Consider the following 55962-nt stretch of genomic DNA (forward strand, 5'->3'; position numbering starts at 1 on the left):
CTCACAATTCCATTGTGCACGACTGAACTGCGGCTGCCGGCAGCTGCCGCGGCTACCGGGCGGGCACCACCACCGAACGGGGGTCGAAGCCGAACGGCAGCTCCAGCCGGTGCTCGCTCATCAACGTGTCGTCGCACAGCAGAGCCTGTGTGGGCCCGTCCGCAGCGACCACCCCTTCGGAGAGCACCACCGAGCGGGGGCACAGCTCCAGCGCGTACGGCAGATCGTGGGTGACCATGAGCGTGGTCACGTCGAGCGAGCGCAGGATGTCGGCGAGCTCGCGGCGGGCGGCCGGGTCGAGATTGGACGAGGGCTCGTCCAGGACCAGGATCTCCGGCTCCATCGCGAGCACCGTGGCGACCGCGACGCGGCGGCGCTGGCCGAACGAGAGGTGGTGCGGCGGCCGGTCGGCGAACTCCGCCATGCCCACCTGCCCCAGCGCCTTCCCCACCCGCGCGGCCAGTTCCTCCCCGCGCAGCCCGGTCGTCGCCGGACCGAAGGCCACGTCCTCGCGGACCGTGGGCATGAACAGCTGGTCGTCGGGGTCCTGGAAGACAATGCCTACGCGGCGCCTGATCTCCTTGAGGTTCTTCTTCTCCACCGGCAGGCCACCGACGCGCACGGTGCCGCGCCCGCCTCCGAGGATGCCGTTGAGGTGGAGGACGAGGGTGGTCTTCCCGGCCCCGTTGGGCCCGAGGATCGCCACCCGCTCCCCGCGGCCGACCGCCAGATCGACACCGAAGAGCGCCTGGTGCCCGTCCGGGTAGGCGAAGGCGAGGCCCTCGACGGACAGGGAACCGGCGTCAGGCGCGGCGGCGGATGCACCGGCGGGCGTACCGGTCCTCGCGGCGTCGGCGTCCACGGTCGTCATAGCGTCCACCATCCCATCAGGCACACCGCGAGCGCCGCGGCGGGCAGGGCGACGGCCGTGGCCCACTGGGCGCGGGTGGCCGTCACCTCGTCGATCACCGGCATGGTCCCGGCGTAGCCGCGGCTGACCATCGCCAGGTGCACCCGCTCGCCCCGCTCGTAGGAGCGGATGAACAGCGCGCCCGCGGACTTGGCCAGCACACCCCACTGCCGCACTCCCCGCGCGGTGAAACCGCGCGACTCCCTGGCGATCCGCATCCGCCCCATCTCGGCGGTGATCACATCTGCGTACCGGATCATGAACGAGGCGATCTGTACGAGAAGCGGGGGCATCCTCAGCCGTTGCAGCCCGAGCAGGAGCTCACGCAGCTCGGTCGTGGAGGCCAGCAGCACCGAGGCGGCGACACCGAGTGTGCCCTTGGCCAGGATGTTCCAGGCGCCGAGCAGTCCCGGAACGCTCAGCGACACACCGAGGACCTCCGTGCGCTCACCGTTGGCGAAGAACGGCAGCAGGAACGCGAACAGGACGAACGGGATCTCGATCAGCAACCGCCTCAGCAGGAACCCGAACGGCACCCTGGCCACGGCGGCGACGGCCACCAGCAGCGCCGCGTACCCGGCGAACGCCCCGTACGCCTCGCGCGGGGTGGCCACCACGACGAGCACGAAGGCGAAGGTGGCGGCGAGCTTGCAGTGCGGTGGAAGCCGGTGCACGGGCGAGTGCCCGTGGCGGTACATCCGGTGCGCGTGACCTGCGCCCATGGCCGTCTACCGCGACCTGTCGGGGGACGGATCGGACTTGTCGGCGGCGGACCTGTCGGCGGCGGAGCTGTCGGGGGCGGAGCTGTCGGGGGCGGATTTGTCCGCGATGTGGGCAGAACGGTCGGGGGCGGGGGCGGACCTGTCGAGGGCGGGGGCGGGACGGCGGCGGACCACCCAGAACACCCCGGTGCCGACGGCCAGGGTCGCACCCACGCCGATCACACCCGCGAGGCCGCCGGACAGCCGTGGATTGTCCACGTTCTTGGTCTGGTACTCGGCGAGCGGCGAGTCGGAGAGACGGTGGTCCTCGGCCTTCCGGTCGATGCCCTGGTCCTTGGCGACCTTCTCCAGCCCGTCGGGCCGGCTGGAGGCGTAGTAGCTGAAGAACCCGGCCAGGAAGAGGGCGAGGATGACACCCGCGATCCAGAAGACGCGGTTGTCGTGCAGGGACCGGCGCACAGCGGTCATGGGCCGTGCGGTCGTGGGCCGTGCGGTCGTGGGCCGTTGCGTTGCGGACCGAGCAGTCATGGTTCGTCGCCCTCTCAGGCCTTGGCGTCCTGCGGTCTGTCGCGGACGCCGCTCGGAGTCGTCCTCCCGGCGTCAGCGGGCGCGGCGGGCGCGCTGTGCCTGGCAGGCGCTTCGGGCGCTTCGGGCGCGGCGGGCGCTTCGGGCGCGGCCTTCTCGGGCCTCCCGTGCCCGTCCTGCGCGGCCTTCGCCGTCCCCGGCCGGGTGTGCAGTTCGAGTGGGCGCTCGAGGCCCCGTGCCCCATGCACCAGGTCCGGACGCACGGCGAGCACACTGCCCACCGTGAGCGCGGTGATCGCCGCCTCGCCGAGGCCGATGAGGACATGCACGCCGATCATCGAGCCCGCCACCTTGCTCAGTGGAACGTCGGTGACGCCGCCGACCGCGTAGATCACGGTGAACACCGCGGCGGCAGCGGGAACGGAGGCGGCGGCGGCCACGAAGGCGGCCGCGGTCACCGAGCGGCGGCCGCGCGGCAGCACCTTCACCAGCAGCCGGAACAGGACGTAGGCGACCACGACGGTGGTGATCGCCATGTCCGTGACGTTGACTCCGAGCGCCGTCAGACCGCCGTCCGCGAAGAGGAGCCCCTGCATGAGGAGCACCACCGATACGCACAGCACTCCGGTGCAGGGGCCGACGAGTATCGCCGCCAGCGCACCGCCGAGCAGATGCCCGCTGGTGCCGGCGGCGACGGGGAAGTTCAGCATCTGCACCGCGAAGATGAACGCCGCCACGAGGCCGGCCAGCGGGGCGGTGCGCTCGTCGAGTTCGCGCCGGGCACCGCGGAGGCTGACCGCCACACCGGCTGCCGCGACGGCTCCGGCCCCGATCGACACGGGGGCGTCGATGAAACCGTCCGGTACATGCACAAGCGGTCCTTTCCGAGCCGTTCGCCCTCGCGTGTCGCAGCTTCGGCGCCGCACCTTCTTGATGATACCGACCAATTGCGAGTGATTCGCAAGAGCACTGATGATGCGGACAGGAGCGCGGGCACTCCGGCACCCGCGCGAGCCGCGACCGGGGCGACGGGGCGCACGCCCGTCCGCACCCTGCTCCCGTGCGGCCCCGAGCCCGACTTGCCCGCTCCCCCCGCCCGGTCGAGCATGAATGGTGTGACCCCTGGGGCGTATCTGCGCTATCCGCACCTGAACGGCGATCTGCTCGTCTTCGTCGCCGAGGACGACATCTGGCTGACCGAGACGACCGGCAAGAGCCGGGCCTGGAGGCTGACCGCGGACCGCACCCGGGTCGGCCACCCGCGTCTTTCGCCCGACGGCGGCCGGGTCGCGTTCACCTCCTGGCGCAGCCTCGACTCCGAGGTCTACGCGGTGCCCGTGGACGGCGGCCAGACCTCGCAGCTGACGTACTGGGGCAGTGTGGACGCGAGCGTCCGCGGGTGGACTCCGGACGGCCGGATCCTGGCCACGTCCTCGCACGCCCAGCCGTTCTCGCACTACGAGTGGGCCTACACCGTGCCCGTCTCGGGAGGCCCCGGCGAGCGGCTGCCCTGGGGTCCGGTCGCCGATCTCATGGTCACCGGCCGGCACACCCTCCTGCTCTGCGCCGCCGCCCCGCACGAGCCCGCCTCCTGGAAGCGCTACCGCGGCGGCGCCACGGGACGGCTCTGGCTCGACCTCGAACCCCTGCTCCACGACCTGGGCGGGCACTTCTCCTCGCCCATGCTGGTCGGGGAACGGGTGGCGTTCCTGTGCGACCACGAGGGCATCGGCAATCTCTACTCCTGCCGGCCCGACGGCACCGACCTGCACCGGCACACCGACCACGCCGACTTCTACGCCCGGCACGCCTCCACGGACGGGCAGCGCGTGGTCTACCAGTGCGCGGGCGAGGTGTGGATGCACGAGGATCTGACCGACCCGGCCGGGCGCCCCCGCCGCCTCGACATCGAACTCGGCGGCCCGCGCACCGGCCGCCGCCCGTACCAGGTGCCCGCGGGCTCCTACCTCCAGGGACTGGCGTGCGACCGGACCGGCCGGGCGAGCGCGGTGTGCGTTCGCGGCGGCCTGTACTGGCTGACCCACCGCGACGGCCCCGCCCGGGTCATCCAGGACACCCCGGGGGTGCGGGTGCGTCTGCCCGAGATGCTCGGCAGCACCGGCCGCGTCGCCTGGATCAGCGACGCGGAGGGCGAGGACGGCATCGAGGTCGCCGAACTCCCCGGCCGCGCCGAGCGGGCGGCCACCTCACAGGGCGAACCGCAGGAGGGCGAAGGCCCGCGCTCCTTCGCCTCCGGCAGGCTGGGGCGCGCTCTGGAGATGGCCTCCTCGCCCGACGGCGCCACGCTGGCCGTCGCCTCGAACGACGGACGGCTCCTGCTGGTCGATGTCGGCGACGGCGAGGTCACCGAGCTGGTCCGCTCCGACAATGGGCCGGTCAGGGGGCTGTCCTTCTCCCCCGACTCCGCCTGGCTCACCTGGTCACAGCCCACCCATGGCCGCTCGCTGAGCCGGATCATGCTCGCCAAGCTCGACGACGGGTATGTGGCCGAGGCGACCACGGGCCGGTTCGAGGACGAGCGGCCGGTGTTCACCCGTGACGGGAAGTACCTGGCCTTCCTGTCCTGGCGCGGATTCGACCCGGTCTACGACGTCCACACCGGGGACTACTCGTTCCCGCTGGGCTCCCGCCCGTATCTGATACCCCTGTCCTCCTCGACGCCGTCCCCGTTCGCCCTGCCCGTCGAGGGGCGGCCCCCCAGCGGTGGCCTGGACCCGGCCGAGACCGGCGACGCGCAGCTGACCGTCGACCTCGAAGGGCTCGACTCGCGGGTCACACCGTTCCCCGTCAGCGCCTCGAAGTACTCCTCGCTCACCGCGGTCCAGGGCGGGCTGGTCTGGATGCGGTGGCCGATCTCGGGCGCGCTGGGCGAGACGTTCGCCAACCCTTCGGACACCTCGGGCCGCCCGGCGCTGGAGTACTTCGACCTGGCCAAGGGCGCCCGGGTGGAGCTGATGGCGCATCTGGACTGGTTCGCGGTCAGCGGTGACGGGCGCAGGATCGTGGCCTGCGAGGAGGGCAGCCTCGGGGTGATCCCGGCCAATGAGCGCGACCCGGACGCCGTTGTCCTGATCGACCTGCGCCGCATCCTGCACGAGGTGGACCCGGCCGCCGAGTGGCGCCAGTCCTACGACGAGGCCGGGCGGATCATGCGGCACTACTTCTGGGCCGAGGACATGTGCGGTGTCCCCTGGGACGACGTCCTCGACCAGTACCGGCCGCTGGTGGAGAAGGTCGCCTCACCGGACGAGTTCGCCGACCTGTTGCGCGAGGTCTTCGGTGAACTCGGCACCTCGCACGCCTATGTCACCCCGGCCCGTCGCAACGAGGGCCCCGCCGCCTACCAGCGCCCCATCGGCCTGCTCGGCGCCGACTTCGCCCGCGACGAGGAGGGCGACTGGCGGCTGACCCGGATCCTGCCCGGTGAGTCGTCCGACCCCCGGGCCCGCTCCCCGCTGGCGGGGGCCAGGGTCCACCCCGGCGACACGCTCACGCACGTGGACGGGCGGCCGGTCCAGCCCGGCACCGGGCCCTGGCCGCTGCTGGCGGGCGCGGGAGGAACGACCGTGGAGCTCACCTTCCGCTCGGCGACCAGCGGCCGGGCGCTGCGGATCGCGGTGGTCCCGCTCATCGACGAACGGCCGCTGCGCTACCAGGACTGGGTGGCCGAACGGCGGGCGGTGGTACGGGAACTGAGCGGCGGCGATTGCGGCTACCTGCACATCCCGGACATGGGCGGCTCGGGCTGGGCGCAGTTCAACCGCGACCTGCGCGTGGAGATGACCCGCCCCTCGCTCATCGTGGACGTGCGCGGCAACGCGGGCGGCCATATCTCCGAGCTCGTCGTCGAGAAGCTCTCCCGCAAGATCATCGGGTGGGACGCCACCCGCAACGCGCAGCCGGTCTCGTACGCGAGCGACGCCCCGCGCGGCCCGCTGGTCGCCGTCGCCGACTACGCCACCAGCTCGGACGGCGACATGATCACGGCGGCGGTCAAACTCCTGGGCATCGGGCCGGTGGTGGGCTCGCGCACCTGGGGCGGAGTGGTCGGCATGACCGGCAGGCACGGCCTCGGCGACGGAACGGTGATCACGGTCCCGATGAACGCCGCGTGGTTCGAGGCGTACGGGTGGGGGGTCGAGAACCACGGCGTGGAGCCGGACATCGAGGTGCAGCGCACCCCGAAGGACTGGGCCGAGGGGCGCCACATCCAGCTGGCGGCGGCGGTCCACAAGGCACTGGAACTGCTGGAGACCCATCCGGTCGCCGCACCGCCCGACCTCTCCTCCCGCGCCGACCGCAGGAGGCCACCCCTGCCCCCGCGCTCCTAGCGTGCACGGCCCGACGGCCGTGGCGCGCCACCCGTCCCACCCGTCGGCGACCATCGCCGGACCCGCCAAGAACCCCAGGATGGAGGGCCCGTTCTGCCGTACCTGCGGCACGGCCACCCACCGCGAGATGACGTCCAAAACGCTGCTCGAGGGATGGTGGGGCCCGCTGTCGTTGTTCATCGCCCCCTCACCGTGCCGGCCAACCTCGTTCCACGGGCGCGCTTCAACCGCCTGCCGCCGCCCTCGCGCGGATGGCGGCCACCCCTCGCCCCGGGAAAGCCGGTGAGGCGCCGCCCCGGAGGCCTTTTCCTTCTCACCTCGCCGGTGCTGGCCGTGCTCTGTGCTGTCGCCATGAGCACGTTGAACGCGGCCGGGCGGAGCGGGAACGGCACCGGCTCCGGCAGCGCTTCCGCGTCGTCCCTGGACGTCGGCATGTGCGTACGCAACAAGGCCACCTCGGCCGGTTGGGAGCTGGAGGTCGTCGACTGCGACTCCGGCCGGGCTCAGTACCGCGTGACCACCGAACGCGACGCCACCCACGACTGCGGCCCCGGCGAGCAGGAAACCGGCCCGTGGTACGGCCAGGACGCCGACGCCACCTTCTGTCTCAGAAAACTCGCTGCGCGAGCACCTTCGGCGGACCCGGGGCAGGGCAGCGCCGTCCGGTTTCTCCCCGCCGATCAGGCAGGTTGCGAGGGGCCGGGGCCCCGCGGGCATGCTCGGGGAAGGGCCCGTTCACTTCTTGCGCGCCCCACCGAACGGCACATCGGTACCCTTGACCGCCGCCCGGATCCCGTCGTGCCCGACGGCGACGTGCTCCAGCCACACATGGCCGGGGAGCTTCGGCAGGCGGACCTCGAGCGAGAGCTTGTCCGCGAGCTGGGGAGCCCTCAGCTTCGTCAGGCCCTCGATCAGCGCCGGGTCGATACCGATCCTGCGCAGGATCCCGGGGTGCTCGACGACGGCGTCGGCCACGTTCTGCCGGCACAGCTTCTCGACGAAGTGCGGCGACCCCGTGATCCGGTGCAGTGACTCGTCGCTGCGCCGTGCCCGTTCCGCCATCGCCGGGGTGACACCGAGCCTCTTGGCGATCGACGGCACCGACAGCAGCGCCCTGGCGTTCGCGGCGTCGCGGCTGATCCGCTCGGCCGTCGGCCGCGCCAGGCGGGGCCCACCGTCCTTGCCCGGCCGGTAGCTGAGCAGGTCGGCGACCGCCAGGCGCATCCCGTCGATGCGGACGGCGATCTCACGGTCACCGTCTCCCCTGACATGCGCCTCGGCCCTGACCAGCACCGTGCGGCCCGCGACGGGCAGTTCACCGCGTGCGAGCACCGAGTTCCCGTTGGCCCGGGTGTATCTGACCTGGGAGGTGCCGAGCTCACGGCTGAGGTCGTCGAACCTCAGCAGTGCCTCGCCGCGCATCCGGCCGACCACCGCGCCGCGCACCGAGGACGGCAGATCGCCCACGATGCGCACGTCGTGCACCTCGCCCTTGACCTGCGCCACCGACACCCGACCGGCCGACAGATCCGGGACGGTGGCGTCCACCGTGCCCAACCGACCGTCCAGGAGCTGGGTGAGGAACGGGAAGCCGCGGATGTGCACCTCGGGCTCGGCCTGGAGGTGCAGGGACTGCTTGAGCTTCTCCTCCGCCTTGTTCTCGGCGTAGAGCACGGCCCAGCGGTCCACGACGAAGAGGAAGGCCAGACCCGCGGCGAGGAGGATCACGACCTTCAACGGCAGTGAGACGGCGGCGAACCGGCGCCGGCGCCGTCTGCCGGCCCTGCGCGGTATCGGCTCGTGGTCGCCGGGACCGTCGGGACCGCCGTCGGCACCGCCGTCGCCCTCGAGCCCGAAGCCGAGCCCCAGCAGTCCGCCGCTCCAGTCGTCCGGCTCGGCGTCCGTCTCCTGGTCCGCCTCATCGCCCGGAGGAGACAGGGCCGACAACTCCTCGTAGGGGTTGGGACTTCGGGTCCAGTAGGCCGAGTCCGCCGAATCCGTTAACAGCGGCTGCGGATACGGCGGCGCCATACGTGTGGGGGAAGGTCGCATCGAACCATCCCAACACGATCACCGCGGTCGAACGCAAGCCCCTACAGGCAAAATGCAGCACATGTCTCGGTGCCGAAGCTATAGCCACTCCTCCGCTTCCCTGAGCACCTGCGGTCGTGCTTCGGCAGGTCGCGGACCGCTCAACTCGGCGGCCGGTCGCCCCCCGTCAGCTGTAGGCGATCGGGCACTCGCGGCGTAGCGAGTGCTCGGCGGCACGCAGGTACACCGCCGTGTAGAACGCGGCGTCGAGATCGCCGCTCCATGGGCCGGGATACGTGCCGACCGCCTCCCCGACAGCCGGGCCGTCGAACCAGTTGACGATGTCGAGGTTGCCGGAGGTCCGCGGTATCCCGGGGGGCAGCGCCATACCGTCCGCGAGCCGCCGCGCCGCATCGAGCGCCCGATGCGCGCTGCGCACGGTCGTGGTGTCGTCGTGGTCCGAGGGCACGGGCAGGACAAGGGCACCGTCGAACTCGACAGGTATCAGCAGGTCCCAGTCGAGCAGCGCGTCGGGCCCGCCGGCCTGCTTCCGGCACAGGTCCGCGAAGCTGTCGATCGGCCGGTTCATCTTCTCCTCGAACGAGACCCCGGCACCGGGCCCGCCCGGCTCCGGTGCCGTGAATCCCTCCCACCCGCGCCGCTCCAGTTCGGCGTCCAGCGCGACAGCCACCGCCCCCAGGACCTCGCCGTCCAGCCAGTCCCGCGAGTCGATGCCCACCAGATAGATCCCCACGGACCCCAACGTACGGCCCGGGACCGACAGCCGTCTCCCCGTGGGGGGCGATGCCGGTCAGACCTCCAGGTCGCCTTCGAGACGGCGGAGCTTGTGGCGGGCCAGGGCCAGGTTGCCGCGGCTGCGGTCGAGGGCGAGGTAGAGGAAGAGCGAGCCGCGGGTGGTGGCGAGGGGGCGTATGAGGTGGTACTGCTTGCCCAGGGTGATCAGGATGTCCTCGACGGAGTCCTGCATGTCGAGTGTGGCCAGGGTGCGCACCTTGGCCCGCACGACCTCCGTGTTCCCCGCGGAGGCCACTTCGAGGTCGAGGTCCGGGCCACCTCCGAGCGTCCCGAGCGACATACCGCTCTCGTAGTCCACGAGGGCGACGCCCAGAGCACCGTCCAGCGTCATGGCTTCCTTCAGCGTGGTCTCGACGTTCATGCAGCGACCCTCGATTCTTTCCTGATCCCCACAGCGGCGATCATGAAGCGATCAAACAACAGTGACAAGACGGTCAAGAAGGTGTTGATTGCAGTCTCTGTTGCTCAAGTTCACGGGAAAGGTACTGTGCCCCCTGTCACAAAGGGAAGGGGAATCAGGTGCCAGCACTCGAGGCATCCCTCTCCCGGCTTCTCGACACCCCGGGGTTGACCGGTGCGGCCCTCGTGGACGCGGTCACCGGTCTGAGCTACGGCACAGCGGGGGATGCCGGAGAAGCCGGGGACGCGGTGGAGTGTTCAGAGCTCACAACGCTGCTCGCCGAGGGGCTGCGGGCGGCGGGGGCCGAAGGGGAGCTTGAGAGCGTGATCGTGACCAGCAGAAGGCGCCATCATGTGAGCCTTCTGGTACGACGGCAGGGGGATCCCCTGCTGCTGACCGCAGGGTTCGACCGCGAGCTCACCAATCTCGCCCTGACGATCCGCCAGATGACCGACGTGGCCGAAGACGTGCTGACATGAACCGTGCCGGACAGGACGGGCGCAACGAGTCCACCGCGCGCAACGTCCCCGCTCTCCTCCTGGAGTTGCGCGCGGAGCACTACAGCGGAACGGTCCAGGTCTCCGGAGCGCCGGGCGGCGCCATCCACATGAGGAACGGACTCGTCGCCGCCGTCGAGACACCTGGAGCGCCCACCGCCGAGACCGCGCTGCTGAAGTCGGGGCGGATCGACGACGAGGCCTGGCTGGCCGCGCGCGCCGCGGACCGCGAGGGCGGCCGGCTCGGCGCGGAACTCGTGAGCCGGGGATTCGTCGGGGCCGCGGAGCTGGAAGTGATCTGCACCGCCGCCGTCTTCGACGGCGCGTTCGCCATGGCGCTGGGCACCCCCGGCGGTTGGGAGGTGACCGAGCGCACGCCGACGATCGTCACCGCGGCCGGGATCGAACCGCGACGGCTGATGGAAGAAACGTCACGGCGGGTGGCCGTGCTGTCCCGCCTGTGGGGTCCGCCCTCCGAACTGGCCCGGGTGCGGGTGCGGCCGGTACCACCCGTCGGCCCCTCGTCGGGAGCCGTGGCCCAAGCCCTGGCCGACCGCCACCAGGACATCATCGCCGGAGTCAACGGCCGCCGTACGGCCCGCGACATCGCCTTCGCCCTCGGCCGCGGCCTCTACCCGGTGATGCTCGACCTGGTCCGTATGGAGGCCCAGGGGCTCGTCCAGTGGGACGACCGGACCGCTGGGGTCGGCAGGCCGAGCACCGCGCCTCGTACGGCCGCCTCCTCGGTGGCACGGAAACCTTCGGGCACATCGGCGGGCGCGGGCCCGCTGCCCAGGCGCACCCCCGGCGCTGTGTCCCCCAGGGGCGCGGGCGGCGATGGTGGAAAGAGCGGGGAGTGAGTTCATCCAGGCGCCGGGCCGCGAAGCGCCGTCGTCAACTCATGGCTCGCGGCTCGAAACGGGCACGGGAATCCGCCGCGACGCAGGGCACGCCGGTGCAGCCGCCCATGCCGCCGCCGCTGCCGCTGCCGGTGAGGAGCGCGGGCAGCCGGCCCACCCACCCGCCGGCGGATCTGACCGCCGACCAGCCCACCATCGAGACGCTCCTGCAAGTCCGCAGAGCGCTCCGGACCCTCACCTGATGCCAAGGAGCGCGCTGACATGAACGGAACCACATCGGCCGAGCCCCTGGTCAAAATCCTGAGCTCGTTGCGTGACAGGGTGATGGGGGTCCACGAGAGTGTCCTGTCGACGGCGGACGGCCTGCTGGTGGCCGCCGACGCCGACAGCGTCCACCCTGAGTCGGTCGCCGCCCTGGCCGCCGCGTCACTGGGCGTGGGCCGCCGCCTGGCCGACCAGACCGGCAGCGGATCCCTGCGCGAGGTGGTGACCCGCTGCGCCGGAGGCCATGTGGTGGTCCTGCCCGTCGGCGAGCGCGCCCTGCTGACGGTCAAGGGCGACGAGGGCATGGACATCACCGCGTTCCAGCGGGAGTCCCCGGCCGTCGTGGAGGAATTGAACCGCGTACTCGAGGCCGATGTGACTCCCTGACCGCGACGGGGTGCCACAGCCACAGGGAGGAGCACACATGTCGTACCCCGAGCCCCGCTACCTGGGCGACCAGGGCGAGGTCAACGCGGTCTTCCGCCCGGCCGACCAGGAGCCGGAACTCCTCTCGCGCAGCGGCACCCGCACCCACTACCTGGCCACGCATGCCTCCACCGGTGGCGAGTTCGGCCTGTACCGGGTGGACATGGGGCCCAAGGCCCCCGGGCCCAGCACCCATTTCCACAGGTCCATCTCGGAGTCGTTCTTCGTCCTGTCCGGCCGTGTGGACCTGTACGACGGCGAACGCTGGACGAAAGCCGCGGCGGGCGACTTCCTGTATGTGCCGGTCGGCGGGCTTCACGCGTTCAAGAACGACTCGGACGAACCGGCGTCCATGCTTCTGCTCTTCTCCCCGGGCGCGCCGCGCGAGGAGTACTTCGAGCAGGTCGCGGAGATGGCGCGCCGCGGCGGCGACGAGTTCGCCGAGTTCCTCGTCCGCCACGACAGCTTCTTCGTGCCCGAGCCCGGTTGAGAGCGGCCGCGGCAACGGGTGGCGAAGTCCCTGCCATGCGGGGCGAAACCGAGCAAATGGAGAGGGCGGGAGGTGTCCGCGCTCTTCGCGGACACCTCCCGCCCTCTCACCTGTGGACCTGAGGGGATTTGAACCCCTGACCCCCTCGATGCGAACGAGGTGCGCTACCGGGCTGCGCTACAGGCCCAACGGGAAGAAACTTTAGCATCCCGCGGACCGTGCCCGTTAACCCGTATCGGCGCCGCCGGGGGGCGGTCATTCGTTGGCGGCGCGGGGGCGGTGCTCGTTTGCGTACTGGTCGAACAGGGGGGTGCTGCCGCGTTCGCGGGACCTGCGGGCCGGGGTGGGAGTGGACTGCGCGGGCTCGGGGGGGCCGGGCGCGGTCCAGGTCTCCGGGGCGCCCGCGGCGGCGGTTCCGGTGCTGCGCGGGGCCACCGGGGCGGTGACGTACGTCGGCAGCGGTACGGGCACCGGGTCCCAGCCGTCCTGGTCGGCGGGGCGGCGCTGGAGACCGTCGACCCACTCCGCGTGGTCGGTCTCCTCCACCACCGCGCGGCGGGCGGCGGTGTCCGCCTCGTCGGGCTGGGGGGCGGGCGGGGGCGGGGTCTGCGCAGGCGCGGCGGCCGGGACGGCCTTGCGCTGCTCGCGCACGCGCCTCGCGGCCTCGGCGGCCCGGCGCTGGTCGAGCCGGACCTCGAAGCGGCGGTGCTCCTGGCGGCGCAGGTGGACGATGTACATGGTCAGCAGCGCCCCGGGCACCAGCGGCAGCCAGAGCAGGGCCAGCCCGCCCACCCCGGCGCCGACCGCGCCCGCGGTGAAGGCCAGGAAGAGCACCGAGGTCGTCCGGCGCCGACGGGCCAGCACCTGGGCACGCCGGAGGCCGCCCGGCGCCCGGACGGAGTTGGCGGCCGGGGCGGGCCTGGTGCGCACGGGCACGGCGAGGGCCCGCACGTCGACCGACTCGGCCGCGGCGGGGGACTCGTCCCCGTGCTCGGAGCGCACGGGGTTCTCGGGGTGCTCCGGGTGCTCGTTTTCGTCGAGAGACTTCGCGTAACGGCGCTCCATCGCCGCCCTCCCCGAAAGGAGGCGAATGGCGGTGCTGAAGCGTTCCGTCGGGCGGGCTTCGTTGAGTTCGTCCTGCCTACGGAGCCACATCGGCACCAAGTAGGCAGCCCAGGCCCCCACGATGACTGCGTAGATGAGGCCGCTGCTGCTCACGCATCACACGGTAGGGGCGTCGGCGACAGGCCAACAGCCATTTGCCTCGGTGTGTCGCACGATCTGGCTGATACGCCGAACTTTTTTTGCGATTTATGGCAGGCCACGACTATTTTCGAACAAATATTTCATTTAAGCCGTGAGTTGGCCTGCCGCCAGCGGTTGAGCAGTCCTTCGGGGACCTCCTCGGCGGTCATCGCGAAAACGAGGTGGTCGCGCCAGCCGCCGTCGATGTGCAGATATCGGGGGCGCAGACCCTCCTCCCGGAAGCCCAGTTTCTCCACAACGCGCCGGCTCGGGATGTTCTCGGGGCGGATGCAGACCTCCACCCGGTGCAGTCCCACGGCGCCGAAGCAGTGGTCCACCACGAGCGCCACGGCGGTGGGCATCACCCCGCGCCCCGCGACCGCCTGGTCCACCCAGTAGCCGATGTGCGCCGAGCACATCGAGCCCCAGGTGATCCCGGCGACGGTGAGCTGGCCGACCAGGCGGCCCCGGTAGGTGACGACGAAGGGGAGTATCCGCCCCGCCGCCGCCTCGGCCCGCAGATGGCGCACCATCTGCCGGTAGGTGGGGCGCACTCCCGTGGCATGCCCGGCGGCCGTGGGCGGGACCGTGGCCTCCCAGGGCCGCAGCCACTCGCGGTTGCGCTGGTTCACCTCACGCCAGGCACGCTGGTCGCGCGCCCTGATGGGGCGGAGGGCCACGTCGCCCTCCGCCAGTTCCACCGGCCACGAGGCGTTCAGCTCGGTCTCCCAGTGCTCTGCGGACCCCCCGAGCTCTGCGGGCCCCCCGTGCTCTGCGTGCCCACCGTGCCCTCCGGGCTTCCGGCGCCCTCCTGGCTCCCGGCACTGTGCGGGCCCGGGTGGTCGCCTCCGTGGACCTGGTCCACGGCGTGCGGCAGGAGCGGCGCGAGGACGGCGAGCCCGTCCCTGACCCCTCCGGTGGACCCCGGAAGGTTCACTACCACTGTGGTACCCGACACCCCGGCGAGGCCACGCGAGAGCACGGCGGTGGGGACCTTGTCGCGGCCGTACGCCCGGATCGCCTCGGGGATGCCGGGGATCTGGTAGTCGAGGACCCGCCGGGTCATCTCGGGGGTGCGGTCCGTCGGCGAGATGCCGGTGCCGCCGGTCGTCAGCACCACGGCGTACCCGGCCTCGACGGCCTCGCGAAGCACCTCCTCGACGGCCTCGCCGTCAGGAACGATCCGGGGGCCCTCGGCGGTGAAGCCCATGGCGGTCAGACCCTCGACGAGCAGGGGGCCGCCGCGGTCCTCGTAGACCCCGGCGAAGGCGCGGTTGGAGACGGTGACGGCCAGGGCCCTGGCGGCTTTCACGACCCGCCCCTGCGGTAGTCGCCCGACTTGCCCCCGGTCTTCTCCTCGACCTGGATGTCGGTGATGACGGCGGCCTTGTCGACCGCCTTGACCATGTCCACGACCGTGAGCGCGGCCACACTCACCGCCGTGAGCGCCTCCATCTCGACGCCCGTGCGGTCGGCGGTGCGCACGGTCGCCGTGATGTCGACGCCGGTGTCGGTGACCACGAGGTCCACCTTCACTCCGGAGATCGCGATGGGGTGGCAGAGCGGGATCAGTTCCGGGGTGCGCTTGGCGCCCATGATCCCGGCGATCCTCGCGACGGAGAGGGCGTCGCCCTTGGGCATGCCCTCGCCCCTCAGCAGCTCCACCACGCGTGGCGAGACCCGGACCCGGCCGGTGGCGCGGGCGGTGCGGGCGGTGGCCTCCTTCTCGGAGACGTCCACCATCCGCGCCGCGCCCGACTCGTCGATGTGAGTGAGGTGCCGCTCTGCCCCTCCGGGGGTGTTGCCCGTGCTCATCGCTCTCCCGGTGCCTTCCGTGTGGCGACACCGTACCCGCACGTCCCGCGGTCAGGTCAGCAGGACCACGTCAACCTGCGCGCCCGCCTCCACCGAGGTGGTGTCCTCGGGGACGACGATCAGCGCGTTGGCGCGGGCGAGGGCCGCGACGAGGTGGGAGCCTGAGCGGCCGACCGGGCTGATCTCGCCGGTGCGCTCGTCGTACCGCCCGCGCAGGAACTGGCGCCGGCCCGCGGGCGAGCGGCCGATGCCGTCGGTCAGCTTCGCGGAGACGACCGGCCGGTGCGCGGGCTCGAGGCCCATGAGCCTGCGGATGGCCGGGCGCACGAAGAGCTCGAACGAGACATAGGCGCTCACAGGGTTGCCCGGCAGGGCGCACAGCGGTGTGCCGTCGGGGCCGATGCGGCCGAAGCCCTGGGGCTTGCCCGGCTGCATGGCGAGCTTGCGGAAGCGCACCGAGCCGAGCTGCTCGAACACCTCCTTGACCACGTCGTAGGCGCCGACGCTGACGCCTCCGCTGGTCACGAGGAGGTCGGCGCGGACGAGCTGGTCCTCGATGGTGTCGGTGAGCCTGGCCGCGTCGTCCGGAACGGCGCCGACCCGGTAGGCCTCCGCGCCGGCGTCCCGGGCGGCGGCGGTGAGGGTGAAGCTGTTGGAGTCGGCGATCCGGCCGGGGCCGATCTCCTCGCCGGGCTGGACGAGTTCGCTGCCGGTGGAGATGACGACGACGCGCGGGCGGGGGCGCACCAGGACCCTGCTGCGGCCGACCGCGGCGAGCAGGCCGATCTGCGCGGGGCCGAGCACGGTGCCCTTCTCCAGGGCGAGTTGGCCGGGGCGGACATCGCTGCCGAGCAGCCGGATGTGTGCCCCGGACTCGGCGGCGCGGAAGACCCGCACCTCGCCGGTGGCGCCCTCGGGGGCGCCGCTGTAGGCGGGCATGGTGGTGACGGGGCCGCTGCCCGTGCCGCCGTCGGTCCATTCGACGGGGACGACGGCTTCGGCGCCCGGGGGCACGGGGGCGCCGGTCATGATCCGCACGCACTGGCCGGGGCCGACCTCGGGGAGCTCACCGCTGCCCGCGGCCACGTCGCCGACCACGGTGAGCACCGCCGGGTGCTCCTCGCTCGCGCCCTCGACGTCGGCGGCGCGCACCGCGTAGCCGTCCATCGAGCTGTTGTCGAACGGCGGCAGGGGGGTGGCCACGGTGACGTCCTCGACCAGGACGCAGCCCTGGGCGTCGAGGATCTGGATCTCCAGCGGATCCAGCGGCTTCAGCGAGCGCAGGATGTCCTCGGCGTGCTCGTCGACGGACCAGAGGCGGTCGTCGTCCTCGACGACGCCCGCCTCTGCCGCACCCGCGGGACCCCCGTGCCCGTCGGCCCGCGCGCTGTGCTCCTCCGCCCGGCCGGTGTGCCCGGCCCCGCCGTTCTCCTCCTGGTCCGGGCGGTCGTGCTCATCGGCCGGGCCGCTGTGCTCGCAGGCCCGGCCGCCCCCCTCAGTGGTGCTCAACTGTGCATCTCCTCGCTGACAAACGTCCGAAGCCAGGAACGGAAGTCCGGTCCCAGGTCTTCACGTTCGCATGCCAGTCGGACGATCGCACGCAGGTAGTCGGCCCGGTCGCCGGTGTCGTAGCGGCGGCCGGAGAAGAGCACGCCGTGGACGGGGCCGCCCTCGACCTCGCGCTGGGACAGCGCGCGCAGGGCGTCGGTGAGCTGGATCTCACCGCCGCGGCCGGGCTGGGTCTGCTTGAGCTCGGAGAAGATCGCGGGGTCGAGGACGTAGCGGCCGATCACCGCGTAGTTGCTGGGCGCGTCCTCGGTGTCCGGCTTCTCGACGAGGTCGGTGACCCGGACCACGTCGGACTCGCCGGTCGGCTTGACCGCCGCGCAGCCGTAAAGGTGGATCTGCGAGGGCTCGACCTCGATAAGCGCCACGACGCTTCCGCCGAGCCGCTGCTGTACGTCGATCATCCGCGTCAGGAGCGGGTCGCGCGGGTCGATCAGGTCGTCGCCGAGGAGCACCGCGAACGCCTGGTCGCCGACGTGGGGCTCCGCGCACAGCACCGCGTGGCCGAGGCCCTTGGGGTCGCCCTGGCGCACGTAGTGCATCGTGGCGAGGTCGCTGGACTCCTGGACCCGGGCGAGCTTGTTCTCGTCGCCCTTGCGCGCGAGTTGTTCCTCGAGTTCGTAGTTGCGGTCGAAATGGTCCTCGAGGGGGCGCTTGTTGCGACCGGTGACCATCAGCACATCGGGCAGGCCCGCGGCGACCGCTTCTTCGACCACATACTGGATCGCGGGCTTGTCGACGACCGGGAGCATCTCCTTGGGAGTGGCCTTGGTCGCGGGCAGGAATCGGGTACCGAGGCCGGCGGCGGGAATGACGGCCTTGCTGATGCGAGGGCGGGCTTGTGTCATGCCCCGCACCCTAACGGCTGTTTGTCGCCATTTCATGAGGTAGAGGCGCAATCACAGCTATTCACAGCCATTCACACGAACGGCCCGAGCGGGTCCCCGCGTCACGGCATACGTGTGCGAGCCTTCGCAGCGTGACGCGCGGAAACGACAGCGGTAACCACAGTAGTAAGGCTGCATTGCGGCAGGCGCTTCTTCGGGCCAGATCGGGGCTAACAGCTGATGAACGCCAGGAGGCCGAGCGGGCCGTCGGGGCTCGTGCCATGTCCCTGCCGGAGCTGGCGGAGGCGGCCGTCGTGGCCGCCTATGTGTCGGTCGGCGCCGAGCCCGGGACGCGGGAGCTGATCGAGGCGCTGCGGCTGCGCGGGGTCCGGGTCCTGCTGCCCGTCCTGCTTCCCGACAACGATCTGGACTGGGCGGAGTACGCGGGCCGCGACTCTCTGGCGAAGGCCTCGCGGGGGCTGCTGGAGCCGGTCGGGCCACGGCTGGGACCCGACGCCGTCCAGGAGGCCGACGCGGTGCTCCTGCCAGGGCTCGCGGTGGACGAACGAGGAGTGCGGCTCGGTCGCGGGGGCGGCTCCTACGACCGGGTGCTGGAGCGGCTGGACCGGGCCGGGCACGAGGTGGCGCTCGTGGTGGTGCTCTACGCGGACGAGGTGGTCGAGCGGGTACCTGCGGAGCCCCACGACCGCCGGGTGACGGCCGCGGTGACCCCGCACGGCATCGTGCGCTTCGCGCGGGAGCCCGGTGAGCGGGACCGGAGCGGTCCGCGCGACTGACGCGGGCTGACGCGACCGACGCAGGCGGCGCGACCGTGCGACCGACGGGGCGGCGCGAGCGGTCCGTCCACCCCGGCGACGAGGTCAGCGCGTCAGCACCATCTCGTCCTCGGACTTCTCCTCGACCCCGCCCCTGGTGAACACCCAGGGCAGCAGCTCGCCCTTCTGCCACAGGGCGGCCTGGTCGTTGTAGTGCGAGTTGTAGACGTGGCCCGAGGCACCGGTGAGGTTTATCCACCGCGACTTGTCGAAGTCCTCGAGGTTGACGATCATGCGCATCGACGGGACCCAGACGACGTCGTAGCCGCCTGCCGCGTTCCAGCCGGTGGCGTCGACCGCCGCCTCGCCGCCGCCCATCTCGTAGGGGCCGCGGTTGAACAGCCACTTCACCGGGCCGGGGCCCTCGGCGCCCAGGGTCTGGTTGCGCAGGTCCAGCTTGTGCAGCCGGCCCCAGTTCCAGGTGCCTATGTCCTTGCCGAGCTTGGCGGTGAGCTCGTAGCGGGCGTCCTTGAGCGCCTGCGCGAGCACGCCGTCCCGCGTGGTGACCTTCCCCGGATCGCGGGAGGTGTTCCACCAGTCGTTGTTCTGGTCGGGCAGGATCTGCCGGACCACCTCGAACCAGCGGTCGCCGCCGTCGGGCTGCGCGTCCTCGGGGTCGCGCTCGCCGCACTCGCGGACCAGGTCGGGCTTGCCGTCGAGGTCGTCGACGGGGCCGGAGTCCTCGACCGGCTTGACCCGCAGGCACTCGCCCTCGACCCGCAGCTCCTTCGGCATCTTCTGCCCGAAGGCGGCCTGCAGGAGGTTGCGCCAGACCGCGTTGAAGTAGGCCGCCGGGGCGGAGTCGGCGTCCTGTTTGTAGTTCCAGCCCTCCAGCAGCTGCTGGGCCTCGCGGACGTAGGGGTCGGTGACATCGATCTTGAGCAGGTAGGGCACGAGCAGCTTGGCGATCTCGCTGCTGTTGTCCATCTGCATGGACTGCATGTCGTCCATGGAGATCTTGCCGCCGCCCTTGAGCTTGGCCTTGATCAGCTCGTTGATCCGCTGGCTGCGGGTGCCGTAGCCCCAGTCGGAGGTCAGCAGGTACGGGTAGCTGCTGTCGACGACGGCCTGGTTGGCGGTGACGATGTAGCCGCGCTTGGGGTTGTACTCGTACGGCATGGCGTCGAAGGGGACGTAGCCGGTCCACCGGGCCTCGGAGTCCCAGCCGGGGGCCGGGTAGGTGCCGTCGCGGTCGCCGCCGCGGATCGGAATCCGGCCGGGTGCCTGGTATCCGATGTTGCCCGACCTGTCGGCGTAGAGCAGGTTCTGTGAGGGCACGGCGAAGTCGCGGGCGGCCTTGCGGAAGCTCTTGAAGTCGAAGGCGCGGTTGAGCTCGAAGACGGCGTCCATGGTCTTGCCGGGGTTCAGCGCGGTCCAGCGCAGGGAGACCGCGTAGCCGTCCTTGCGGTCGGGCGCCGCGTCCGGGGCGGGGGCCTGCTCGCCGACCCTGGTCAGTTCGTCGTCGCGGTCGGAGACCACGGGGCCGTTGCCCGTCTCGCGCACGGTGATCGTGCGGTCGGCGCCGCCCGCGACCTTGATCCGCTCCTCGCGGGTGCGGAACTTCAGCTGCCTGCCGTCGTATTGGTAGGTGCTGCCGCTGACCTTCTCCAGGTACAGGTCGCTGACGTCGGCCCCGAGGTTGGTGAAACCCCAGGCGATCTTGTCGTTGTGGCCGATGACCACGCCCGGCATGCCGGAGAAGGTGTATCCCGCGACGTCGAAGGTGCAGTCGCTGGTCCTGGCGCGGCAGTGCAGGCCCATCTGGTACCAGAGGGAGGGCATCTGCGGGGCCAGGTGCGGGTCGTTGGCCAGCAGGGGCTTGTGGGTGGTCGTGTACTTGCCGGAGACGACCCAGGAGTTGGAGCCGATGCCGTTGCCCGCGGGGCCGAGCAGGGAGGGCATCTTGTCGAGCTTGTCGGCCAGGCCCGCCAACTGGGTCTGCGCCAGCGGCGACGAGGCGGTGGAGGTGTTGGCGGCGCTCGCGTTGGGCTCGAACTTCTTCGTCGCGCTGTTCACCGCGCCGCCCGCGACGATCGGCTGGTTGCGGTCGTAGGGGTACGGCGGGTAGAGCTGGTCGGTCTCGTCCTTGCCGAAACGGGTGGCCATCAGCGAGCGGTCGATCTCCTCCTGCATGTTCCCGCGCAGGTCCCAGGCCATGGCCTTCAGCCAGGCGACGGAGTCGACCGGGGTCCACTTCTGCGGCTTGTAGTCGTTGGTCAGCCCCAGGACCGTGTACTCCAGCGACAGCTTGGAGCCGGAGCGGCCGTCCAAGTAGGCGTTGACACCCTCCGAGTAGGCCCGGAGGTACTTCTTGGTGCGCGCGTCGAGCTTGGTGTCGTACTCCTGCTGCGCCACCCGGCGCCAGCCCAGGGTGCGCAGGAAGGCGTCGGTCTCCACCTGCCCGGATCCGAACATCTCGGACAGCCGCCCCGCTGTGACGTGCCGGCGCACGTCCATCTCCCAGAACCGGTCCTGCGCCTGGACGAAGCCCTGCGCCATGAACAGGTCCTCGTCGCTGCCGGCGTAGATCTGCGGGATGCCATGGGCGTCGCGTTTGACGTCGACCGGCCCGGACAGGCCCTTGAGCTGCAACTGGCCCGTCGTCTGCGGAAACGAGGCCCGCACCGTACTGACGCTCCAGAAGGTGCCGCCAGCGATGCCGGCCACCAGCAGGACGACCAGCCCGATCACGATGAGGCGGGAGCGTCGGAACTTCTTCTTGGCGGGCATCGCTGTCCTTCGAGGTCCTCGCAGGGGGCCGTTGCTGGAGCAACATTAGGCGGAGGCGTACTCGCCGGTGACATCGCACCCCGTCATCACCGCCTCGTCACCCCGTCATCACGTCGACTTCGCGCCCGGCTGTGCGACCTCCCCCGCGCCCGCCGGCGCACCGCGACGGCGGCAGTCGTCGGGTCATCGGCACGGCCGTCCCGGAGCGTGGGCGTGGGTGCGGGCTCGCACCAAGAACAGGTAAAATGTTAGGCAGGGCAACGATCCCCCGCCGTGCTTGCCCTGCTCGAGAAAGGGCCGCCTCCTGAGCATCGACCGCCTCAATGAACTCCTGCTGATCTGCGCCGCGGTACTGCTGTTCGCCGTCGTGGCCGTTCGCATGTCCTCCCGAAGCGGCCTGCCCAGCCTGCTGATCTACCTCGGAATCGGTGTCGTCATAGGGCAGGACGGGTTCGGGGTCGCCTTCGACGACGCCAAGCTCACCCAGGTCCTCGGCTACGCGGCCCTGGTGGTGATCCTGGCGGAGGGCGGTCTCGGCACGAAGTGGAAGGAGATCCGGCCCGCCGTCCCGGCGGCGGCCGTGCTCTCGACCGTCGGTGTGGCGGTCAGCGTCGCCGTCACGGCCACAGCGGCCCATCTGATCATCGGCCTGGACTGGAAGCCTGCCCTGCTGATGGGCGCGGTCGTCTCCTCGACGGACGCGGCCGCCGTCTTCTCCGTCCTGCGCCGAGTGCCGCTGCCGTCGAGGCTGACCGGTCTGCTCGAGGCGGAGTCCGGCTTCAACGACGCCCCCGTCGTCATCCTGGTCGTCGCCCTGTCCGAGCACGGCCCCGTCCAGCACTGGTACCTCCTGCTGGGCGAGATCGTGATGGAGCTCGCCATCGGCCTCGCGGTCGGACTCGCGGTCGGCCGGATCGGCGCCTACGCGCTGCGGCACGTCGCTCTGCCCGCATCCGGCCTCTACCCCATCGCGGTGATGGCGCTGGCCGTGCTCGCCTACGCGGGCGGCGCACTCGCGCACGGCAGTGGATTCCTCGCCGTCTATGTCGCCTCCGTGGTGCTCGGCAACGCCAAGCTTCCGCACCGCCCCGCCACGCGCGGCTTCGCCGAGGGGCTGGCGTGGATCGCGCAGATCGGGCTGTTCGTGCTGCTGGGCCTGCTGGTCACCCCGCACGATCTCGGCGACGACGTCCTGCCCGCCATCGGCGTGGGGCTCGTGCTCGTCCTGCTCGCGCGGCCGCTGTCGGTCGTGCTCAGCCTGCTGCCCTTCCGCAGACCGTGGCGCGAGCACGCGCTGCTGTCCTGGGCCGGGCTTCGCGGAGCGGTGCCGATCGTCCTGGCCACCATTCCGCTCGTGGCGCAGGTGCCGGAGGCCGACCGGCTGTTCAACACCGTCTTCGTGCTCGTGATCGTGTTCACTCTCCTCCAGGCGCCGACCCTGCCCTGGGTGGCGAGGAAGCTGCGGCTCAGCGACGAGGACTCGGCCGCCGACATCGGCATCGAGTCCGCTCCGCTGGAGCGGCTGCGGGGTCATCTGCTGTCGGTCTCGATCCCCGAGAGCTCGCGGATGCACGGTGTCGAGGTCGCCGAACTGCGGATGCCCCAGGGGGCCGCGGTCACCCTGGTGGTGCGCGACGGCAAGAGCTTCGTGCCGCTGCCGACGACCGTGCTGCGGCACGGGGACGAGCTCCTGGTGGTCTCCACCGACGACGTCCGGGACCGGGCCGAGCAGCGGCTGCGGGCCGTGGCGCTCGGCGGAAAGCTGGCGGGATGGCTGGGAACCGACAGGGAAACGCGCGGCTGACCGTGGGATTCCAAGGTGATCGGCGGCCCGGGGCCCGCTGTTGGCGGCGGGGGCCCCGATATAGTGGCCGCGTACCAATCAGATCCCTCTGCCTGACGCAGAGCTGGCGTGACCGCTCGGCGGCCGCCGTTCCCCCCGCCTGATCGCGGGATGGGAGCGCGGTATCACTCGGTCGACGCGGAGAGGACAGCTCTCGGCGCCCCGGGCCCGGACAAGCCCACGAGTGCGCTACCAGGCGGCACGAAGGACCCCCAGTGGCGGTTCGCCGAACCACTACCCCCGCTGTCCCCGCCAACCGTTGCGTCCGCGCAACCGCGCGGCCCGGCTACGGGCAGCTGCTGCGCACCCCGGGTGCCTGGCGGTTCCTGTTCCCGGGCTTCGCCGCGCGGCTTCCCTTCGCGATGCTCACGCTGGGCATCGTCCTGCTCGTCCAGCACACCACCGGCTCCTACGGGACGGCCGGGACGGTGGCCGCCGTCTGCGCCGTCGCTCAGGCGTCGGCCGGTCCGCAGATCGGCCGGCTCGCCGACCGCCTCGGGCAGGCGGCGGTGGTCGTCCCCGCCGTCGTGGCGCACACGGCGACCGTGGGCACGCTGACCTGGCTCGCGCTGTCCGGAGCCCCGGAGTGGACGCTGTACGCGGCGGCCGTCCCGGCCGGTGCCTCGGTGCCGCAGATCGGTCCGATGATCCGATCGCGGTGGATGGAGTCGCTCGGTGACTCACCCCTGACCGGTCCGGCGTTCGCCCTCGAATCCGTCACCGACGAGCTGACCTTCGTCCTCGGGCCGGTGATCGCCACGGCGCTGTGCACCGGCATCCACCCGGCGGCGGGACTCGTGGCCGAGGCAGGCCTGACGCTGGCCGGCGGAGTCGCGTTCGCGGCCGTCCGGCACGGCGCCCCGCCTCCGGCCCGGCACCGGGCGGGTGGCCGCCGGCAGTCGGCGCCGGCCGTCGCGGGTGTGCGGCTGCTGGTCCTGGCCTTCCTCGGGATCGGCTCGGTCTTCGGCGCCATGCAGGTCTCGCTCACCGCGTTCGCCGAGGAGGCGGGCAGCCCCGGCCTGTCCGGGACGCTGTACGCGGGCTTCGCCGGGGGCAGCATGGTCGCCGGGGCCGTCTACGGTGCCGTGCGCTGGCGCCGGTCGCCGCAGTCGCGGATGATCATCACCTACTCCGCCCTCGTGGCGGCCGCGTCCCCCCTGTGGGTGGTGCACTCCACCGGCCTCGTGGCGCTGACGGCGATCGTGTGCGGGCTGGCGGTCGCACCCACGCTGATCACCGGGTTCACGCTGGTGGAGAAGCTGGTGCCCGGCGGGTCGAAGACCGAGGCGTTCACCTGGATGACGGGCGCGATCGGGCTCGGGCTCGCGGCGGGCTCGACCTTCGCCGGACGGCTCGCCGACGCGTCCGGGTCATCGGCGGGCTTCACCGTCCCGGCGCTCGGCACGGGTCTGGGACTGTTCGCGCTGGTGGCGCTGCGCACCCGGCTGGTGCCGACCCTGGCCGCGCTGCCCCGTGTCACGGTCGCCGGGTCGGGCGGCACACGGGTTCTCCGGCAGGAACGCGGACCGGTCGCAGTGGACTAACCAGCCGGAATACTGCACCATAGAGCGTCGTTAGCACTCACTAGGTGAGAGTGCCAGGAGGAGCAAGTGCCGACGTACCAGTACCAGTGCACCGAGTGCGGCGAGGGCCATGAGGCGGTGCAGAAGTTCACCGACGACGCCCTGACCGAGTGCCCGAGCTGCGAGGGACGCCTGCGCAAGGTGTTCTCCGCGGTCGGAGTGGTGTTCAAGGGATCCGGTTTCTACCGGACCGACAGCCGCGGCGGCTCGTCGGGCAGCAGCCCGGCCAAGAGCGGCTCCAGCGGCTCGTCGGGCGGCTCGGACGGTTCGTCCTCCGGCGGCTCGGACGGTTCGTCCTCGGGCAGCTCGTCGCCGAGCTCCACGAACGGCTCGTCGTCCAGCGGTGACAAGAGCGGTTCGGGCTCGGGCTCGAGCACGTCCTCCAACAGCTCCGCCGCCTGAGCATGACGGCACAGGCCGAGATCGGCGTCATAGGTGGCTCCGGGCTCTACGCCTTCATCGACGACGTCACCGAGGTGGCCGTCGAGACTCCCTACGGGCCGCCCAGCGACTCGCTGTTCATCGGCGAGACAGCGGGGCGGCGCGTGGCGTTCCTGCCCCGGCACGGGCGCAAGCACCACACGCCGCCGAACCGGATCAACTACCGCGCCAACCTGTGGGCACTCGCGTCCGTGGGTGTCACCCAGGTGCTCGGGCCGTGCGCGGTGGGCGGGCTGCGCTCGGAGCTGGGGCCGGGGACGCTGGTCGTGCCCGATCAGCTCGTGGACCGCACCAAGGCGCGGGTGCAGACCTTCTACGACGGTGAGGCGCTGCCCGACGGGCGCGTGCCCAACGTGGTGCATGTCTCCTTCGCGGACCCCTACTGCCCGGAAGGGCGCAAGGCCGCGGTGAGCGCTGCCCGCGCGGCCGACTGGGACGCGGTGGACGGCGGCACGCTCGTCGTGGTCGAGGGGCCGCGCTTCTCCACGCGGGCCGAGTCGCGCTGGCACGCGGCGCAGGGGTGGTCGACGGTCGGCATGACCGGCCACCCGGAGGCGATCCTCGCCCGTGAGCTGGGCCTTTGCTACACGTCGCTGAACCTCGTCACGGACCTCGACGCGGGCGTGGAGACCGGCGACGGCGTCACCCATGAAGAGGTCCTCAAGGTCTTCGCGGGCAACGTCGACCGCCTGCGGACGGTCCTCTTCGGCGTGGTCCGCGCTCTCCCGGCAGACCGGGACTGCCTGTGCTCCCACGCGCTGGACGGCCTGGACACGGGCCTGGAGCCCCCGGCCCCGCCGAGCTGACGCCCAGCCCTGTGGAACGCGTGTGCCCGGCCGCTGCCGATGCGCGGCCGGGCATTTGGCTGCCGAAGGCGCTCGGTCGGCGGGCGGGCCTGCGGCCGGGTCAGCGAGCCAGGCGCGCGGTGCGGGGGACCTTGGAGATCGACGGGGGCAGGTCCGACGCGGTCGGCGGGCTCGACTGCCACGGAGTGGTCGGCTCCTGGGTGACCGGCTTCGGACGGCGACCGTCCGTGCTCAGATTCCGCCCGAGGAATCGCAGCGCCTCCGGGGCTTCGGCCTGCCAGGTCTCAAAGTTGTGGCCGCCGCTGTCGCGAATGAGTTTCGTCACATGCATCGGCGGCTTCGCCAGCTTCGCGAATCGCAGCGTGGCCCGGTAGTTGGCCTCTCCCTTTCGGCTCGTGGTGACCATCACACGCACCGGCGGCGCGGTGAAGTGGGTGAGCCGGTACATCAGATCGCTCTCCTGCTTGACCTGCGGGCTGCCCCCGTACAGGTCACCGGTCTGGCGGTCCTGCTTGGCGTCGTAGTCGGCCGACATCGCCACGGCCGAGGAGAACCGGTCCGAGTGGAGCATCGCGAGCCTCAGGGCGCAGTAGCCGCCCGTGGAGTTGCCCAGGAGTCCCCAGCCGTGGGGGGCGGGGGCCGTGCGGTAGTGGCTCTCGATGGCCATCGGCACGTCCTGGCTGAAGAACGTCCCAGCGTGCGGCCCGCCCGGCACGTCGGTGCATTCGGTGTCCCGGCCGGTGACGACCGAGGGCCGCAGCATCACGATGATGGCGGGCTTCATCCGGCCCGCCTTGATCTCGGCGGTGGCGTGCTGGGGGAGCTTCATCTTCGAGACCAGGTTGCGCTGCTGGCCCGGGTAGCCGGTGATCGCCACGATGACGGGGAACCGATGCCTCGCGTACGCGGGCTGGAAGTACTGCGGCGGCGCGTAGACGAGGGCGTCGGCACCGAGTCCGCTGCGCAGCCCGTTGATGCGTACCTTCTGGACCTGGCCGGAGACCTGCCTGCCACCGCGCAGGTCGGCGGGCTGCCGGCCCCTGACTATGAGTTCGGGCACGGCGCGGCCGTCGACCCCGCTGGTGTCGATGGTCTGTCTGCCGGAGGCGGTCCCCAGGAAGTCGCTCCAGGAGGCGTAGAAGCCGAAGTCCTTGTTGGCCCACACGAGCAGGGTGGTCAGCAGGCACACCTGGGTGACGACCAGCATGCCGATGCGTGAGAGGACGGCGATCGGCCCGGTCCGCGCGGCGCGCGGCCACAGCCACACCACCAGAAGGCAGATCGCCAGCGCGAGCAGCGCCAGCAGACAAAGGAACCCATTGCTTGTCAGTCCCACCCATCGACCTCTTTCACAGTGCGCGGCGCCTGATCGACGCGCCGTGATAAGAGACTTCGTATTCTTTGATCTGGTTGTCTTGATTGGCTTATTACCAGAGGAAAAAGGAGCGGTGTCATACCTAAGAGGTATTCACCCGGCCGAGTGAGCGTGGTATTCACAAGGGCCGGGTTGTCCACATTTGGATCTTGGATTCGGCGGGGCGCGGCGCTGTGGCGGCATGGTGGATCCGTCCGTGAGGTTCCTCGATCAGGCGGTGGTTCACCGTGCCCGCTCCCACTCCTTCCGCTGTCCTCTCCCGTTCCGCTCCTTCGGCTGCTCTCTCTCCTTCGGCTGCTCTCGCGCGTCCCCCGCGCGGGGCGCCGCTGCCCGCGCCTTCGCTCTCGTCCGTGCCCGCGACCGGCGCGGTCCCCTTCTTCGAGCCCATCAGGGCAGGCGGCAGCAGGCGGCGAGCACGCGGGGCCCGGCGTGGACGGCGCAAAGCGGTGGCCGCCGCTCTGGCGATGACCGCCGCGGCGCTCCTCGCCGCCGCCTCGCCGCATGCAGGCGGTGGGCGATCCGGCGGCGGCGCCGGGCGGGAGGTGCTGGTGGCGGCCCGCGATCTGCCCGGGGGGACACGGCTGGGCCCACGTGATGTGGTGAGGGCGCGCCTGCCGGGGCGCCGGGTGCCCGCTGGCGCGTCCAGGAGGGTGGAGGCGGTGCGCGGGCGGACGCTGGCGGGGCCGGTGCGCCGGGGCGAGCCGCTCACCGACCGGGGGCTGCTCGGCCCCGCCCTTCTGGCCGGTTACGGTCACGAGCGGCATCGGGAGCGCATGGTCGCCGCTCCCGTCCGGATCACCGACGCGGCCGCCGCCGGACTGCTGCGGGCCGGGGACCGGATCGATGTGCTGGCGGGGGCGCCGGAAGGGGAGGCGTACGTCGTCGCCTCGGGGGTACGAGTCGTCACCGTGCCACGGCTGCCGCGTGCGGGCGCCGATCAGGGTGCGCTGGTCGTGCTGGCCGTTCCTCGTCCGGTGGCGGTGTCACTCGCGGGTGCCTCCGCGCGCTCGTCACTGACGGTGGCGCTGCGGTGACCGCGACTGGCGTCGGGGGACGTCGGATGCCACCGTGGGGGACTTCGGACCGTGGGTGGCAAGGGAGGAAGCGCAGTGTCGAAGCAGACGGGCGTGCTGGCGGGATTCAAGGAATTCCTGATGCGCGGGAACGTGGTCGAGCTGGCCGTCGCCGTCGTCATCGGAGCCGCGTTCACCAAGATCGTCGATTCCGTGGTGAAGGGCGTCATCAACCCCGTCATCGGTGCCTTCGGCAGCAAGGACCTCGACAACTACCGCTCCTGCCTCAAGGGGCCCTGCTCGATCGACTCCAAGGGAGTGGTCACCGGCGTCTACATCCAGTGGGGCTCGGTGCTCAGCGCCACCTTGACCTTCCTGCTCACGGCAGCGGTCGTGTACTTCCTGATGATCGTGCCCATGAACCACTTCAACGATCTGCGCAGGCGCCGCGAGCCCAGGCAGGAGCCGACGCCCGCGCCGCCCACGGAGACGGAGCTCCTGATCGAGATCCGGGATCTGCTCGCGAGCCGGCACAACACCGCGGTGGCGGGGCCGTCCGGCAGCGGAGTGGGCGTCGACAGGCCGGTGATACCCGGCCCGGGCAAGCACTGAGGCGAACACCGGGGCAAGCACTGGGGCAAGCACTGGGACAGGCACCGACGCGGACACCGCGGCAAGCGCTGACGGGGCCTGCGGGACACACCGGCCCCGGGGGCGGGGGCGGGCGGCTCAGACGTGGTGCCGCGGCCTCCCGCTCAGAAGTGGTGCGGGGGCTTCTCCGAGAGGAAGCGGTCGAGGTCTGCGGTGCCTCCACCGTCCCGGCGCTCGCCCCAGCCCTCGTCCGTGTCGTCAGAGGTCTGCTGGGCCAGGGGGTCGTCGAAGACCAGGCCGCCGCCCGGGGTGGCCGGGGTGGGGGGCTCGGGAGTCGTACCGCTCATGCGCCCAGCGTACGCGGACACCTCCGGCGTTCCTCAGAGCGTCTTGACCAGCCGGGCGAAGACGACCACGTTGCCGAGGTAGCCCGTCCGCTTGGTGAAGCCGCCGCCGCAGGTGAGCACGCGCAGCTCCGGCTTGCCGGTGTCGCCGTAGACCCGCTCGGAGGGGAAGTCGTTCTTCGCGAAGACCTCGATGCCGTAGACCGAGAACACCGCGGTGCGCCCGTCCTGCCGGGGCACCTCGATCGTGCGGCCCTTGGTGAGCGCGCCGAGGTTGTAGAAGACCACCGGCCCGGCCCTGTTGTCCACATGGCCGACGATCACCGAGGTGCCCTTGGCACCCGGGGAGACGGAGTTGCTGTACCAGGCGGCGAGGTTCCGGTTCACCGCCGGCGGGGCCTGGATCCAGCCGTCGGCGTCGAGGCCCACGTTCATCAGCGGGGCGTCCACGTGGATGGACGGGATCTTGATCCGGGTGGGCTGCGAGGGCGGCAGCGGCTTGGGCGGAGGCGGCAGGTCGGGTGCGGTGCGCGCCTCTCCCTGCCGGGCGCCGCCGGCCGCCGCGTCGGCCGCGGGCTGCGGGGGGCCGCTCTGCTCCCCCATCCCGTCGCGCAGCATGCAGGCACCGAGGATCATGGCGAAGGCCGTGACACCCAGGACGAAGCGGTTGCTCCGCTGCGGCCCGGCCGCACGGCGGCGTTCACCGTGGCGCGTTGGGGGCATCGTCGGTCCCTCCGGTGACTTCGGTGGTCACCTCGGACGCTATGGCGGTGCGCCCGGGACCGCGATCCGGGAGAGGCAAACGGGTTCTGGGGCCGTTCGAGCCACCCACGAAGGGGTTGATCGCCCCGGTGTTCACGCTCCGCTGACCTGGGGTGACGCATCAGCGGGGTGAGGGGGCTTCAACCATCCAGCGCTGAAAGGGCCCTGACGCCGGAATGCGACGGCAGGTCGGGCGGGTGACGTTCTTCATGGGCGCGGAAACGCCGATTCGCGGAAATCCCTCCGCACCCGCGCCCATGGAGGTTCATCATGCGTGCTTCACGCATTCTGGCAGCGACAATGCTGGCCGGCGCGGTGACGGGTCTCTCGGCCCCCCTCGCGCTGGCCGACGAGACAGCACCGGCGCCCGTCGCGGCGCCGGCCCAGAACCCGGCGGCGACACCGACGACGCCGACCGCGCCCGAGGGCGTCTCCGACCCGATCCGGCAGCCCATGGATCCAATGACGCCCTCGAACCCGATCGCGTCGGGTGAGCCGGTTTCCCCGGCCTCGCCCACCACGCCCTCGACGCCCACGCCGTCGACGTCGATGCCCTCGACATCCACCCTGCCGTCGATGCCCTCGGTGCCCGAGCCCAGCGCGTCCGCCTCCGCGTCGGCGTCCGCCTCCGCTCCGGCGGCCTCTGCCTCGGCCTCGGCCGCTCCCGCGCCCGGGGCCCCCGCGATGATGGACAACACCGCCCCCAACACCGTGATGGTCTTCCCCAAGACCGTGCTCCCCGGCGGCAAGCTCACCGTCACGGTGGACGGTACCGACTGCCGCGAGGCGGACCGCGCGGCGATGGACGCCTCCGTCGAGTCCGCCGCGTTCACCCGTACCAAGTTGATGCCGCTGCGGAACGAGGGCTCCTCGTTCGCCACCCCGATGATCACCGACACCTCGAAGCCCGGCCGCTACACGGTCACGGCGACCTGCAAGGGCAAGTCCGTCACCGCCGGTGAGTTCACCGTCCTGCCCGTCGCGGGCTCGCGCACGGGTGAGGGCGGCAGCATCGCCCAGGTCAGCACCACCGAAGCCGTGGTCGGTGGCGGACTGGTCGCGGCCGCCATCGGTGGCGGGGTGCTCATGCTCCGCCGCCGCCAGAGCGGCGGGGACACGTGACGGGCTGAACCTCCCCGGTCACGCCAACCGCCTCCTGTTCCGGGCCGCCTGACGGCCCGGAACAGGATCACGACCCGGCGGTGCCACGATCGGGCCCTGCCCGGTCGGGCACAGGTCCCGCGAGGGCTACAGCTTCTCGTCGCGCAGGACGTCGAGGTTCATGAAGCGGGGCTCGCCCGTGCACAGGTCCTCCATCTGCGCGGCGATCCGCTGCGTCTCCGGTAGGTCGTTGTTCCTCATCGCCTGCTCGTACGAGGGGAACTCGACGATGTCCACGTAGTGGTTGGGGCGGTCCCGGTCCTTGGCGTGGATCTCGTGGAAGGCGGTGCGCTTGCCCTCCGTGGACTCCATCCAGCGGTCCAGCAGTTGGTCCATATCGGCGGGGCGCTCGGTGTCGTACTCGATGACCTGGACGAATGTCATGGAAACCGACCTCCTTGATGCGTGAGGCGTGGTGCGGTCCCTGTCGCCAGCATGACATGAACGCCCAAATCGCCACAAGGGTGCTATTGCACCTCAAAGGTGCACCCACACCGCCGGAGTCCGTCGCGAGGCGCCCGCCGGCCGGGGCAAGCGAAGACCCCGGCGCGCCGGAGGGGACGGTGCGCCGGGGCTGCTTTCCTGCTCTCGTGTCGGAGCGGTTCGGTCAGGCGGCCTCGAAGCCGGTGTCGCGGGCCATGCGCTTGAGCTCGACCAGGGCGTGCTTCTCGATCTGGCGGATCCGCTCACGGGTGAGCCCGTGCTGCTTGCCGACCTCGGTCAGGGTGCGCTCGCGCCCGTCCTCGATGCCGTAGCGGGCGCGGATGATCGACGCCGTGCGCTCGTCCAGGCGTGCGATCAGACCGTCGAGCTCCTCGCGGCGCAGCATGACCAGCACCGACTCCTCGGGGGACGCCGCCCCCGAGTCCTCGACGAGGTCGCCGAACTGCGTGTCGCCGTCGTCGTCCACCGTCATGTTCAGACTCACCGGGTCACGCGCCCAGTCCAGCACGTCGCCGACGCGCTCGGCCGTGCTGTCCAGCTCCGCGGCGATCTCGGCGTGCTCCGGGTCGCGCCCGTGCTCGCGGTTGAACTCGCGCTGCACACGGCGGATCCGGCCGAGCTCCTCCACGAGGTGGACGGGAAGCCGGATCGTGCGCGACTGGTCGGCGATGGAACGGGTGATGGCCTGTCTGATCCACCACGTCGCGTACGTCGAGAACTTGAAGCCCTTGGCGTAGTCGAACTTCTCGACCGCGCGCACCAGGCCCGCGTTGCCCTCCTGGATCAGGTCGAGCAGGGGGAGCCCGCTGCGCGGGTAGCGCCGGGCCACGGCGACGACCAGTCGCAGGTTCGATCGGATGAAGACGTCCTTCGCCCGCTGCCCGGCCTCGACCACGGCCAGCAGTTCCTTCTCGTCCGCCCCGGCGCCGGTGCGGCCCTCGGCCAGGAGCTGTTCGGCGTAGACGCCGGCCTCGATGGCCTTCGACAGCTCGACCTCGGTCTCCGCGTCGAGCAGCGGTGTGCGCGCGATCTCGTCCAGGTACATTCCGACCAGGTCGCGGTCGGCCGCCTCTGCGGACACTGCGCGAACACCGCCCTTCCCATCGTCCTTGCGACGGGCGACGGCACGGGTTGCCATGCGTGCTCCCTTGCGGTTGGTCTCGGTTCGTGCGACGTGTCACGGGCCCTGATCCGTCTGGATCGGGTACCCGCATCCGAGGGAGACAACGACTGGAAACCGGACAGAATTCCCATGTCGATCATAGTTTTCCACCAACATGCAGTACCCTGCTCGGCCCGCTCTCGATTCTCACTCCAGGGAGAACACGCGCACGCGGAGCGTAAGGTTCACCTCACGGCAGCCACTCGCGCCACACCCGCGGGTGCTCCTCCACCCACTTCCTGGCCGCGTCCTGCGGCTTCATCTTCTTGTCGGCGATGAGCAGCGAGACCTCGTTCTGGTCCCGCTCGCTCCAGTGGAAGTTCTTCAGCAGCTTCGCCGCCCTGCCGCCGTTTTCGGCGAAGTCGGCGTTGAGGACCTTCTGCAGCGGGGTCGTCGGGTAGGCGCAGTCGATCTTCTCGGGGTCCTTGGCGGCGCAGGCGTCGGTGTACTTCGGCAGCTTCACCTCGACCATCGGCACCTGCTTGAACAGCCACTGCGGCTTGTACCAGTAGGTGAGGAACGGCTTGTGCCGCTTGTACTGCTGCTTGAGCTGGGTGATCTGCGCGGCCTCGGAGCCGGCGAAGACGACCTCGTAGTCGAGCCCGAGGTTCTTCACCAGCGCCTTGTCATTGGTGACGTAGGACGGGGAGCCGTCCAGCAGCTGGCCCTTGCCGCCGCTCTCCGGGCTGCGGAAGAGGTGGGCGTACTTGTTCAGGTTGTGCCAGTCGGCGATGTCGGGGTGCCGGTCGGCGAGGTACTTCGGCACCCACCAGCCGATGTGGCCGGAGACGCCGAGTCCGCCGCCGCGCGCGACCAGACGCTTGTCGCCGATGTAGCGCTTCTCCTGGTCCGGGTGGCCCCAGTCCTCCATGATCGCGTCGACGCGGCCCTGGCTGAGCGCGTCCCACGCCGGGACCTCGTCCACCTGCACGGTGTCGACCCGGTAGCCGAGTTCGTGCTCGAGCAGGTACTTCGCCACGGCGGTGTTGGCCTGCGCACCCACCCAGGACTGCACGGACAGGGTCACCGTCTTCGCGCCCGCCGCTCCGGCGAACGGGGAGCGCTGCTCGGTCATGTCGACCGCCCCGCAGCCGCTCAGGGCGGTCACGGTCGAGAAAGCGGCGGCGGCCGTGATCGCGTACGTCTTCTTCTTTCCCATCACTTGCTGTCCTTGTCCGTACGGCGCGGCTGGGTCGTGCGGTCGAGCAGCACACCGAGGCACACGATGGCCGCGCCCGCGACGAGCCCGGTGGCGAGGTCGCCCTGGGCGAGGCCGAAGACGACCTGGTACCCGAGCGCGCCCGACCCGACGAGGCCGCCGATGATGACGACCGCGAGAACGAGCACCATGCCCTGGTTGACCGCGAGCATCAGGGTCGGCCTGGCCAGCGGGAGCTGGACCTGGCGCAGCACCTGCCAGCGGGTCGCGCCGAGGGACTCCGCGGCCTCCACCGCGGCGGGCTGGACCTGCTTCAGGCCCTGGGTGGTGATACGGACCACCGCGGGCAGCGCGTACACCACGGCGGCAGCGGCGGCCGGGGCCCGTCCGACACCGAGGAGCGCGACCACCGGGATCAGGTAGACGAACTGCGGCATCGTCTGCATCACGTCGAGCACGGGCCGCAGCAGCCTCTCGATCCGGCGGCCGCGGGCGGCGGCGACACCGACCGCGAAGCCCAGGACGAGGGTGACGGCCACGGCGGCGAGCACCTGGGAGAGGGTGTCGAGGGCCGGCTTCCACACGCCGAGCACACCGATGGCGGCCAGGGCCGCGGCGGCGGTGAGCGCACCGCGCCAGGTGCCGATCAGCCAGGCGCAGCCGGCGGCGACCAGCAGGAGGCCCCACCACGGGGTGCCCTGGAGCACCGAGCGGATCGGGTCGAGGACCCAGCCGGTGAAGTGCCCGGCGATCTCGGCGGTGCCGCCGACGACGGGCACACCGGTGTAGAGGTGGGCGCTCATCCAGTCCACGGCGGAGTTGACCGGCTCGGCGAAGGACACGGCCCAGCCGTCCGGCCACGCCCTGCGGCCGACGGTCGCCGCGATCACTGCGGCGGCCGCGGCGGCCAGGGCCACAGCGGTGTCGGCGGTGCGCTTGCTCCCGCTCTCCTCCCCCAGCCGCGCCCCGGCGGCCGCGGTGGTGCGGTCCAGGACGACGGCGAGCAGGACGATGGGGATGCCCGCGCTGAGCGCGTTGCCCACGTCCACGCTCGCCAGCGCCTGGTAGACGCGGTCGCCCAGGCCCCCGGCGCCGATCACGGAGGCGATGACCACCATGGACAGCGCCATCATGATCGTCTGGTTGACGCCGAGCAGGATCTCCTTGCGGGCCAGCGGCAGCCGGGCGGTCAGCAGCCGCTGCCGGCGGGTGGCGCCGAGCGAGTCGACGGCCTCCAGGACCTGCGGGTCGGCGCTGCGCAGACCCAGCGCGGTCAGCCGCGCCATGGGCGGAGCCGCGTAGATCACGGTGGCCAGGGCCGCCGCCGGAACGCCGATGCCGAAGACGAGCACCACCGGTAGGAGGTAGGCGAACGCGGGCAGCACCTGCGCGGTGTCCAGCAACGGCTGGAGCGTGCGGTGGAAACGGGCGCTGACCCCGGCGAGCACGCCGAGCACCGCGCCCACGGCGACCGACGCGGCCACCGCGACCGCCATGAGCGCGATCGTCTGCATGGTCGGCACCCACATGCCGAGCAGCCCGCACACCGCGAGTGAGACCGCCGTGGTGACGGCGGCACGCACCCCGGCGCAGCGCCAGGCGAGCGCCGTGGCGGCGAGGAGGACGCCCGGCCACCCCAGGGCGAGCAGCACGAGGTAGACGCCGCGGACGGCGAGGACCGCGGCGTTGCTGAGGTGGCCGAGGAAGTAGGTGAACAGCGGGTGGTGGTCGCGGTTGTCGATGATCCAGTCGCTGGCCTTGCCGAGGGGCTGGTCCAGGCTGACGGTCAGGTCGCCCGGCCACAGCCCGTTGCCCAGGCGGGAGCCCAGGACACCCGCCGCAGCGGCGAGGACGGCGAGGACCAGGAGCTTGCGGACGGCGGGGCGTGCGAGCAGGCCTCGCAGCCGGGGCGCCGAGCCGGCGTCGGACCGGGCGGCGAGCGCGGCGGCGGAGCTGCCCGGCACGGTGGGGGCGGGTCCGGCCGCGACGTGCGGGTCGGTGGCCGCCACACGTGCGGCGGTCTCCTTCGCCTCGGCGGTCTTCGTGCTCGCGGTCCTGGCCTCGTTCTCGGTGGCCCGGTCTCCGGTGGTCGTCGTGTTCTCCGTATTCATCGATGTGCTCACGCGGCCTCCCGGGCGGTCCCGGCGACGACCTCCAGCAGCCCGGCGTGGTCGGCCACGCCCAGCAGGCGCCTTCCGTCCATGACACGGGCGGGCACACCGGAGCGCACCACGGCCTCGATCGCCTCGGAGACGGTGGCGGTGGGCTTGAGGACGGGGCCGGTGAGCACGTCACCGTCTGCCGGGCGCATGGCCCGCCGCACGGTCAGCACATGCTCACGCGGAACGTCCCGGACGAAGTCGCGCACGTAGTCGTCGGCGGGCTCGCCGACGACCTGCTCGGCGGTGCCGCACTGCACGATCTCACCGGCCCGCATGATCGCGATGCGGTCACCGAGGCGCAGCGCCTCCTGGAGGTCATGGGTGATGAAGACCATCGTCCGGCCCTCCTCGCGGTGCAGGCGCAGCACCTCCTCCTGCATGTCGCGGCGGATGAGCGGGTCCAGGGCGCTGAACGGCTCGTCGAACAGGAGCACCTCGGGGTCGACGGCCAGGGCGCGGGCGAGGCCCACACGCTGCTGCTGTCCACCGGAGAGCCGGCCGGGGCGGCACTGCTCGAAGCCCGACAGGCCGACCTTCTCCACGACCGCGCGGGCGCGGTCGCGCCGCTCGTCCTTGGCCACGCCCTGGATCTGCAGTCCGTAGGCGACGTTGTCGAGCACGGTGCGGTGCGGCAGCAGGCCGAAGTGCTGGAAGACCATGGCGGCGCGGTGGCGGCGCAGTTCGCGCAGCCGGGCGCGGTCCATGGCGCGCACGTCCTCGCCGTCGATGCGCAGCTCACCCGCGGTGGGCTCGATGAGCCGGGTCAGGCAGCGCACCAGGGTGGACTTGCCGGAGCCGGACAGGCCCATGACGACGAAGACCTCGCCGGGCCGCACATCGAAACTGACGTCGCGTACGGCCACGGTGCACCCGGTGCGGGCCCGCAACTCGTCGGCGGGCAGGGCGGCTTCGACCGATCCGGGTATCCGCGCGGCCTTGCCGGAGGGTCCGAAGACCTTCCACAGGTTTTGGACGGAGAAAACGGGAGACCCGGGGGGCGCGGTGGGCTTCGGCCTGTCCTCCGCGGTGGTGGCGGTGGTCTGTGCCGGGGTGAGCGCACTCATCGGCATTCCTCCTCGGGGCTGTCGGCTCGGCCGAGGAGTGCGGCGGCACGCTCCCCCACCATCAGAACGCCGATCACGGGATTGACGGTCGGCATCGTCGGGGACACGGACGCGTCCGCGATCCTGGCCCCGTCCGGACCGCGGACGCGAACGCTGGGGTCCACCACGGCCATGGGGTCGTCGGCGGCTCCCATCCGGCAGGTGCCGGCGGGGTGGTGGACGGTGTGCGCGGCCGGGCGGGCGTACACGGACAGGTCCTCGTCGGAGGTGACCTCGGGCCCGGGGGCGGCCTCGCGCACCAGCCAGTCCTTCAGCGGAGAGGCCGCCGCGATCCGGCGCGCGAGTCCGATCCCGTCCACCAGGGTGCGGGCGTCGTGGTCGTCCTCGTCCGTGAGGTGCCGGAAGTCCAGGGCCGGTGTGACCTCGGGGTCCGCGCTGGTCGGGTGGACGCGCCCTCGGCTGTGCGGCTTGGGGATGTTCGGCGTCATCGACACCCCGTGCTCGGGCACCGGGCGGCCGCCTTGCGCCAGGTCCCGTCGATGTGAATGGTCTCGGCTGATGGTGCCGCCACGTCTGGTTCTCCTAGAGGTACGAGGTAACCAGCCGCTTCTCTCCCGGGACCGCGCCAACCATGCCTGGTTCCGACCGAACGTGACCCAGTTCACTCGACAAACTGAATACAGTGGGGCGGATATGGCGATTTCGACGCTCAGCGCCGCCCGGACAGCGGCTCACGCACCGCGATCACCAGGAAACGGGCCTCCTCGTCCTCGTATCGGGTCAGCCGCCAGCCGGACGCCTCCAGGGCGGGCCGCAGATTCGGCTCTGCGAGCAGGTCGTCGGGGCCGAGCTCCCGGCCGTGCCGCTTGGCGAGGACGGCCCGTCCCACGGGATGGAACAGCGCCAGCCGACCGCCCTCCCCGGTCACGCGGGCCAGCTCCCGCAGGGCCTGCCTCGGCTCGGGTACGTGCGGCAGCAGCCCCGCGGCGAAGACCGCGCGCAGGACCCCGTCACGCAGGGGAAGCCGCAGGCAGTCGGCCACCAGGAACGAGGCGCCCCCGGCGCCGCCCCTCCCCGCACGCCCGAGGCGCACCGCCTCACGCAGCATGGCGGGGGTCAGATCCATGCCCAGGACCGTGCCCCTCGGGCCCACCGCCTCACGCAGCAGGGGCACCGCCCGGCCCGTACCGCACCCGGCGTCCAGCGCCGTGTCCCCGTCCCCGAGCCCCAGCAGTTCGACCGCCGCCCGGTACAGCGGCAGATCGTCGGGGAACTTCTTCTCCCAGCCGACCGCCCGAGGGGTGAAGAACGCCCTGGTCATGGCATGGTGGCGGCCCGCGGCGACCCTCTCGGCGAAGGCTTCCCCTCCGGCCGCGCCGCCCACGCCCTCGCCACCGGGGCCGAGGGCCAGCATCGGCAGCTCGGCCTCGCGGGCGGCCCTCAGCAGCTCCGCAAGGCCCTCCGGCCCAGAGCCCTCCTGTTCCGAGCCCTCCTGTTCCGAGCCCTCCCGTTCCGAGCCCCCGGACGAGCCTTCGGCGGCTCCCTGCACCACCACCGCCTCGACCCCGCGCAGGTCCCCGGGCAGCTCGTCGGGCGCCCGCCACCTGGCCACTTCGAGCCCGCGGGCCTCCAGGGCCCCGGCGAGCCCGTCGTCGCCGCACTCCGCCAACGTCAGCCACAGCACTGTCATGGATCCCGACCGTAGCCCGGGCGGCTCACCCCTGGCGCACCCGTCCTGTCGCCGGAACGATGAAATCGCGGATGAGCTGCTTGGCGTCCCGCACGATGGGACGGAAGATCCGGTAGCGGGACAGGCCGACCAGCCGAGCGACCGGAGGGGTGCAGCGCTCGACGAACCGCCGGGTCCGCTCGCAGTCCGGGGTCCGGTCGAAGACCCAGTACAGGGCGACGCCTGATCCGTCAGAGCGAGGCGCGCGACGACGACAGCGAGGGCGCTGATCAGGGGGCCGCGGCGTCAGCAGCGAACACCCTGCAGCCCGCCACCAGTCCCGCCACATGTCATCCCGCGATGGACAAACCCGCCTCACGGGTCCCGTGACGGGAAGTCCACCCAGCCGCCGCCAGGGGCAGCCAGTACCTACGGAACGGGCTGGGAGAACGCCCACGCCGCAAGAGCGGCAACGTGGCGCCGCACCTCGTCATCCACTCTCAAAGGCCCCTGCCGCGCCACCCGTTCCGCCTCCAGCATCGGTATCGCTGCCTCCAGCAGCCCTCGCGCGCCGAGGACACCATCCAGCGCCGACACGTACGGCTCGGTCGCAATCCGCCGGCCCTGCTCAATGAAGCCCACCGCCGCGACGCTGTAGTTCAGGCGGTCGCCCACCTGCTGTTGCGTCAGCCCGGCATCGAGCCGCAAGCGGTGGACAACGGCCCCGAAGAAGACGAGCGCGGCAGTGCTGTAGTCACCCATGAGCGAGAGCAGGACCTTCTGACGAGAGGCGTGATTGTTCGTCCGACAGGGGGAAAGGGCATGGACGGGCGGGAGTCACCAGGAGCCATCCCCGCGAGCGCTTCCCCTCACGACTCGACCAGCAGCCCCCGCCCAGCTCACTGGCGCGGATCACTCACGATCGCCAACGACAGCACCACGGCCACGCACAAGGCCGCATACAGCACCAACATCACGCACTGCCGCACGCCGCACCCCCCGCCGCACCCGACCTGAGACCGAACCGGGCGAGTGCAAACCGGCAGTAGACGACCTTGCCCCCGTGATCCGCCCGCTTGCAGAACAACCCGTCGGCCAAGGCCTTGACCATCACCAGCCCCCGCCCGCCATCCGCCATGGCAGGCACAGCCGCGCCAGGAGCAGGCAGGCAGGGCATACGAGGATCGTGATCCCCGACCTCCAGGAACAGCTCCGTCGGCCAGCACCTCAGACCGACCGACACCAGCCGATCATCAGCGGAGCCATGGACCGGCCGCAAAGCGTGGCGGACCACATTGCCCACCAGCTCAGATACACAGACCTGCGCATCCGCCTGAAGTCCGGCCCGCAACAGGCCCCAGTCCGCGAGTGTCGCCACCACCAGCACCCGCGCATGATGCGCAGCTTCCGGCCGCTCCCCATCCACACGCAGAAAGGCCCCTCGGTACAACGCCTGAGGCGTCAGACGATCCGGCCACAGATCACGCCAGGCAGGCTCGTGCGATCTTTGCTGCCCCACGAGACACACGGGCAGCGATTGATCGATGTTCGAGCGCGGCATCACCGGTACGGCCATGGCCCCTGCTCCTCACCAGTAGCTGACTTTTCTGCCTCTCAGCATCGGTGAGGTGACTCAGAGCCACTAGTGCCAAGTTTAGTGCCACTATGGAAGCGTGAGCATCGGACAGATGATCAAAGATCTGCGAGAGTCGAAGAGGTTGTCTCAAGGGAAGTTAGCCGAGCGGCTAGTTGAAGCATCTGGGAAGGACATCGGTCGCGAACGGATCAGTCGTTGAGAGAAGGGCCGAGTCATCCCAAGTGACTCTTGGCTCAAGCACTTGGCTCATACTCTGGACGCCCCTTTTGCCGTACTGGAAGCCGAAGCTAGCCTCACGCGTGTGAACCGTAGGAGCTTTTTGAGCCTTACAGCGCTCACCGCTACGCACGGCAAGCTCGCAACTGACGTCAACGCGAGCATTGCAGGCGGTGACGTTGGTCCACTGACGACTGTTCAGACGACGCACGCCACAGATCTAGTGATTGCGACCATGGTGGACCCGCCCTCGACCGCCAAGCTACGAGGGTGGATGTACGACGGCGCCGACCCTGTCCTGAGGGTGAACGCAGCCGGGATCCTTGCCAAGCGCCCCGGACAAGCTCAGGCCGACGACGTGACCACGGCGCTAGCGAACGATCCATCAGCGCGGCACCTGTACATCACTGCCGTTGCCGCTCGTGTGTGTGGCCTTGACTGGGCCACTGCCAGCCATCTGGCCGCCGATCCCAGGTGCATGCCCGAACGCGCATCATTCCTGGCGGCCAGATTCGCCGAAGAGGTGACAAACGTCAGAGACGCCGGGGCTCGTTGGTGTTCCGCTGTCATGCTGCGTGACCTCAGCCCTCTACTCGGAAGGTAACCACCCTTGCATGTGATCGAGGTCCGCAACGCTGAGTTGCTTGAGACCATCACTGCCCAGGCCAAAGAACGTGGCATCGCCAACGGGGCGATCGTGTCCCTCATCGGTGCGGTGGACGAGTTCACCCTGTCCACCATGCCCAGCGACGACGCCACGAAGGATGTCATCACCGATTACGCCCTGCCGGCCGAGATGAGCGGCACGGGTGAGATCACAGACGGCGTTGTCCATGTTCACGCCGTGATGGCAGTGGAGGGCGATAGGCCAATCTCCGGGCACCTACACAGTGCTCAGGTGGGCACGTGGTTCGCCAGGGCGTACATCCTTCCGAACGACGCCTGACGCCCGCCCGCACGTCGTGAGGGACTGCTGGGCCCCTGCATCGCCCTCATCGGCCGCACCCGTCCGTCCCAGGCGTCCCCGCCCCAGCCCTGCCGGGGAGAGGCGCCCGCCCTCACCGAGGCCGTGGCGGCCCGGTACTTCGCCGCCGCCAGCGCCGCTCCCCGTGCCAGTGGCAGCCCTGCCGGAGTGCTCAACCTGTGCGAGAGCGGCCGGTACTCGGACAGCGCCCACAGGCAGACGACGAAGGCGTGGTGCCCGGTCCACACCTGCCCGCTGTCGGCGACCACGGTGATCTCCCGGTATGCGGCCGTCGGGTCGATCCCGGGGAACCGCTGCCCGGCCTCGTCCGACCCGGCGGCCACGGACTCCAGCGGCACCAGCTGCGGTTGTCGGCGCAGCCGCCCGCTCAGATGCCGGCACGGCGGGCAGCCGGGATCGTGCGGAACGCTGAGCCGCCGCAGGGGCGGGGCCTGCCGGCCCCGGCCCGCCGCGGCCGCTCCCCGTCACCGCGCCGTCCTCGATCACGGCACCGTCCTCGATCACCACACGGTCCTGGGCCACCGCGCTCCTCATGCCCTCGGCGCGGCCGGGGCGGCCCAGCCCTGCGGCGGCACCGGCGGGATCTGCTCGCGCTCCATCACACCGCGGCGGCGGATCCGGTTGAGGAGGCGGTTGACGGCGTCCGCGAGCTTCTCGTCGCCCCGCAGGACATCACCGAGGAAGACCCGGCCGTTGCGGCTGAGCGTGCACGCCACCCAGACGGTCGGCGCGGTGCTGATCGGCAGGTGGACGGCGTAGCTGACCACCGTGAGATCCATGTGCCCAACCCCCTCTTCGAACGCCTTCAAAAGTGCGTTGGCATGACTCCAGTTCCGCTTTGAACGCGTTCAACATTGACCCGGAGGTCGAGCTTCCGAACAAGCCTGCCCAGGTGAGGGCTGGTCAGCAAATTCTCGACCCGCGCACGATATGACTGGTCGTAACACTTCCATCGCCGTCCGCAGCTCGTGCATACTCGTGCCGCACTTCGGAAGATCAAGGGAGATCTGCGATGCCGAGTCGGCAATGCGGCGTGTGCGGCGGCGAGTTGGACGCGGGCGGCTGCCCCTGCCTGGTGCGCCCCTACGTCAGTACCAGGACCGAGGAACCCGAGCCTCCACCTGACCCGGACCACCATGTCTCCACGCTGCCGGGCCCGGTCATCGTGCCGAGCGTCGTCGACACGGCCGCGGTCTTCCCCGACCTCGACCCACCGGACCAGCCCCCGCCGCCGGAGCCCCCGAAGGGCCTGTGGGGCCATCTGCCCGGCATCGGGAAGACGGCGATAGCCGCGGGCTGCGCCCTCCTGCTCTTCGCCGTGGGCGCGGCGACGAGCAGGAACTGGGGCCCGCACAACGACCGTTACGCGCAGATGGGGAACGGGACGGCGACCGCCCACGTGACCCCGACGCCGAGCGCCCCCTCCGCCCCCGCCTCCGATACGGCGCCCTCGGGATCCGCGTCGGCCTCCGCCTCCGCCTCTCCCTCGAAGAAGCCGTCCCCCCGTCCCACCAAGCCGGCCCCTCCGCCGCCGCCGAAGCACCACGCCCCGAACCCCGTCACCTATCAGTCCTGGGTCGGCCCCGGCTGCCCGCGCCGCGCCGGGGGCGGCTACGAGGAGTGGGGCAGGTACTGGGACGGCCGCGAGGGCTGGTACACCGTCACCACGGGCGGCTACAACGGCGGGGGCTGCGACGGGAGTTTCACCTCCGTTCCGATGTCGGGCAGCGCGACCGAGGACCACGACAACCGCGTCGTGTGGTGGTGGTCGGTCGGCGAGCGGTCCCAGCGGTGCGCCATCTCGGTCCACATCCCCGACAGCTACGACTACCGCGACGTGGCCGGAGACCCCACCCGCTACGACGTCCTCCAGAACCCGCAGGACCGGGACACCACGTACGGCGGCTTCGAGATCGACCAGGTGGACAACCGAGGGCGGACCGTCGACGTCGGCACGTGGCCCGTGGAGGACGGCCGGATCGCGGTCAAGCTCCTCGACCGCGGCCAGGACTGGTACGACGACCACGCGACCTTGGCGCACCACGCCGCCGCCCAGATCCGGGTCACCTGCCGGGCCTGAGGACCCGGAAATGTGATCGCCGGTGCTCAGGCCACCAGAGCCGGGTTGGCCAGTGGGGGATCGCCCAGGACATGCACCCGGCGCAGATGGCGCGAGGCCCTGGTCACATAGGACTCTCGGCCGTGCAGCAGGGTGTAGTTGTCGGTGAGGACCAGGTCGCCGGTTCGCCACGCGTGGTGCAGGCAGTGCCGGGGGTCGTACAGCGACTCGCGCAGCGTCCGCCGCACCTGCTCGGCCTCCTGCTCGTCGACCCCGGTGAACTCCAGCGAGGGCGGGTTGACGTAGCGCATCCCCTCGGGCACCGGCTCCTGGTAGCGCATGACGGGGAATCCGCGCCGCGGATGCGGGACCACGAGGGGCGAGACCACCGCCCCGCCGTAATGGACCACCTGCTCGATGCGGTAGCTGACCGTGGTCCGCTCCCACAGCGCCCGGGTGGCCGGATCGGCGTCGGCCAGCGCCCTGGTGGTGTCGCAGAACGAGGTGCGCCCGCCCTGCCCCTGACCCGGTGCGTCCACGCACCAGAACACCTGGAACTCCGGGATCCGCTCGACGAACATCCCGTCCCAGTGGAACGGCAGCCAGTTGGCGTCGAAGACCCCGTCGACCGGGTCCTCCTGCTCGACCAGATCCAGGACGGGCCCGAACGGCCACACCAGCGGTTCGCCGAGGGAGGAGGCGAATGACACCAGCGCCTGCGGGTCGGCGGGTGGGGTGAAGCCGCGAAGGACCAGCAGGTGGTGCTCGCGGACGAGGTCGCGCAGGGCGGGGCCGCCCGGAGGTGGCGCCGCGGCACCACCCGGGGGCCGCAGGAGCGCGCCGAACGGTTCGATGGCGTCGAGGTCGAACGCCCGGGAGCGCTCCGTCCGGTCCAGGGTCATGATGCCGCTCCTCCGCTGGTGGTGGTCTCGCTGCCGCCTCCCGAGACCCGGGGGCCGGCCCCCAGGGAGGGCGGCGGCACCGCGTCGTCGGGGGCGACGAAGTGACTGGGCTCGCCGCCGGGGGTGAGGACCAGGCGCGCCCCTATCGCCTCGGCCTGGTGACGCTTCATCAGGACGTACCGGCCCGCGATCTCCACGGCGACGCCGTGCCAGGGCGTCAGCCAGCCGTCGGCGGTCTCCAGAAGATGGATACCGAGTTTGGGCGAGCCGCAGTTCTGCGGGTGGATGGACAGCCGCACGGCTTCGGGGAACCGGTCGGCGACCAGCCCGCCCCATGCCTTGCTGCGCTGGAACACCCCGTAGGCGCGCTCACGGCACTCGCGCTGCAACGCGGCCCGGCTGCCGGTGTACTCGGGGGTGTCCGCGTCCTCCACGAGGAAGCGGGTCACCCCGAGGTAGAGCCGCTGCGGCTCACCGCCGGCCCGGACCTCCTCGCGCAGCCGGTCCAGGGGTTCGCCGTAGCGCTCGATGAGCCGGCGGCGCATCGTCTCGTGGGGAACGTCCCGGTACTCGTCGTCGAGGTTGAACAGCCGCAGGCAGTCGGCGCCGAGGTCGGCGATCAGCTGCCTGATGCCGTCCTGGTACAGGCCGATGTCCTCATCCGTCACCCCGATGAAGTCGCCGAAGACCCGCCCGTCGGAGCAGATGACGATCTCGGCACCGGGCTCGTAGAAGCCCGCTATCTCCTCGCACAGTCTCTGGAGGAACCGTAAGGAGAGCCGCTCCGCCAGGTCGGGGGCGGCGCCGAGGACCTTGGCCCGGTTGGGGGACTTCGCAGGGAAGCCGGGCAGGGCCAGCTCCACCGGGAGCCCGAGCCGCACCCGGCCGACGACGTTCGGCAGGTGGGCGCCCGCGCACGCCGGGCACATGCCCCGCCCGCCGCAGTCGCCGTCCCCCGTGCTGCGCTGATAGCGCATGACCGAGGCGAGGATCCGCTCCGCGACCACCGCTGTGTCGACTACCGCCATGTCCTTTCGTCCCTTCGCTGGAGGCGTGAGGTGTTCCGGCCGGGCAGCGGGCGCCGTCACAGGAACACGCGGCGCAGGATCTCGTCCGGGATCCGCTCGCGCCTGCCGAACAGGGAGGCGGTCAGGCGGTACGGGTCGACACGGCCGTCGGCGCCCACCCAGCGGACCAGGAAGCCGAAGGTGTCGCTCTCCTGCGGCGACGACGCCCCTTCGAGAACCCGGACCGCCCTGGTCACCGTGCGGCGCAGCAGGTCGTCCCGGTACGGCTCCACGTTGTGCTTGCCCAGCGCCGCGACGAAGTACAGCCGCAGGGCGAGCCGCACCGCCTGCTCTCCGTGCTCACCGGCGAGTTCGTCCAGCGGGAGCCGCCAGAGGTGGACGCGGTCCGAGGGCGGACCCGGCCGGTCGTCGGGCGCGGGCAGCACCTTTGTCAGCGCGAGGCGTTCGGCCCGGACGCCGAGGTGCCGGAGGAGTTTGACGGCGAAGACGTAGTCACCGCTCATCCGGTGGGCGTGCAGCAGGATGACGGTGCCGTAGCGGTCGGCCACCGGCAGCAGGTCCCGCAGCAGGTGCACCACGGGGTGCGGGCGGCCGTCGGCGCCCAGCAGTGTGCGCGACGGCACGCCCTTGTCGGGCGCGCCGACGACGACCTGCCCTGCCCGGCCGCCGTGCCGTACCAGTCCCGCGTCCTCGAGGGCGGCCATGACCTCGGACACCGCGGCCGGCCCCGGCCCCTGCGGCGGCGGGGGCTCGAAACCCCGTACGCCGAGCATCCGGCAGGACTGCTCGAACAGCTCCCGCATACGTGCGGCGACCGGATGCGGACGCCCTTCGTCGGCCGCCTCGGCGTAGCCGCGCAGCAGGTCGTAGCCGATGGGCCAGGGCTGGGCTAGGTAGGCGTCGTGGAGTTCGGCGAGCCGCCGCGAGCTCAGCCCGGCGGGCTCGGCCTCCGGGCCGACACGGTCCAGGTACTCCCAGAATCCGAAGTCCTGGCGGGACCCCGGCAGCAGGACGTCCGGTTCGGCTCCACCCGCGGGTCCGGCGCTGCGCCGGATGACGTCGGCCCACAGCAGGCATTTGACGGTGGTGAGCGTCACGGGCTCGGTGGGGCCCGCGAGCAGGGGCATCAGCAGGTCCCGCGCACGGGTGGCGGCCTGGACCCGTGGAGGCGCCGCCGTTCGTGTTCCCGATCCTCGCGGGGCTCTGGACCGCAGCGCGCTGGACATCGGCATGTCCACTCCTTCAGTGGGGGATGTCCGCGGCGCCCGCGGGGGCGGCCGGACTTACGGCGAAGGACCGGAACGCAGTTCACCCGCAGGGTGAGGACATCCGCTGGAGCCCTCCTCGACCGGCGGTGTCACCCCGTCACACTGCGCTGTGCTGTGGCAACCGTGAGGGCGCGCAAGCGTGTGACGGAACCACCTGGCTGCTCGCGGGGGGCTGCGGCGACGGTGGAAGTGCGGCTGGGGAAGCCGTGATCGCCGTCCCAGGGGGAGTGCCGTGAACGAAGCCGACCTGGTGGGCCGCCGTCCGGCCCCTCCGCGTCCGATGCCGCAGCCGGCGCGGGCAGAGGTTCCCGACGAGCTGATCGACGAGCTGTGCTCGGTCCTGTTCACCTCGTTGCGCAGGAGCGACCAGCGACGGAAGGGCGAGCAGTACCTGCGCGGGCTGCTGTCGGCCCATGGGCGCAAGTCGATGCGGAACATCGCCTCGTATCTCGGCGGACCGGCGGCCGAGCAGAGCCTGCACCACTTCATCAGCAGCTCCACATGGGACTGGCAGCCGGTGCGCGAGGCGCTGGCCCGCCATCTGGAGCGCACAACGCGGCCCCAGGCATGGGTGGTTCGGCCGATGGCCATCCCGAAGGCGGGCGAGCACTCGGTGGGTGTGGACCGGCGGTTCGCGCCCGGACTGGGTCAGACGGTGGTCGGGCAACAGGCGTACGGGGTGTGGCTGGCCTCCGAGCACGTGAGCGCGCCCGTCAACTGGCGCCTGCACCTGCCGGACACCTGGCTCAACGACGCCGCCAAGCGCAACCGGGCGGAGATCCCCGAGGACATGGGCGAGGCGACACCCGGCGAGTGCGCCACCGACGCGGTGCTGGACGTCGCGGGCTACGGCGGCGTGGCCCGGCGCCCGGTCCTGCTCGACGCCCGCGACTGGGACGCCGGGGCGGCGCTGCGGCGCTTCTCGCCGCTGGGTGTGCCGGTGCTCGCCCGGATCAACCCGGCCACCCGGCTGGTGATGGCGGACCACGCGCTGCCCGGCTACGGCGGTGTGGCCACCCCCGCCCAGCGGCTGATGGAGTCGGTGAAGGGCCTGCGCCGACCGGTGACGTGGGTGGATCCGGCCTCGTCGGGCGGGACCAGGACGACATTGGCCGCCGCCGTGCGGGTGATGCTGCCGGACTCCGCCTGCCGGACGCAGCGGGCGGGGTCCCGGTGCTCGGATCTTGTGCTGCTGTGCGAGTGGAGCGACCCGGGCCGGTGGCCGGACCAGCTGTGGCTCACCGACCAGGGCTCCGTCCCGTTCACCTCCCTGCTGCGGCTGGCCAAGCTCGCCCGCAGGGTGGGCCGGGACTTCGCCGAGGTGGGCGAACAGGTGGGCCTGCGCGACTACGAGGGGCGGTCGTTCCGCGGGTGGCACCGGCACATCACCCTGGCCTCAGTCGCCCACACCGCCGCTGTTCTCGCCTCCGGGCTCCCGGTGGCCCGGCGGCCCGTCCCTGCGCTGTCGGCCTGACGCACGCTGCTCGCTGAGGGTCTGGCGGGTGCGCTGCAACCGCAGGGCGAGCTGCACCTCCAGCGCCCGGCCCGGCTTCTGCCAGTCGGCGCCCAGCAGTTCGGTGATCCGCTCCAGGCGGCGCGAGACCGTGTTGGGGTGCACATGCAGTGACTCGGCGGCGTAGGTCGGGCTGCTGCCGGAGGCGAAGTAGGCCTCCAGGGTGCGGGTCAGATCGGTGAAGCGCTGGGCGTCGTAGGACAGCACCGGGCCGATGACGGAGTCCACGAAGCCCTCGACATCGTGGTTGTCGGAGAGCAGGACTCCCAGGAACCCCAGTTCCTGGACGGAGGAGGTGCTGCCGGAGCCATTGAGGGAGGTGAGCGCGTCCAGGCAGCGCACGGCCTCCTGGTAGACCCGGCCGACCGCGGGTGCCCCCACCGCCGGTCCCGCCGAACCCACCGTGACCGGGTTGCCGAGCAGCGGTGACAGCTCGGCGGAGACGGCGCGGGCCGCCGCCCCGGCGTCGGTACCCGGGACGAAAAGGACGATGCGCCCGGACAGCACGCTCTTGAGGCCCCCGGTGCGCAGCGCGTACGAGGACGCCCACACGACCGCCCGGCCCTGCGAGCCGCCCTCCGGGCGGGCGACCACCACGACGTGCGGCTGGTCGAGGTCGATGCCCAGCCTGCGGGCGCGCTCCCCGAGTTGCTGCGCCGGACGCTGCGGCACGGCCAGCAGGTCGTCGAAGAGCAGGTCGCGGACCTGGCTCTCGGCCACGGCGGTGCTGCGCTGGAGGAGCAGGAGGACGGCGGTGGTCTGGGCGACCAGGCGCAGCATCCGCTCCCCGTTGTCCGCGAGCGGCCCCGAGGGGTGCAGCAGGAGCGAGCCGACGTCCTCGCTGCCCGCGAGGACCGGCGCGACCCAGGTTCCGCCGTCGAGCAGTACGGGGGCGCGGCCGGCATGGGCGTCGAGTGCGGCCTTGAGCACCTCGTCATGGTCCAGCGCGGGCATCGGGCCGCTGTCGGCGAGCACTTGGCCGCTGGGGCCGCGGACCACGAGCCCGCACTCCAGTGCCTCGGAGGCGGTCGCCACGACCGTCCGCAGATCGCTGCCCTCGAGTACCAGGTCGGTCAGCCGGCTCGCGGTGTCGTTGAGCCGTCGCGCCGCAGCGAGGGTGGCCTTGGCCCGGGAGCCGTCCAGCTCCAGCTCGATGACCTCGGCGTGGGTCTGGTCCAGCAGCCTGGTCTTCTCGATGGCGACGGCCGCGAGGTCCGCCAGGGAGCTCATCAGCGCGATCTCGTCCGGGGTGAAGTGGCGCGGGTTGCGGTCGGCGGCGTAGAGCACACCGAGGGCACGCACCCCCTGACGCAGCGGGACGGCCATGACCGCGCGCAGCCCCTCGGCCCGCACGACGCGGTCGATCTCGCTGCTGTGCCGGATGCGTTCGTCGGCCAGGTAGTCGGGGGTCCAGATCGGGGCGGCGTTGGTGGACACGTCCACGCCGAGCCCGCTCTTGATCGGCACCCGGAAGCCCACGGTGAGCGCGGTGGCGTGGCCGTCCGCGGCCCGTACGTAGGAGTAGTCGGCGCCCGGCTCGTGGAAGCTGATGTAGGACATGTCCAGGGCGAGCAGCAGCCGGGTCCGGCGGGCGATCAGCTTCAGGAGCGTGTCGAGGTCGTACGGCAGGGTCAGGTCGCGCGCGGTGTCGACCAGCGCCGACAGTCCGGCCTCGCGCTGCTGGCGGCGGCCGTGCGCCGAGTGGATGCCCAGCGCCAGCCGGGTGGCCTCCGAGAGCCGTTCGACCGTGGTGGGGTCGGCGCCCGAGCGGCGCGCCCGCTCGACGAGTTCCTCGTAGTGGCTCGGCGGCGCCTCCCTCGAGAGCAGTTCGAGGACCGCGAAGACGTCGAACGCCTCCGGCTCGTGATCCAGCGCCATCGCGCAAACCTCCGGGCGGGTGAGAGATCAGACGACCTGTTCGAGACCGACACCGTGGAACATGACGCTGGGCAGTGCCCCTCCATGAATGCTGCCTCTTGCAGTGTGCTCCGGACACCGTGTATGTGACGTGCAGTGTCGCCGAAACACCTTTCGATAATGTCGCGCTCCGGTTGAGGGTTGTCGGAGAGCCGCCGTGCGGAGCGGCGCACCTTCAAATGCGGTGGGGATTCACGTGACTTTGCAGGTGTCTGAAGTACGCAGCTACGAGCGGTCGCTCGCGCGCAGCAATGAGTCGCTGACCAGGCCGGACCGCCCTCGTAGCTTCACCATGGCCGGGCGGGAGTGGGACCTTCTGGAAGAGGTCTTCGCCCCGCTCTACTCGCCCTCCACCGGGATCGCCCTAGACTTCCTCGGCCTTGCGGAGCCGGTCCGGGCACCGCACCGGGGCTCGCTGCTCGAGATCGGCTGCGGCACCGGTGTCATCGCGGTGACCGGAGCGCTCGCGGGCCGTGACCGGGTGGTCGCGGCGGACATCAACCCGATGGCGGTCGCCAACGCCGGGATGAACGCGGCACGGCACCACGTCGCCGACCGGGTCCGGGCCGTGCACAGCGACCTGTTCTCCGCGCTCGCCGGCGAGGAGCCGTTCGACGTGGTGTTCTGGAGCTCGAACTACGTTCTGGCGCCCGAGGACTACACCTACCGGACGATGCACGAGCGCGCCTATGTGGACCCCGGATACACGGCTCACCGCAGGTTCCTCACCGAGGTGCCGCGCTGGGTGGCACCGGGCGGGCTCGCGCTGCTGCACTTCAGCAGCCGCGGCGACGTGGAGGGTCTGCGCGTGATCGCGGACGAGTGCGGCCGGCGGCTGACCGTGCGGCGCACCCGGGCGGTCCGCGAGGGCGACCACATGGTCGAGCACCTACTGATCGAGGTGACCGAGGCTCCAGCACGTCGCTGAGCCGGTCGCGAGGAACCGGGACAGAGCGAACACGGGGGTACGGGGGCCAGTGCGCACGCTACTCGTCGACAACTACGACTCGTTCACCTACAACCTCTTCCACTACCTGGCCGAGGTCGACGGGGACGAACCGGTGGTGGTCCGCAACGACGACCCGCGGTGGCGGACGGAACGGCTGGAGGAGTTCGGCAAGGTGGTCCTGTCCCCGGGTCCGGGCACACCGGCGCGGGACGCGGACTTCGGGATCTGCCGGGAGATCGTGGAGCGGGGCCGGCTGCCGCTGCTCGGGGTGTGCCTCGGGCACCAGGGGCTGGCCCTGTCGCACGGTGGAACGGTGGAGCGGGCCCCCGAGCCACGCCACGGGCGGACCTCGCCGGTCCTGCACGGGGGCGGCGGCCTGTTCTCCGGGCTGCCCTCCCCCTTCGAGGCCGTCCGCTACCACTCGCTGGCCGTGACCGAGCTGCCGGAGGCGCTGGAGGCGACGGCGTGGACACCCGACGGTGTCCTCATGGGCCTTCGCCACCGCCGACGCCCGCTGTGGGGTGTGCAGTTCCATCCCGAGTCCGTCTCCACCGAACACGGCCACCGCCTCCTGGCCAACTTCGCCCGCCTCAGCGAGCGGCACAACCTCCGTGCGGGGCGGGTGGGTCCGAGGCGGACAGCGAGGGCGGCTGCGCCCGCGGGACGGCCCGCCGCGGCCGCGGCGCCGCGCGGGCGGCTTCGGATTCTGGTCGAGAGCATGCCCACCCGGTGGGGGGACGAGGCCGCCTTCGAGCGGCTCTTCCGTGGTGGCGACCATGCCTTCTGGCTGGACAGCAGCCGCCCCGATTCCGGGCTCGGGCGGTTCTCCGTGATGGGGGACGCCTCCGGGCCGCTCGCCCGCGTGGCCAAGGCCGATGTGTGGCGCGGCACCGTGACCGTGCGGTCGGCGCGGACCACGCGCATCGTGGCCGGGCGGTTCCTGGACTGGCTCGAGGAGGATCTGCGCACCGGCCGCGTGGACCCGGCCGATCTGCCTCCCGGCCTGCCGTTCGACTTCGCCCTCGGGTGGGTCGGCTACCTCGGCTACGAGCTCAAGGCCGAGTGCGGCGGCGAACGCGTCCACCGCTCCGAGGAGCCCGACGCCGCCATGGTCTTCGCCGACCGGGCCGTCCTCCTGGACCATGCCGGCTCCACCACCTATCTGCTCGCCCTGGTGGAGGACGGCGACGAGGCTTCCGCGCGGGACTGGATGCGTTCCACCGCCGACCGGCTGAGCGAGCTGCCCGACCCGTCCATGACGTCGTACGAGGAGCCCGGGCCGGTGCCGGGGCCCGGACTCGGCCTGGGCCTCGGTGAGTTGGTGCTGCGCCACGACCGCGACCGCTACCTCGGGCTCATCGCCGACTGCCAGGACCAGATCGCGGCCGGCGAGAGCTACGAGGTGTGCCTGACCAACATGGCCGAGCTGCGCGGCCGCCTCGACCCCTGGCACGCGTACCGGTATCTGCGCCGGACCAGCCCGGCCCCGTTCGCCGCCCTGCTCCAGTTCGACAAGGTCCATGTGCTCAGCACCTCACCCGAGCGGTTCCTGCGCGTCGACCGGGACGGGACGATGGAGTCCAAGCCCATCAAGGGCACCCGGCCGCGGGGCGCCACACCGGCCGAGGACGCCGCCCTCGCGGCGGACCTGCTCTCCGACGAGAAGGACCGCTCCGAGAACCTCATGATCGTCGATCTGGTCCGCAACGACCTCGGCCGGTGCGCGCGGGTGGGCTCGGTGGAGGCGGACGAGGTCTTCGCCGTCGAGTCGTACGCGACCGTGCACCAGTTGGTGAGCACGGTCCGGGCGAGGATGCGCGAGGACACCTCGACCGTGGCGTGCGTCCGCGCCGCCTTCCCCGGCGGCTCGATGACGGGCGCGCCCAAGGTGCGCACCATGGGCATCATCGACCGTCTCGAGGACGGCCCCCGCGGGGTGTACTCGGGGGCGATCGGCTACCTCTCGCTGACGGGGACGGCGGACCTGAGCATCGTCATCCGCACGGCCGTGGTGACCCCGAACCGGGTCCGCTACGGCATCGGAGGGGCGATCGTGGCACTGTCGGATCCGGAGGCGGAGTTCGAGGAGACCGCCGTGAAGGCGGCTCCACTGCTGGCCCTGGCCGACGCCCCCTTCCCCGGGAGGACCGAGCGGTCGCTCTCGGCGTGAACGGCCGTGGGACGCAGCGCCCGGCGCATGGAGGTCGCCGGATGACGGTGAGTCAGATCAGGGGAGGGCCGGGTTCGGGGCGAGTCACGCGGTCGGGTGCGCCGTGGGGCCGCCGCAGCGCGTCCTCGACGGCCCCGCTCAGCCGCTCCCAGGCCGCGAACGAGGCGCGCAGCGCCTGCTCCTCCAGCTCACGGGTGACCTTGGCGAAGGAGATACCGAGCCGCTCCAGCGCGTCCATGACCCCGCGGGCCGCCGTGTGCTCACCGGTCACGGTGTCGCCGCGCAGCTCGCCGTGGTCGGCCAGCGCCTCCTGCGTGGCCTCGGTCATGGCGCTCACCGTGCCCCAGACCACGAGCCCTTCGACGTAGCGGGTGTCGCGGTGGGCGGGGTTGCCCACCTGCGTGGCGGTCCACAGCAGGCGCTGCGGCCTCGCCCCCGCAGCGGCCAGCGCCCGCCATCGCTCGCTGCCGAGCCGCTCCTCGTAGAGCCGGTACGCCAGGCGGGCGTTGGCGAGCGCGGCCTCGCCGCACAGCTCCTTGACCGCCCCCGCCCCGAGCTCGTCGAGCGATGCGTCCACCGCGGTGTCGACCGGCCCCAGGAAGAACGACACGACGGATCCGACCGTGGCCAGCTCCACCCCCGCGTCCAGGGCCCGCTCCAGTCCCTCGAAGTACGCGTCGAGGACGGCGCCGTAGCGCTCCACCGAGAAGACCGGTGAGGCGTTGACCCCGATCCCCTCGGCGAGGCACTGGCTCATGGCGCACAGCCCCTCGGTGGTGGCCGGGATCTTCACCAGCAGGTTGGGCCGGTTCACCGCCCAGGACAGCGCCCGCGCCTCGGCCACCGTCGCCGCGGTGCGCCGGGCCAGGCGGGGATCGGTCTCGATGCAGACCCTTCCGTCCACCCCCGTGCCCGACTCGAAGACCGGCATCAGCACATCGCACGCCCAGCGCGCGTCGTACGTGGTGAGGGCCCGCACGGCCTCCTCGGTGCCGACGCCCCGGTGGGCGAGCTGGTCCAACTGCTCGTGGTAGGCCGGGCTCTCGGCCACGGCCCGCGCGCACAGCGCCGGATCGGAGGCGACCCCTGCCGCCCGCCCGTCCCGGACGAGCCGGTCCAGGCGTCCGGAGGCGAGCCGGTCCCGGCAGAGCCCGTCGAGCCAGACGCGGACCCCCTCGGCGGCCAGCTCCTCCAGGATCCCGCCGAGGACCTTGAATTCGGCCATGTCGGCACTCCTCCTCCGCAGTCCCAAGTCCCTGCTGTGTGGGCGGCGGGCCACGACCGGAAGCGACCGAGGCCATGCGGTGAATGCCAAGGGTAGGTCAAGAAGCGCGGTGGACCACGAAGGGCGGCGCACACTTTGTCAGGTAGCGCACGCTTTCCGAACGCGCCCCGGCTCTCCCCCACTTGAGTGCGGCCGGCCATTGCCCGCCCACTTGACAAAGTATCCGGACGGCGCGGGAACTTCTCCGGCCCCGGTGCCATGGTGGTGCTCAGCCAAGCACCGCGCCCGGCTTCAGGCGCGAATCCCATCGACGCTCATGCCTTGGCGGGAAGAATCTTGGAGGAGCGTAATGACAAGCTCGTTTCTCGACCGGTTGAAGAGTTTCGGGGACAAGGACGCCGTCGTCTTCAACGGTACGCGTTACAGCTACTCGCATCTGGTGCAGCGCATTGCCGACTGGCAGGAATTCCTGGCCGTCAACGAGGTGCGTCCGGGACAGGTGGTGGCGCTCGAGGGAGTCAGCTCCGTCGAGGCGTGCGCGGGCCTGCTCGCCCTCATCGAGCAGGGGACCATCGTCGTTCCCCTGACGCCGCTGCCGGACGCCAAGCGGGCCGAGTTCCACGAGATCGCCGAGGTCGAGGCCGTCGTCACCATCGACGCCGACAACGGGACTCGGGCCCACGAGCGCACGGACCGCTCCGCCGACCACGAGCTCTACGGCACCCTTCGGGAGCGCGGCGCCCCCGGTCTGGTCCTGTTCAGCTCGGGCACCACCGGCCGGAGCAAGGCGACCGTACTCGACTTCGGGAAGGTGCTGGCCCGCTACGGCGAGCCCACCCGGCCCAAGCGCACCCTGGCCTTCCTCAACCTCGACCACATCGGCGGCATCAACACCCTGCTGCACACACTCAGCCAGGGCGGTGCCATCGTCACCATCGCCGAGCGCACCCCGGAGACGGTGTGCGCGGCGGTCGCCGAGTTCGGTGTGGAGGTCCTGCCCACCACCCCCACCTTCCTCAACATGCTGCTGATCTCGGGCGCCTACCAGCGCTTCGACATCAGCACCCTGGGGCTGATCACCTACGGCACCGAGCCGATGCCGCTGCGGACGCTCCAGAAACTCAAGGAGGCACTGCCCGACATCCGCTTCAAGCAGACCTACGGGCTGTCCGAGCTGGGCATCATGCCCACCAAGTCCAAGAGCGACGACACCCTGTGGGTGAAGCTGGGCGGGGCGGGGTT

At 71.5% G+C, this 55962-nt stretch carries 52 protein-coding genes, 1 tRNA gene and 4 pseudogenes (2 of these 57 cut by a window edge); 22 read left to right on the top strand and 35 right to left on the bottom strand.

The window, feature by feature from the left end; translation table 11 throughout:
- The 3 genes in view from IEY86_RS14605 to cbiQ are tightly spaced (at most 47 nt apart) and all read right to left on the bottom strand, a layout consistent with a single transcriptional unit that may run on beyond the window.
- Positions 1-5, bottom strand: the 5' end (the start) of a protein-coding gene (locus tag IEY86_RS14605; protein WP_373287025.1) for a MarR family winged helix-turn-helix transcriptional regulator. The gene continues 436 nt to the left of window position 1, outside the view; 5 of the gene's 441 nt are visible here — the first part of the coding sequence; its start codon is at positions 3-5; its stop codon lies beyond the left edge, outside the window.
- 47 nt (positions 6-52) lie between these two features.
- Positions 53-871 carry an energy-coupling factor ABC transporter ATP-binding protein gene (locus IEY86_RS14610; protein ID WP_189132089.1) on the bottom strand — a complete coding sequence of 273 codons (819 nt, stop codon included), beginning with the start codon at positions 869-871 and terminating at the stop codon, positions 53-55.
- Entirely contained in the window at positions 868-1632 is a 765-nt protein-coding gene (gene cbiQ / locus IEY86_RS14615; RefSeq protein ID WP_189132090.1) for a cobalt ECF transporter T component CbiQ, read from the bottom strand. Before cbiQ ends, IEY86_RS14610 begins: the two co-directional genes overlap by 4 nt.
- Here cbiQ and IEY86_RS38070 point away from each other — a divergent pair.
- Positions 1631-1702 (top strand): annotated as a pseudogene (locus IEY86_RS38070) (hypothetical protein); the annotation flags it as partial. The gene cbiQ and the pseudogene IEY86_RS38070 overlap by 2 nt on opposite strands.
- 89 nt (positions 1703-1791) lie before the next feature.
- Here IEY86_RS38070 and IEY86_RS14625 read toward each other — a convergent pair.
- Positions 1792-3029, bottom strand: a pseudogene (locus IEY86_RS14625) (energy-coupling factor ABC transporter permease); the annotation flags it as partial.
- 234 nt (positions 3030-3263) lie between these two features.
- Here IEY86_RS14625 and IEY86_RS14630 point away from each other — a divergent pair.
- Positions 3264-6509 (top strand): S41 family peptidase, encoded by a 3246-nt coding sequence (locus tag IEY86_RS14630; protein WP_189132092.1) that lies wholly within the window; start codon positions 3264-3266, stop codon positions 6507-6509.
- A gap of 432 nt (positions 6510-6941) precedes the next feature.
- Positions 6942-7106: pseudogene (locus IEY86_RS38495) on the top strand (LppU/SCO3897 family protein); the annotation flags it as partial.
- A gap of 138 nt (positions 7107-7244) precedes the next feature.
- Here the strand turns inward: IEY86_RS38495 and IEY86_RS14635 are convergent.
- From IEY86_RS14635 to IEY86_RS14645, 3 genes are all read right to left on the bottom strand, one after another.
- The gene (locus tag IEY86_RS14635; protein ID WP_189132093.1) at positions 7245-8561 is read right to left on the bottom strand and encodes an LmeA family phospholipid-binding protein; all 1317 of its coding nucleotides are present in this window, start codon (positions 8559-8561) and stop codon (positions 7245-7247) included.
- 166 nt (positions 8562-8727) lie between these two features.
- A complete protein-coding gene (locus IEY86_RS14640) occupies positions 8728-9294 on the bottom strand; it encodes a hypothetical protein (RefSeq protein ID WP_229698427.1) in 567 nt (188 codons plus the stop codon).
- 57 nt (positions 9295-9351) lie between these two features.
- Positions 9352-9717: a hypothetical protein gene (locus IEY86_RS14645; RefSeq protein ID WP_189132094.1), complete on the bottom strand. Its 366-nt coding sequence runs from the start codon at positions 9715-9717 to the stop codon at positions 9352-9354.
- Between the two features lie 158 nt (positions 9718-9875).
- Here IEY86_RS14645 and IEY86_RS14650 point away from each other — a divergent pair, with 158 nt between their 5' ends.
- From IEY86_RS14650 to IEY86_RS14670, 5 genes are read left to right on the top strand one after another with little or no spacing between them, the layout of a single operon-like run.
- The gene (locus tag IEY86_RS14650; RefSeq protein WP_189132095.1) at positions 9876-10235 is read left to right on the top strand and encodes a hypothetical protein; all 360 of its coding nucleotides are present in this window, start codon (positions 9876-9878) and stop codon (positions 10233-10235) included.
- Complete coding sequence (locus IEY86_RS14655; protein ID WP_189132096.1) at positions 10232-11113, top strand: hypothetical protein; 882 nt, start codon at positions 10232-10234, stop codon at positions 11111-11113. The genes IEY86_RS14650 and IEY86_RS14655 overlap by 4 nt, the downstream gene beginning before the upstream one ends.
- Positions 11110-11355, top strand: a complete 246-nt coding sequence (locus IEY86_RS14660) for a hypothetical protein (protein WP_189132097.1) — start codon at positions 11110-11112, stop codon at positions 11353-11355. The genes IEY86_RS14655 and IEY86_RS14660 overlap by 4 nt, the downstream gene beginning before the upstream one ends.
- Before the next feature lie 19 nt (positions 11356-11374).
- Positions 11375-11764: a roadblock/LC7 domain-containing protein gene (locus IEY86_RS14665; protein WP_189132098.1), complete on the top strand. Its 390-nt coding sequence runs from the start codon at positions 11375-11377 to the stop codon at positions 11762-11764.
- Positions 11765-11801: 37 nt separating this feature from the next.
- Positions 11802-12293, top strand: coding sequence for a cupin domain-containing protein (locus IEY86_RS14670; protein WP_189132099.1), 492 nt, complete (start codon positions 11802-11804; stop codon positions 12291-12293).
- A 113-nt stretch (positions 12294-12406) separates the two neighbouring features.
- On the opposite strand, the gene IEY86_RS14675 is transcribed toward IEY86_RS14670, so the two are convergent.
- From IEY86_RS14675 to galU, 7 genes are all read right to left on the bottom strand, one after another.
- A tRNA-Ala gene (locus IEY86_RS14675) sits at positions 12407-12480 on the bottom strand.
- Between the two features lie 68 nt (positions 12481-12548).
- Positions 12549-13511 (bottom strand): divisome protein SepX/GlpR, encoded by a 963-nt coding sequence (sepX, locus tag IEY86_RS14680; RefSeq protein WP_189132100.1) that lies wholly within the window; start codon positions 13509-13511, stop codon positions 12549-12551.
- Between the two features lie 128 nt (positions 13512-13639).
- Positions 13640-14257 carry a GNAT family N-acetyltransferase gene (locus tag IEY86_RS14685; RefSeq protein WP_189132158.1) on the bottom strand — a complete coding sequence of 206 codons (618 nt, stop codon included), beginning with the start codon at positions 14255-14257 and terminating at the stop codon, positions 13640-13642.
- Positions 14254-14850, bottom strand: coding sequence for a MogA/MoaB family molybdenum cofactor biosynthesis protein (locus tag IEY86_RS14690; RefSeq protein ID WP_189132101.1), 597 nt, complete (start codon positions 14848-14850; stop codon positions 14254-14256). The genes IEY86_RS14685 and IEY86_RS14690 overlap by 4 nt, the downstream gene beginning before the upstream one ends.
- A complete protein-coding gene (moaC, locus tag IEY86_RS14695; RefSeq protein WP_189132102.1) occupies positions 14847-15353 on the bottom strand; it encodes a cyclic pyranopterin monophosphate synthase MoaC in 507 nt (168 codons plus the stop codon). The genes IEY86_RS14690 and moaC overlap by 4 nt, the downstream gene beginning before the upstream one ends.
- A 51-nt stretch (positions 15354-15404) precedes the next feature.
- Positions 15405-16640: a molybdotransferase-like divisome protein Glp gene (gene glp, locus IEY86_RS14700; RefSeq protein ID WP_229698438.1), complete on the bottom strand. Its 1236-nt coding sequence runs from the start codon at positions 16638-16640 to the stop codon at positions 15405-15407.
- A 218-nt stretch (positions 16641-16858) separates the two neighbouring features.
- Complete coding sequence (galU, locus tag IEY86_RS14705) at positions 16859-17767, bottom strand: UTP--glucose-1-phosphate uridylyltransferase GalU (protein WP_189132104.1); 909 nt, start codon at positions 17765-17767, stop codon at positions 16859-16861.
- 131 nt (positions 17768-17898) lie between these two features.
- On the opposite strand from galU, the gene IEY86_RS14710 reads away from it, so the two are divergent.
- Positions 17899-18543, top strand: a complete 645-nt coding sequence (locus IEY86_RS14710) for a 5-formyltetrahydrofolate cyclo-ligase (protein WP_373287026.1) — start codon at positions 17899-17901, stop codon at positions 18541-18543.
- A gap of 84 nt (positions 18544-18627) precedes the next feature.
- Here the strand turns inward: IEY86_RS14710 and IEY86_RS14715 are convergent, their stop codons facing one another.
- The gene (locus tag IEY86_RS14715) at positions 18628-21312 is read right to left on the bottom strand and encodes a penicillin acylase family protein (protein ID WP_189132105.1); all 2685 of its coding nucleotides are present in this window, start codon (positions 21310-21312) and stop codon (positions 18628-18630) included.
- A 277-nt stretch (positions 21313-21589) separates the two neighbouring features.
- Between IEY86_RS14715 and IEY86_RS14720 the strand changes: the two genes are divergently transcribed.
- From IEY86_RS14720 to IEY86_RS14735, 4 genes are all read left to right on the top strand, one after another.
- Positions 21590-23116, top strand: coding sequence for a potassium/proton antiporter (locus IEY86_RS14720; RefSeq protein ID WP_189132106.1), 1527 nt, complete (start codon positions 21590-21592; stop codon positions 23114-23116).
- Positions 23117-23370: 254 nt separating this feature from the next.
- Positions 23371-24699, top strand: a complete 1329-nt coding sequence (locus IEY86_RS14725) for an MFS transporter (protein ID WP_189132107.1) — start codon at positions 23371-23373, stop codon at positions 24697-24699.
- 66 nt (positions 24700-24765) lie between these two features.
- Positions 24766-25140, top strand: a complete 375-nt coding sequence (locus tag IEY86_RS14730) for an FmdB family zinc ribbon protein (RefSeq protein WP_189132108.1) — start codon at positions 24766-24768, stop codon at positions 25138-25140.
- Positions 25141-25142: 2 nt separating this feature from the next.
- Positions 25143-25985 carry an S-methyl-5'-thioadenosine phosphorylase gene (locus IEY86_RS14735; RefSeq protein ID WP_189132109.1) on the top strand — a complete coding sequence of 281 codons (843 nt, stop codon included), beginning with the start codon at positions 25143-25145 and terminating at the stop codon, positions 25983-25985.
- Positions 25986-26085: 100 nt separating this feature from the next.
- On the opposite strand, the gene IEY86_RS14740 is transcribed toward IEY86_RS14735, so the two are convergent.
- Positions 26086-27321: an alpha/beta hydrolase gene (locus tag IEY86_RS14740; protein WP_189132110.1), complete on the bottom strand. Its 1236-nt coding sequence runs from the start codon at positions 27319-27321 to the stop codon at positions 26086-26088.
- A 389-nt stretch (positions 27322-27710) separates the two neighbouring features.
- On the opposite strand from IEY86_RS14740, the gene IEY86_RS14745 reads away from it, so the two are divergent.
- Both IEY86_RS14745 and mscL read left to right on the top strand, forming a co-directional pair.
- Positions 27711-28394: an SAF domain-containing protein gene (locus tag IEY86_RS14745; protein WP_189132111.1), complete on the top strand. Its 684-nt coding sequence runs from the start codon at positions 27711-27713 to the stop codon at positions 28392-28394.
- 75 nt (positions 28395-28469) lie between these two features.
- Positions 28470-28985, top strand: coding sequence for a large conductance mechanosensitive channel protein MscL (gene mscL, locus IEY86_RS14750; RefSeq protein ID WP_189132112.1), 516 nt, complete (start codon positions 28470-28472; stop codon positions 28983-28985).
- Between the two features lie 143 nt (positions 28986-29128).
- On the opposite strand, the gene IEY86_RS14755 is transcribed toward mscL, so the two are convergent.
- From IEY86_RS14755 to IEY86_RS14765, 3 genes are all read right to left on the bottom strand, one after another.
- Entirely contained in the window at positions 29129-29311 is a 183-nt protein-coding gene (locus tag IEY86_RS14755) for a hypothetical protein (protein ID WP_189132113.1), read from the bottom strand.
- A gap of 33 nt (positions 29312-29344) precedes the next feature.
- Positions 29345-30031, bottom strand: a complete 687-nt coding sequence (locus IEY86_RS14760) for a class F sortase (RefSeq protein ID WP_189132114.1) — start codon at positions 30029-30031, stop codon at positions 29345-29347.
- A 179-nt stretch (positions 30032-30210) separates the two neighbouring features.
- A complete protein-coding gene (locus tag IEY86_RS14765; RefSeq protein WP_189132115.1) occupies positions 30211-30798 on the bottom strand; it encodes a hypothetical protein in 588 nt (195 codons plus the stop codon).
- On the opposite strand from IEY86_RS14765, the gene IEY86_RS14770 reads away from it, so the two are divergent.
- The gene (locus tag IEY86_RS14770; RefSeq protein WP_189132116.1) at positions 30755-31192 is read left to right on the top strand and encodes a hypothetical protein; all 438 of its coding nucleotides are present in this window, start codon (positions 30755-30757) and stop codon (positions 31190-31192) included. The two genes, IEY86_RS14765 and IEY86_RS14770, sit on opposite strands and share 44 nt — an antisense overlap.
- 126 nt (positions 31193-31318) lie before the next feature.
- Here IEY86_RS14770 and IEY86_RS14775 read toward each other — a convergent pair whose 3' ends face one another.
- The 9 genes and pseudogenes from IEY86_RS14775 to IEY86_RS14815 form a co-directional block, all read right to left on the bottom strand.
- On the bottom strand, positions 31319-31615 hold the full coding sequence (locus tag IEY86_RS14775; protein WP_189132117.1) for a hypothetical protein: 297 nt from the start codon (positions 31613-31615) through the stop codon (positions 31319-31321).
- Between the two features lie 223 nt (positions 31616-31838).
- The gene (locus IEY86_RS14780) at positions 31839-32813 is read right to left on the bottom strand and encodes a sigma-70 family RNA polymerase sigma factor (protein ID WP_189132118.1); all 975 of its coding nucleotides are present in this window, start codon (positions 32811-32813) and stop codon (positions 31839-31841) included.
- Positions 32814-33027: 214 nt separating this feature from the next.
- The gene (locus IEY86_RS14785; RefSeq protein ID WP_189132119.1) at positions 33028-33996 is read right to left on the bottom strand and encodes an ABC transporter substrate-binding protein; all 969 of its coding nucleotides are present in this window, start codon (positions 33994-33996) and stop codon (positions 33028-33030) included.
- Entirely contained in the window at positions 33996-36119 is a 2124-nt protein-coding gene (locus IEY86_RS14790) for an ABC transporter permease (protein ID WP_373287027.1), read from the bottom strand. Before IEY86_RS14790 ends, IEY86_RS14785 begins: the two co-directional genes overlap by 1 nt.
- On the bottom strand, positions 36116-37222 hold the full coding sequence (locus IEY86_RS14795) for a quaternary amine ABC transporter ATP-binding protein (RefSeq protein WP_189132120.1): 1107 nt from the start codon (positions 37220-37222) through the stop codon (positions 36116-36118). Before IEY86_RS14795 ends, IEY86_RS14790 begins: the two co-directional genes overlap by 4 nt.
- Positions 37219-37740, bottom strand: a pseudogene (locus tag IEY86_RS14800) (GMC oxidoreductase); the annotation flags it as partial. The gene IEY86_RS14795 and the pseudogene IEY86_RS14800, both read right to left, overlap by 4 nt.
- Positions 37741-37931: 191 nt before the next feature.
- Positions 37932-38543, bottom strand: a complete 612-nt coding sequence (locus tag IEY86_RS14805) for a class I SAM-dependent methyltransferase (protein WP_189132162.1) — start codon at positions 38541-38543, stop codon at positions 37932-37934.
- A 777-nt stretch (positions 38544-39320) separates the two neighbouring features.
- Positions 39321-39653, bottom strand: a complete 333-nt coding sequence (locus tag IEY86_RS14810; protein WP_189132121.1) for a helix-turn-helix domain-containing protein — start codon at positions 39651-39653, stop codon at positions 39321-39323.
- Positions 39654-39864: 211 nt separating this feature from the next.
- Positions 39865-40467, bottom strand: a complete 603-nt coding sequence (locus tag IEY86_RS14815; RefSeq protein WP_189132122.1) for an ATP-binding protein — start codon at positions 40465-40467, stop codon at positions 39865-39867.
- Between the two features lie 853 nt (positions 40468-41320).
- Between IEY86_RS14815 and IEY86_RS14820 the strand changes: the two genes are divergently transcribed.
- Complete coding sequence (locus IEY86_RS14820) at positions 41321-41650, top strand: PCC domain-containing protein (protein ID WP_229698441.1); 330 nt, start codon at positions 41321-41323, stop codon at positions 41648-41650.
- On the opposite strand, the gene IEY86_RS14825 is transcribed toward IEY86_RS14820, so the two are convergent.
- Positions 41599-42027, bottom strand: a complete 429-nt coding sequence (locus IEY86_RS14825) for a thiol-disulfide oxidoreductase DCC family protein (RefSeq protein ID WP_189132124.1) — start codon at positions 42025-42027, stop codon at positions 41599-41601. The genes IEY86_RS14820 and IEY86_RS14825 overlap by 52 nt on opposite strands.
- Before the next feature lie 192 nt (positions 42028-42219).
- Positions 42220-42468, bottom strand: a complete 249-nt coding sequence (locus tag IEY86_RS14830) for a hypothetical protein (protein WP_189132125.1) — start codon at positions 42466-42468, stop codon at positions 42220-42222.
- 233 nt (positions 42469-42701) lie between these two features.
- Between IEY86_RS14830 and IEY86_RS14835 the strand changes: the two genes are divergently transcribed.
- A complete protein-coding gene (locus tag IEY86_RS14835; protein WP_189132126.1) occupies positions 42702-43769 on the top strand; it encodes a hypothetical protein in 1068 nt (355 codons plus the stop codon).
- 26 nt (positions 43770-43795) lie between these two features.
- On the opposite strand, the gene IEY86_RS14840 is transcribed toward IEY86_RS14835, so the two are convergent.
- Genes IEY86_RS14840 through IEY86_RS14850 form a run of 3 tightly spaced genes read right to left on the bottom strand, consistent with a single transcriptional unit; the run spans position 43796 to position 46910 of the window.
- A complete protein-coding gene (locus IEY86_RS14840; protein WP_189132127.1) occupies positions 43796-44650 on the bottom strand; it encodes a TauD/TfdA dioxygenase family protein in 855 nt (284 codons plus the stop codon).
- Positions 44647-45678 (bottom strand): L-tyrosine/L-tryptophan isonitrile synthase family protein, encoded by a 1032-nt coding sequence (locus tag IEY86_RS14845; protein WP_229698428.1) that lies wholly within the window; start codon positions 45676-45678, stop codon positions 44647-44649. The genes IEY86_RS14840 and IEY86_RS14845 overlap by 4 nt, the downstream gene beginning before the upstream one ends.
- 56 nt (positions 45679-45734) lie before the next feature.
- Positions 45735-46910: a hypothetical protein gene (locus IEY86_RS14850; protein WP_189132128.1), complete on the bottom strand. Its 1176-nt coding sequence runs from the start codon at positions 46908-46910 to the stop codon at positions 45735-45737.
- A gap of 268 nt (positions 46911-47178) precedes the next feature.
- Between IEY86_RS14850 and IEY86_RS14855 the strand changes: the two genes are divergently transcribed.
- Positions 47179-48420 carry an IS701 family transposase gene (locus IEY86_RS14855; RefSeq protein ID WP_229698429.1) on the top strand — a complete coding sequence of 414 codons (1242 nt, stop codon included), beginning with the start codon at positions 47179-47181 and terminating at the stop codon, positions 48418-48420.
- Here IEY86_RS14855 and IEY86_RS14860 read toward each other — a convergent pair.
- Entirely contained in the window at positions 48343-50337 is a 1995-nt protein-coding gene (locus tag IEY86_RS14860; RefSeq protein ID WP_189132129.1) for a helix-turn-helix domain-containing protein, read from the bottom strand. The genes IEY86_RS14855 and IEY86_RS14860 overlap by 78 nt on opposite strands.
- 247 nt (positions 50338-50584) lie before the next feature.
- Between IEY86_RS14860 and IEY86_RS14865 the strand changes: the two genes are divergently transcribed.
- Both IEY86_RS14865 and pabB read left to right on the top strand, forming a co-directional pair.
- Positions 50585-51304 carry a methyltransferase domain-containing protein gene (locus IEY86_RS14865; RefSeq protein WP_229698430.1) on the top strand — a complete coding sequence of 240 codons (720 nt, stop codon included), beginning with the start codon at positions 50585-50587 and terminating at the stop codon, positions 51302-51304.
- 49 nt (positions 51305-51353) lie between these two features.
- Positions 51354-53495 carry an aminodeoxychorismate synthase component I gene (gene pabB, locus IEY86_RS14870; protein ID WP_189132130.1) on the top strand — a complete coding sequence of 714 codons (2142 nt, stop codon included), beginning with the start codon at positions 51354-51356 and terminating at the stop codon, positions 53493-53495.
- A gap of 52 nt (positions 53496-53547) precedes the next feature.
- On the opposite strand, the gene tal is transcribed toward pabB, so the two are convergent.
- The gene (gene tal / locus IEY86_RS14875; protein WP_189132131.1) at positions 53548-54720 is read right to left on the bottom strand and encodes a transaldolase; all 1173 of its coding nucleotides are present in this window, start codon (positions 54718-54720) and stop codon (positions 53548-53550) included.
- A 349-nt stretch (positions 54721-55069) separates the two neighbouring features.
- On the opposite strand from tal, the gene IEY86_RS14880 reads away from it, so the two are divergent.
- A protein-coding gene (locus IEY86_RS14880; protein ID WP_189132132.1) for a class I adenylate-forming enzyme family protein crosses the window boundary here: on the top strand, positions 55070-55962 show its 5' portion. The gene runs 454 nt beyond the window's last position; only the first 893 of its 1347 coding nucleotides appear in the window; it begins with the start codon at positions 55070-55072; the stop codon falls past the right edge of the window.

The sequence above is a fragment of the Wenjunlia tyrosinilytica genome (assembly GCF_014646055.1).
GTDB lineage: Bacteria > Actinomycetota > Actinomycetes > Streptomycetales > Streptomycetaceae > Wenjunlia > Wenjunlia tyrosinilytica.

Bases quoted from the DNA above. Each gene is read 5' to 3' on its own strand.
- IEY86_RS14635 (WP_189132093.1), bottom strand. From the start codon at position 8,561: ATGCGACCTTCCCCCACACGTATGGCGCCGCCGTATCCGCAGCCGCTG.
- IEY86_RS14795 (WP_189132120.1), bottom strand. From the start codon at position 37,222: ATGAGTGCGCTCACCCCGGCACAGACCACCGCCACCACCGCGGAGGAC.
- IEY86_RS14860 (WP_189132129.1), bottom strand. From the start codon at position 50,337: ATGGCGCTGGATCACGAGCCGGAGGCGTTCGACGTCTTCGCGGTCCTC.
- IEY86_RS14715 (WP_189132105.1), bottom strand. From the start codon at position 21,312: ATGCCCGCCAAGAAGAAGTTCCGACGCTCCCGCCTCATCGTGATCGGG.
- cbiQ (WP_189132090.1), bottom strand. From the start codon at position 1,632: ATGGGCGCAGGTCACGCGCACCGGATGTACCGCCACGGGCACTCGCCC.
- IEY86_RS14810 (WP_189132121.1), bottom strand. From the start codon at position 39,653: ATGGGTGACTACAGCACTGCCGCGCTCGTCTTCTTCGGGGCCGTTGTC.
- IEY86_RS14780 (WP_189132118.1), bottom strand. From the start codon at position 32,813: ATGGCAACCCGTGCCGTCGCCCGTCGCAAGGACGATGGGAAGGGCGGT.
- IEY86_RS14840 (WP_189132127.1), bottom strand. From the start codon at position 44,650: ATGACCCTGGACCGGACGGAGCGCTCCCGGGCGTTCGACCTCGACGCC.
- IEY86_RS14760 (WP_189132114.1), bottom strand. From the start codon at position 30,031: ATGCCCCCAACGCGCCACGGTGAACGCCGCCGTGCGGCCGGGCCGCAG.
- moaC (WP_189132102.1), bottom strand. From the start codon at position 15,353: ATGAGCACGGGCAACACCCCCGGAGGGGCAGAGCGGCACCTCACTCAC.
- IEY86_RS14755 (WP_189132113.1), bottom strand. From the start codon at position 29,311: ATGAGCGGTACGACTCCCGAGCCCCCCACCCCGGCCACCCCGGGCGGC.
- IEY86_RS14770 (WP_189132116.1), top strand. From the start codon at position 30,755: ATGATGGACAACACCGCCCCCAACACCGTGATGGTCTTCCCCAAGACC.
- IEY86_RS14655 (WP_189132096.1), top strand. From the start codon at position 10,232: ATGAACCGTGCCGGACAGGACGGGCGCAACGAGTCCACCGCGCGCAAC.
- IEY86_RS14735 (WP_189132109.1), top strand. From the start codon at position 25,143: ATGACGGCACAGGCCGAGATCGGCGTCATAGGTGGCTCCGGGCTCTAC.
- IEY86_RS14850 (WP_189132128.1), bottom strand. From the start codon at position 46,910: ATGCCGATGTCCAGCGCGCTGCGGTCCAGAGCCCCGCGAGGATCGGGA.
- IEY86_RS14815 (WP_189132122.1), bottom strand. From the start codon at position 40,467: ATGGCCGTACCGGTGATGCCGCGCTCGAACATCGATCAATCGCTGCCC.
- IEY86_RS14610 (WP_189132089.1), bottom strand. From the start codon at position 871: ATGACGACCGTGGACGCCGACGCCGCGAGGACCGGTACGCCCGCCGGT.
- IEY86_RS14775 (WP_189132117.1), bottom strand. From the start codon at position 31,615: ATGACATTCGTCCAGGTCATCGAGTACGACACCGAGCGCCCCGCCGAT.
- IEY86_RS14645 (WP_189132094.1), bottom strand. From the start codon at position 9,717: ATGAACGTCGAGACCACGCTGAAGGAAGCCATGACGCTGGACGGTGCT.
- IEY86_RS14830 (WP_189132125.1), bottom strand. From the start codon at position 42,468: ATGGATCTCACGGTGGTCAGCTACGCCGTCCACCTGCCGATCAGCACC.
- galU (WP_189132104.1), bottom strand. From the start codon at position 17,767: ATGACACAAGCCCGCCCTCGCATCAGCAAGGCCGTCATTCCCGCCGCC.
- IEY86_RS14670 (WP_189132099.1), top strand. From the start codon at position 11,802: ATGTCGTACCCCGAGCCCCGCTACCTGGGCGACCAGGGCGAGGTCAAC.
- IEY86_RS14805 (WP_189132162.1), bottom strand. From the start codon at position 38,543: ATGACCAGGGCGTTCTTCACCCCTCGGGCGGTCGGCTGGGAGAAGAAG.
- IEY86_RS14665 (WP_189132098.1), top strand. From the start codon at position 11,375: ATGAACGGAACCACATCGGCCGAGCCCCTGGTCAAAATCCTGAGCTCG.
- IEY86_RS14835 (WP_189132126.1), top strand. From the start codon at position 42,702: ATGCCGAGTCGGCAATGCGGCGTGTGCGGCGGCGAGTTGGACGCGGGC.
- IEY86_RS14785 (WP_189132119.1), bottom strand. From the start codon at position 33,996: ATGGGAAAGAAGAAGACGTACGCGATCACGGCCGCCGCCGCTTTCTCG.
- IEY86_RS14845 (WP_229698428.1), bottom strand. From the start codon at position 45,678: ATGGCGGTAGTCGACACAGCGGTGGTCGCGGAGCGGATCCTCGCCTCG.
- tal (WP_189132131.1), bottom strand. From the start codon at position 54,720: ATGGCCGAATTCAAGGTCCTCGGCGGGATCCTGGAGGAGCTGGCCGCC.
- IEY86_RS14630 (WP_189132092.1), top strand. From the start codon at position 3,264: ATGAATGGTGTGACCCCTGGGGCGTATCTGCGCTATCCGCACCTGAAC.